Genomic DNA, 57,671 nt, shown 5'->3' with positions numbered 1-57,671 from the left:
CGCAGCATTTTTGTTGCCAGCGAAGGACAGATTGATGCTTTCTCGCTGGATACGGAAACGGGGATCTTGACGCATGTAGCCCGTGTCGCTGCGGGCGGTACGGTGAGCGATATTGCGATCTCCGCCGATGCGCGAGTTCTTTATGTTACGCAAAGTGACGGCTCACTCACGCGTTATGTGTTGAACGATCAAGCACTGATCAAACTTGATGTATTGACCAATGACGGTGCAGGTTTTACTCACCTGATGCCGGTTGACGGTGGTCTGATTGCCGTAGGCAATGGCATAACGGCGCTGGGTGAGGTTTCCCGCCTGCCGGTTTATCGCATTGATGGCCCTGCTGTTATCGTTACGCCATCTATCGTTCTTAGTGATGCTGAACTGGATGCATTGAACGATGGCGCAGGAAATTATCAGGGAGCGTCGATCACGTTACAACGTGGTGAGACGGCATCAGCAGGCGATCGTTTTAGTTTCTCCGCAGGTAATGGTTTCACGTTGGCGAATGGGGTCATTAGTCAAGATGGTCAGCCTGTTGCGACTTTCACGCAGGCGGATGGAAAACTTACCGTTACTTTCACCGCCGCCATCTCTCGTGCGGATGCAACATCGTTGACGCGCCAAATCAGTTGGGCAACGGATGAATCACTGACGGGGAACGAAGTATCGCTCACGCTGGTGTTCAATGACGGCGAAGTGGATTCTGTGGCGCAAACGCTGGGTGTTGCGCTCTCGGGAGACGTGAACTTACCGCCCGTTGGTCATGCCGATCAATTCACACCGCCGACAGCACAGGCTGGCACGAACTGGTCCTATACCTTGCCCGCTGGCCTGTTTAGCGATCCTGAAAATGACGCGCTGACGTACACGGTAGATGAGACGCGTCTACCGGACGGGGTGCGTTTTGATTCTGCTACGCGCACCTTTAGCGGCACGCCATCAACGGCGGGAACGTTCAACCTGACAATTACTGCAACGGATAGCGCGGGCAATGCGACGACACTGTCTGTCGCGCTGACAATTAACGCCGCTTCGACGCCGGTCGATCCGGGTACACCAACGGAACCATCCAATCCTGATAACAACGCTGTGGATCCGGTCATTCTGGTGTCGCAAGGTGCGAACCTGCCTGTTGATTCCGATGACAGAGAGCGCGAACAACCGCTAGGCGCGATTGTCGCCGATCTGTCTCGTTCAGAAACACGGCCTCTAGCCACCACTTTCGTTGCTGAACCTGTTCATCAGCGCGGTGCCGGTGTTGTACGTCAGTCGGATGCGCCCTGGGTGCTCGACCCTGTGATGCCACAACTGATGCCGACGCTGGAACGGGTCAATTTCTCTTCTCGTGCCAATGCGGCCTTGCGTGATGTTGTGACAACACCTGCTTTAGATTCCAGTCTGTTCCTGAGCGTGCGCGGTCAGGCAACGACGCTGGAGTCGGCGTTCAGCAGTGTGCAGGGTGCGCTACAGCCAGATGCCACTGGCGCACTGGCCTTTAGTTTGCCGCAACGCATGTTCAGCGTGCGTGAAAGCAATGCCACGTTGACGCTACAACTGGCGAACGGACGTCCGCTGCCTGCGTGGATACAGTTTGATGTTCGCAGCGGCGTGGTGCGTGTTACCGATGCCAGTGCGTTGCAGGTTAACCAGATCCAACTGGCACTGAAAGCCCAGACCGCAGACGGTACTAGCCGAATAGTGCCGATTACGCTGCAAGTTGGGCAGGGCGATGGCGCAGAAATGACCACCGACCGTGGTGCAATGCAATGGCCTTCACATGCGGCTGAAAACCGGGATGTGGAACAGTCAGTATCGGCAGGGAAAACGGCCTTTACCGAACAACTGCGTCAGCATCAGCCTGAACAGGATGCACTGTTGGCAGCGCTCAGCGAATTGAGCAACCTGCGTGCGTAACGCTGTGTAGACCGAATACCGAGACGCGATTTTATTACTTAACCACTAACCCAGGCGCTTTCAGGCGGTCATTAATCCACCGTCTGAAAGATGAAGGGAACAGACAAATAGAAGATGGGGAGAACCCGGGTGAATCAGCACATAGCGAATTTCTGGGATAGCCAGCAACACGACAGTCAGAAACAGAACGTTCAACGCGAGATTACGTCACGCGCCGCCGGTTCCCGGGCATTACGGATTGCGGTGACCCTTGCCTGTCTGGGGTTGGCAGGCTGTGCCGTCAAACCAGAGCCCGTGACGGTGGAACAGCAGGTAGCACAGGCACTGAGCGACAGAACGCAGATGTTCGCTAATCAGGAACCGGTGCGTGGCACCATTACGCTGGATGAGGCGATTGCCCGTTCGCTGAAATATAACCTGCAACAGCGGGTCGCTCTGATGGAACAGGCGATGGAAGATGACCTGTTGGGCGTACAGAATCTGGACATGCTGCTACCTAAACTGACCGCCCGTGCCGGGTTACAAACTCGTGATAACGTGGCCGGTTCTAGCAGCCAGTCGGTCACCACTGGCCGCCAATCGTTGGAAGCCTCCACCAGTCAGGATCAAACCATGCGTACCGCCGATCTGACGATGAGCTGGAACGTGCTGGATTTTGGTATCAGCTATTTCAACGCCAAAGTGCAGGCGAACAAATCGCTGGCGGCGGAAGAGCGTCGCCGCCGCGTGGTAGCGGATATTACCCGTCAGGTGCGGACGGCCTATTGGGAAGCGGCCACGGCGCAGCGTTTGCAGCCGGAAGTGACCACCGCGCTGGCGCAGGCGCGTCAGGCGCTGGAATATGCGCGTCAGACCGAACAACAACGGCTGTTAGCGCCGGTTGAGGCGCTGCGCTTCCAGAAGAATATGCTGGAGATGGTGCGCCAGTTGGAAATCGTCGATAGCGACTTAGTCGTAGCGAAATCCCGTCTGGCCGCGCTGATGAACCTGCCGCCGTCCAGTAAATACGATGTTGTCGTACCGAGCGAAAGCAGTCTGATTGCGCCGAAGATGGCTTATTCACTCGACGATTTGGAAAACTTTTCGATGGTGAAGCGTCCGGAAGTGCGTGAAGAGACTTATCTGGCGCGTAACAGCGTACTGGAAACCCGTAAGTCGCTGCTGCGACTGCTACCGGGCGTGTCGCTGTTTGCTGGTGTCAACGGTGATAGCAACAGCTATCTGGTGAATCATCAATGGGCGAACGCGGGCGTTCAGGTTAGCGGAAACCTGCTGAATGTGCTGTCGTGGTCATCGGTTAAACGTGCGGGACAGGCGAATGAAGATCTGGCGGAGGTTCGTCGTCAGGCGCTGCGTATGGCGGTGCTGACGCAGGTGAACGTCGCCTGGCAGGAATATCAGCAAAGTACACGGATGTTTGGTCGCTATCAGGAACTGGCGCGGATCCAGCGTGGCATCCTTAATCAAACCACGCTTAGCGTACAGCATCGTGCTGAAACGCAAATGGAGCAGGTACGTGTCAGCACGGAAACCATTCTGACGACCCGTGCGCGTGACCGGAGTTTTGCCGATGTGCAGAACGCGCTGGGTGCGGTGTATCAGGCTGCCGGGTTGGATGTGCTACCGGATAACGTGAACGATGTCAGTCTGGCGGCGTTGAGCAATTCGATTGCACGTACCACGAATAACCTTGAAAAAGGCGGCGTTGCGGTACCTCGCCTGTCGCTGTCAACGCCAGCTACGCCTGCCACAACAACGGCTTCTGTTAAACCGGTCGCGACGCCATCTGCATTGAAAACGGCGACGTCTGTGGTGAAACCTATCGCACCATCGGCCAACGCGGATAAACCTTATCGCGTAGTAAATACGGATATGTGGGATAACCTGCAATCTCTACAGGCGGGAGGTTCGCGTTAATGACTGTCGGCATCATGCGTCCGATGTTGCTCGTGAGTGCGTTAAGCCTGCCCTTGATGGGGCAGGCGGCGACCGGAGATATTCGTGTGCAGCTTAGCGCCCAACGCTATACCGTGTTATCCAGCGAAATTGCCGGGAAGGTGACCGATCTTGCGGTGAAAGAGGGTGAACACTTCAAGCAGGGCGATACTCTGGTGACGTTTGACTGCACCGTGCTGCGCGAAAAGCTGAATTACTCAAACGCGGCAGAGAATGCCGCACGTAAGAAGCTGGCGATTGCCGATCGGTTGGATAAGCTCAATTCGATCAGCCTGTCTGATGTCGATCAGGCGCGATCGTCGGTGTCGATGGCGCAGGCCGAAAGCGGCGTCAATCGCGCCATGCTGCAACGCTGTGTCATTAAAGCGCCATTCTCTGGTCGCGTCACGGAAACCAAGGTGAAGCGTTGGGAATCCGTGCCGGAAGGCAAAGAGCTGTTGGCGATTTATGATGACAGCGCGTTTGAGCTGGAAATGATCGTGCCATCGCGCTGGCTGGTGTGGTTAAAGCAGGGCAGCGCTTTTCAGGTCACGCTGGATGAAACTGGCCTGAGCTATCCGGCGGAAATCAGCCGCCTTTCTTCAGCGATCGATCCGGTCAGTCAGTCAGTAAAAGTCTTTGGTCGGATTACCCAATCCACCGCCGGATTGTTGCCGGGCATGAGCGGTGTGGCGCAAATTGTACCGCCTGATGCCGGTAGCGTATCGCCATGACCGAACGGAACACGACAGCAGCACAAACTGAACAGGATACCCGGCTGGCACTGCTGGCCGAATTGTTGCAGCTGCAAAGCCGTGCTAGGGCGCGTGAAACGCTGGATGAACTGGCGTTTTTCATCGTCAACGAGACGCATAATGTAGTGAAGTATCGGCAGGCGCTGCTGTGGGACTGTGATAAACGGCGCTTGCAGGCGGCTTCCGGGCTGGCCTCGCTCGATCACAACGCGCCGTTTTGTACCGAATTTAGCCGCCTGTGCCGTCAGTGGCAGGAAGAGGGACGTCAAACGCAGGCGCTGCAATGCCGCGAGCTGCCTGCCGATGACCAGATTTTGTGGCAGGAACATCTGCCGGAATTTTTACTCTGGCTACCGCTGCGTTTAGCGCAGGGCGATACCCCGCTGGTGCTAGTGTTAGCACGGGACAGCGCGTGGCTGCCAGCCGAGATCGTACTGCTGGAAAAACTGGCGGACGCGTATGCTCACGCGTGGGCGAGTTTGCAGAAACAACGTCGGCGGCAGACGAATACCAGCCCGAAGAAGCGTCGTTTGATTCTGGCCGGGATCGTGGCGCTGGTGCTGATCTTATTGATCCCCGTTCGCCAGTCGGTGCTGGCTCCGGCAGAGATCGTCGCGCATCGTCCGGTGATGGTGCGTGTGCCCGTGGCGGGCGTGGTGGATGACATACTGGTGCGCCCTAATCAGGCCGTTAGCGCCAATCAGCCGCTGGTGCGGCTGGACGTGCGCGAACTGGAAAACCGACTGGAATCAGCGCGGCAGGCTTTTGCTACTGCCGATGCTCAGTATCGTCAGGCACAGCAGCAGGCGCTGTTCGATGCCAATAGCAAGGCCAGTCTAGCCGTACTGCAAAGCCGCCGCGAACAGGCGCAGAGCGAGATGGATTTTCTACAACGTCAGCAGGAACGCATGCAGCTTGCTTCCCCGCGCGACGGTGTGGCGATTTTTGACGATAGCAGCGACTGGATTGGGCGCTCGGTGGCGGTGGGAGAACGAATCATGATGATCGCCGATCCGCACGATGTTGAACTGGAGATCCAGTTGCCGGCGGCGGATGCGATTGCGTTGGAAAACGGCGCGGACGTGCGCCTGTTCCTCAATGTGGCACCGAATTCGGCACAGGAAGCACGGCTGGAGCAGATTGGCTATCGCGCCGCGCCGACGCCGGACAATGTGATGGCCTATCGGCTGCGGGCACGCTTTACACAGGATGATCCGCAGCTGCGCGTGGGCCTGAAAGGGACCGCCAAGCTGTACGGTAAACGCACGGTGCTGTTCGTTTACCTGCTGCGCAAACCGCTGGCGTCGCTGCGCGTCTGGTTGGGCGTCTAACGATGGCCGGAGGTGCGACGTCGGCCGCTGGGCTCAGCCCGCTGCGCGATGAACTGATCCTGCATGCTGGGCCCGCTAACCGCGACGGATCGCCTAGCTGGACGCTGGAAGATCCGCTACGTGGCCTTTATTTTCGTATCGGCTGGGCGGAAATGGCGATGCTATCGCGCTGGTCGATGGGGAACGCGGCGCAGATCGTGGCCGAGGTTAACCAGACTTCTGCACTGACGCTTGATGACAGCGATGTGCAGTATTTCAATCGTTTCTTGCAGGCCAACAGCCTGACGCGGGTTTCTGGCGATGAGGCGATGGCGCAGTTTGCTCGTCAGGTGGAACAGTCGCGCGTTTCGATCTGGCGCAAGCTGTTGAAGAACTATCTATTTTTTCGCATTCCCTTATGGCACCCCGATCGCTTTCTGGGCGTAACCTTGCCGTGGATCGAACCGTTTTTCAGCCGGACTTTTCTCAAGCTCACATTGCTGATAGCCGTGCTGGGGCTATTCCTCGCCGGACGCCAGTGGGAAACGTTCAAACATACGTTTCTGCATTTCTTCACGCTGGAAGGCGCCGCGCTGGCGGGGCTAACGCTGTGCTTTACCAAGATTCTGCATGAGTTCGGCCACGCCTACACCTGCAAGCGCTTTGGTGCGCGGGTTGCCACGATGGGCGTCGCATTTTTGGTGATGATGCCGGTGCTGTACACCGATACGTCCGGCTCGTGGAAGCTCACCCGCCGTCGGCAACGAATGGCGATTGGCGCAGCGGGCATGATGACCGAACTGGTGCTGGCTGCATGGGCGACGCTGGTATGGAGTTTCTTGCCGGATGGCATGCTGCGCAGCGCCGCGTTTATGCTGGCGACGACAACCTGGATTATGACGCTGGCGATTAACCTCAGCCCGCTGATGCGCTTCGACGGCTATTTCTTGCTTTCCGATGGATTACAGATGCCTAACCTGCAAAACCGAGGCTTTGCTATCGGCCGCTGGCAGATGCGGGAATGGCTGTTCGGCTTAGGGGATGCCCCGCCGGAGCACTTTCCACGCTGGCTGCAACGTACTCTGGTGGGCTATGCCTTTGCGGTGTGGATATACCGTTTCTTCCTGTTTACCGGTATCGCGATTCTGGTTTACCACATGACGTTCAAACTGCTGGGGATGCTGCTTTTCGCGATTGAAATCGGCTACTTCGTGGTGATGCCGGTGGTGAATGAAGTACGCGAGTGGAGTAAACGCCGTAAGGATTATCGTATGAACCGTAATATGACGACAACGCTGACTGTGAGCGCTGTGGTTCTGCTCTTGCTGATGATTCCCTGGCAGCGCGGCGTGTATGCACCGGCGCTGCTGCGGGCGGAACAGCAAAGCAGCCTGTATATGCCCGTGCCTGCGATGATTCAGCGCATTGACGTGAAGGTCGGCCAGCCTGTGCAAGCGGGACAAACGCTGTTTACGCTGTCGTCTGACGCGCTGGCGCACGAACGGCAACAGCTGGAACGACAAATCGCTACGCTGAACTGGCAAAGCACCTTTCAGGTATTCAACAAGGAAGCGGCTGGCGATCACCAGCGGGTGAAGCAGGAGCACGAAGCGGCGCTGCAAAAGTTACAGGTATTGCAGCGTCAGTCGGAACAACTGACGGTGCGTGCGCCGATAGACGGCGTGGTGGCCGATATGGCGACGCCGATGGAAACGGGCGAGTGGCTGGGGCAGGGCGAATGGCTGGCGGTCGTCACCAAGCCAACCGGCGGGCTGGTGGAAGCGTTCGTGTCGGAAAAAGACTGGCAGCGGCTCCGCACGGGCGCAAAGGGGACGTTTTATTTACAGGACGTGAGCCGCTCGTCGCTGCCGCTCACCATTGTGGAGATTGCCAGCACGGCAACCCGGGACCTGAATGCCACGCCGGAACTTGCCTCGGTGTATGGCGGTGATATTGCCACGCTGAGCGATGCACAGCGCAAGTTGCATCCTGAGCAGGCGGTTTATCGCGTGTTGCTCAATCTGCCCGAAGACTACCGTGGTCAGCCGCAGGTGCTGCGCGGTACGGTAGTCATGGACGGTGAGGCGCAAAGCCTGTTGATTCGCGGCTGGAAAGTGGTTTCCGCCGTGTTGATCCGGGAGATTGCGTTCTAAGCCACGCATTCTAAACATGGCATTCTAAACCATGCATTCCAAACATTACGTTTTAAGCATCGCGTTGTTTGTGTGTGTCATTTAAGTACTCGCCGGATGTCGGCGAGTAGGATCATCATGGCATTAAATACAGCTGGCACCTTGCTCTGCACCCGTAATGCTTTCCCGTAGCGCCTTGAACAATTCTCGTCCCATACCCGTGTGTGAGGCAGATAGATCCGGTTCCACTGCTGTGCGGTTCGCCAATTCAGTTGCATCGACCAGCAGGTTAATTTCGCCGCGAATGCCATCCACCTGAATCATATCGCCGGTATGAATTTTGGCTAATAACCCACCGCTATAGGCTTCCGGCGTAATATGAATAGCCGCAGGGACTTTACCGGATGCGCCGGATAACCGACCATCGGTCACCAACGCGACATTAAAACCGCGATCCATCAGTACGCCAAGCGGTGGCATCAGCTTGTGTAATTCCGGCATGCCGATCGCTTTCGGCCCCTGAAAACGCACCACGATCACGCAATCCCGATCCAGTTTCCCGGCATTGAATGCCGCATCGACATCATATTGGCTTTCAAACACGATGGCCGGTGCATGAATGACCTGATGATCTTCCGGCACGGCAGAGGTTTTCATCACGGCTCGGCCCAGATTCCCTGACAGGACTTTTGTGCCGCCGTGCTTAACGAAAGGCTTGCTCAGTGTCGCAATGACCTCTGTGTCTAACGAAGCATGTGGGCCGTCACGGTAGACCAGTTTATCCTGTTCAAGGAACGGTTCATGTGTATAACGATTCAGACCGAATCCCGCGACGGTGTTAACGTCTTCATGTAGAAGCCCGCCTTGCAGCAGTTCGCGGATTAACAGTGAAACCCCGCCCGCCGCCTGAAAGTAGTTGATGTCTCCAGGACCATTAGGATAAATGCGACAAAGTAGTGGCACGACCTCTGACAATTCAGAAAAGTCATCCCACGTGATGGTGATACCGGCTGCTTTTGCCATTGCGACCAGATGCATGGTGTGGTTGGTTGATCCTCCGGTTGCCAGTAAGGCAATGATTCCGTTGACGATGACTTTCTCATCAACCAGACGTCCGACGGGCATATAGTTGCCTGAGGATTCTGTCATTCGGGTGACCTGACGTGCGGCCGCCTCGGTCAACGCGTGTCGTAGCGGCACATCGGGATAGACAAAAGAAGAGCCAGGCAGGTGCAGACCCATTATTTCCATCACCATTTGGTTGGAATTCGCGGTGCCATAGAAAGTACAGGTTCCGGGAGAATGATAGGCGCTGGCCTCTGATTCCAGCAGTGCATCGCGGCCGACTTTACCTTCAGCATACAATTGGCGAATACGTACTTTTTCTTTATTGGCGATACCGGTGCGCATGGGGCCAGCAGGTACGAAAATGGCTGGCAAGTGACCAAAGGCTAACGCCGCAATAAACAGACCGGGAACGATCTTATCGCAAACGCCAAGAAATAAGGCACCATCAAACATATTGTGGGATAACCCAACGGCGGCCGACATGGCGATTAAATCACGGCTGAGCAAGGAAAGTTCCATGCCGTCCTGACCCTGCGTCACTCCGTCGCACATCGCCGGTACACCTCCCGCTACCTGACCGATAGCGCCTACGGAATGCAGCGCTTTCTTGAGCAGGTCGGGGTAATGTTCATACGGCTGATGCGCAGAGAGCATATCGTTATAGGACGTGATGATCCCGATATTGCTTTTCACCATATTTTTCAGGCTGGTTTTGTCATCGGGCGAGCAGGCGGCGAAGCCGTGAGCCAGGTTACCGCAGGCAAGTTGTGAACGGTGAACCGTTTTACTTTTCGCCGCTTCAATCTGAGTCAGATATTGGGCTCTGCTATCCTGAGAACGAGAAATGATATTATTGGTGACGCGTGTAACCGTAGGATTCATGTTAGGCCCTATTGCTTCGAGTTTGATGCTATAAATAGTCAACGAACGGAAAATAAATAATAAATTTCCCGGTTTAAATTCGGTTTTTTATATTTTTTCAGGGTGAGCAATACCGCCACGCTAATTAAAGAATGGAAAAGATGTCAGCAGTCGATATAAAGAAATACGCTGGCTATTAACTTAAAACCATGTCGTGATTTATTATCATGATAGGGGCCTCACTGGTCACGCTATACCCGTCATACTTCAAGTTGCTTGTGCGTTGGCTGCGCTCACTCACCCGAATCACTTACTTGAGTAAGCTCATCGGGATTCCCTCACTTGCCGCCTTCATGCAACTCGAATTATTTAGTGTATAAGCTACGTTTTATGTAATGAGTTCACTATATACTCAAATGATACCGGTAACAATGCGTTTTTATCGTTCGCTTTATACGATTCAGCTTATGTTGGTGTGGTTTTGTGATTTGCATCACATTGTGAGGTCGGAAATATTTTCATCATTTTTTCGAATGATAAAAAACATATCACCTAATGAGGTAAGAATAGGTTTGAATTAAGTATAAGAGGTATTGTGAGGTGGTGAATCAGAGGAGCGTATTTATTCATGTTAATCACACCGGAAACAAAAAATGTTTCCGGTGTTGTTGTTAACCCTTGTAGTTAAAACATGATAGAAAGTGGGACGGTGATGATTTCTGGGAACATGACCAGTAAGAGCACCACGGCAATTTCTGATAGTAGGAAAGGCAACATACTGACGGATACGGCTTCTATACGTAATTTACCGATACTACAGGCTGCATTGAGCGAGGTGCCGATTGGCGGCGTAATGAGTCCCAGTGCTGCTGTCATGACAAAGACTACGCCAAAATAAACAGGATCGATGCCGACGATCGTCACAACTGGCATCAATACTGGTGCCAGAATCAGAATGAGTGGCGTCATGTCGATAACCAGCCCAACAACTAACAACATTAAGACCAGTACCAGCATAAAAATTTTAGGATGCTCAATAAATGGTTCCAGTATGCTAACTAATTGACCGGGGAGGTCAGCAACGGTAATCAGCCATGAAGTCACCATGGCACCGGCGACTAAAAACATGACCATTGACGTGGTTTTTCCTGCACTTAGCAGCACGTAATAAATGTCTTTTAGCTTCAATTCTTTATAAATAAAACAGCCGACAAATAAAGAGTAGATTGCTGCAACGACGCCTGCTTCGGTAGGGGTAAAAATGCCGAATTTCAGGCCGAACAGAATAATCAGGGGTAAAACAAGAGCCCAGATTCCTTCTCTAAACGCCGCAACTTTTTCAGCATGAGGTTTTTTCTCAAACACCATCGTATCTTTGTCTTTACGAGAGACAATCCACCAGGCTATGAGAATGGCGATCCCCATCATGGCTCCGGGGATAATCCCACCGATAAACAGCTTGGTAATGGAAACCTGTGCTGCCACGCCGAACAGGATCAAGGGGATGCTGGGTGGTAAGACTGGCGCGATAACACCACCACAGACGATAAGTCCGGCTGAGCGGTTCATGTTGTAACCAGCTTCGCGCATCATGGGAAGCAGCATAGCGGCTAATGCGGTGGTATCAGCCAGTGCCGATCCTGACAGACTAGCCATCAGCATCGCCGCAAAAATAGCGACATAACCTAATCCACCTGGTACGTGCCCAACGAAGGCCATCGCCAGACGGATGATTCTTTTGGATAAACCCCCAGCGTTCATGAGTTCGCCAGCCAGAATAAAAAACGGTGCGGCCAGTAGAACGAAGTTGTTGGTTCCATCGATGGCGTTTTGGGCGATCAGTTGCGAATCGAACAGATCCATTTGCCACATCATGGCAACGCCGGACAGTAATAAAGCGAAGGAAATTGGCATGCCGATGATGATGCCGCATGCCAACACCCCTAAAAATATGGCTAACGTCATAATAGCGATCCTTTTTTGTTATTGGCGGCGGCTATAAGCTTTCGTTTTTATGGAGCTGATAGAGATTACGTAGCGCGTAAATAATGATTCCCACGCTGCAAATCACGCCGACGCCGTATAACATCGCCATTGAAAAACCGGTGGCGGGGGAGCGGGTGCCAAAATTGATGATGGTTTGTGTCAGACTGCCATCAAATAACAGCCAACTAATATAAATCATGAGTACGTTGGAGATGGCCGCACAAACTTTTTTGCCTCGATGGGATAAATGTCGAATGAGTGTATCTACGCGAATATGAGAGTGCTCTTTCATTGCCAGGATCGCGCCCAGGAATGTCATCCAGACAAAACAAAAACGTGACAATTCTTCTGAGAAAGCGATACCGGAGTTAAAGACGTAACGCATAACAACATTAATAAACACCATTGTGGTCATGACGGCAAAGCAACTAGTGATGAGCACATTGATGATTTTGACCAGATATTTTTCCAAAAACAGCATAATAATGGCTCCATAATACAATCGGATATATGGCATAAGCCTACGGTTGCCAGTGTATAGTTCTCTGGATGATGGCTCCCGCACTGCCCATGAAATGCACCCTACCTGGTGGTTAAGTCACAATATCGGCCATCTTCCCAGATGAACTGGAAAGATGGCTCAAGAAGATATATTCGATAAATTTAATTTTAAGTTACAAGTTTTGCGTTTTTTCCAGCTCTTGACGGAATAGTTCAACCAGTGCGGGATCCAATGAGGCGGAATATTTATCCACAACGGGCTGAACGGCTTGTTTCATTTTATCCAACTCTTCCGGAGCGATATCGTTAAGTTTAACGCCGTGCTCTACCAAGCGTTTTCTTGCTTCCACTGTGATATCGCGAGCTGCTTTGCGTTGTACGTCACGAGCGATATAGGCCGCATCCTGAAAAATTTTCTTTTCCGTATCTGACAGGCTATCCCATAGTTTTTTACTGACCATCAGCATTTGAGGGTTATAGATATGACGTGTTCCGCTGAAGTATTTCTGTACTTCATACAGCTTGTTGGCGTCCAGTGTCGTTTCTGGATTTTCCTGTCCATCAACCGTTTTGGTTTCCAATGCGGTATATAATTCTGGCATAGGCATCGGAATGGCGTTGACGCCTAATGCTTTGAACATATCAATATACAGCGGGTTCAGAATGGTTCTGATTTTCAGCCCCTTCAAGTCTTCCAGTGTATTAACCGGGTGCTTGTTATTACTGACACTGCGATAACCCTGTTCCATATAGGCCAATCCAACCCATCCTTTCGCTGGCATATATTCCATTAATTTTGAACCCAGAGGACCGTCTAACACTGCGTCAGCCTGCTTTTCATTTTTGAAGGAAAAGGGGAAATCCAGCAGAACGAATTCAGGTATGGTTCCGACCAACTGCGCGGGAGACATCATGGACACTTCGATCGTCCCACCTTGCATCGCGGAGGCAACTTGCTGTTCGCCACCCAGAACGCCGTTGGCAAAAATATTGATCTTTATTTTGCCATTACTGTTTTTTGCCACTTCCGCGACAAACGCTTTAGCCCCCAATCCCTGCGGGTGTGTGAATGAGTTAACCAGCGGCATCTTCAACGATCTGGCTTTTATTTCCTCGGCATTGGCTGAAAAAGAGAAAGAAAGTGCTGCGGCGAGCAGAGACGATGTAACAATACACTTAATTGATTTCATAAGGTTTTCCATTTTTTTTAATCGATAATTAAACGCTTGCCTATCACTATGGGTAGTTCACTGATTGATCAAACTTTTGTACTCGGTATTTTTTCAAGCTATTGGTCAATTTTTGAGACGACAGGGTGATCTTTTCCTGGTTCTGGCCGTTACATCGGATATGAACTAACAGAAGAAACCAAATGTAACAATCTGTAATTATTACACTTAATGTAATTGGAATTGATTTAATGGGGCAGACAGAAGAGGGGATTATGTGACGTGAGTCACTCGTGTGGAGGTTAAGATGTGTTCAAGCTATCAGTAATTTGATGTAGGTGATCGGGACGGCAAGCTGTTAGTGAGAATGGTGTCACAACTTAGCCATTTATTTTCAATCCGATACTTTTTACTTCTTCGGGCTAGGTCCGGTCCGTGCGGTGTGTATGTCGATTGGATGAGGAGCGCATTAATACGCCAGTGCAACAGACAGGGGGCATTTTCTTTGGTAAACTGAATTATCCGTCAACCACAATTTAATTAGTTGAAAATGAAGAAAAAAAGACCTGGTTTGCAAGATGTGGCTAATCAAGTTGGTGTCACTAAAATGACGATCAGCCGTTATTTGCGTGATCCACTCATGGTTTCAATGGCGCTGCGTAGCAAGATCGCGGTGGCATTGGACGAACTTGGCTATATCCCTAATCGGGCGCCAGAAATTCTATCTAATTCAACGAGCCGCGCTATTGGGGTATTGCTACCTTCACTGACGAACCAGGTTTTTGCTGAGGTGCTGCGCGGTATTGAAAGTGTGACGGATGCTCATGGCTATCAGACCATGTTGGCTCACTATGGGTATCATGTTGAGCGCGAAGAGATGCGTCTGATGTCGCTACTTTCCTACAATATTGACGGGCTGATCCTTTCTGAGCGCTCTCACACTGAGCGGACGCGGAAAATGATTGAGGTAGCGGGGATTCCGGTAGTTGAGATCATGGATAGTGAATCTCCGTGTATCGATTTGGCCGTGGGTTTCAATAACCATGAAGCGGCTTATCAAATGACAAAAACCATGCTGGAATATGGACATACCCATCCTGTTTATCTTGGTGCCCGTCAGGATGAACGTACCGTCATGAAAATGCAGGGATATGAACAGGCGATGCGGGATAGTGGCTTGACGCCTCGCTGTGTTTGTACCGATCGCCCATCCACCTATAGCTTGGGCGGTGAATTGCTGAGGGAGGCGCGTCAGCGCTATCCTGAGACGGATAGTCTGTTTTGTACGAATGACGACCTTGCTATCGGTGCTGCTTTTGAGTGCCGTCGACAAGGGCTACGTATCCCCGAGGATATCGGGATAGCCGGTTTCCATGGACACGATATCGGTCAATCGATGGAGCCTAAACTGACCAGCGTGTTGACCCCTCGAGAGAAAATGGGACAAATCGCGGCAGAACGACTTCTTGCCCGTTTGCGGGGGGAAGAGGTTACCCCCCAGCGGCTTGATTTAGGCTTTGTTATTTTGCCCGGCAGCAGCATTTGATACTAAGCGCGACGAGATACCACGCCTGCGGCGCGTAAGGTTTCAACTCCCCGGTTAACGACTTGCTCGAATTCGCCGTTGATATCGATGGCGAGTATGTCGGTTTCGTCTGCCGCCGGTTCTTCTAGTGCTTCAAATTGACTGGTCAATAGATCGGTCGGCATAAAATGGCCGGCACGTGCTTTCAACCGTTCCAGTATGACCTCGAAACTCCCTTTCATATACAGGAAGATCATGCCGGGGTTATCTTCACGCAGGCGGTCACGGTAACGGCGTTTTAGCGCGGAGCAGACAATCAGGCCCACTTCATTTTTATGACGCAGGCTGTAGGCCGCATCATTCAGGCGTTCAAGCCACGGTGCGCGATCGTTGTCGTCTAACGGAGTGCCACTGGCCATTTTTTGAATGTTGGCGCGTGGATGCAGGTCATCTCCATCGATGAATTTAGCGCCCAATTCTCTGGCAATTGCCGCTCCCACACTGGATTTGCCACAACCCGATACACCCATGATAACTATGCTTTGTCCTGCCATAAGTTTGATCTCTATGCTAAAAAGTAATATTTAAACTTCTTCAATTAAGTGTATCTTATCACGTTACCGGTAACGGGCAAGGTTACTGTATTGTATCTTTGCTCAGATTTGGGCATTTTGTGAAAAACAAATCTCTCTTATTATATTGACTATTCTATCAACACCTTGATTTGCGTTAATAAAGAAAACATCAGTTTCATCCTCTGTTGGCGTTTCTAAGACACTAAACTGAGAATCTAACATCTGGCTTTTTTGGAAATGACCTACTCTATTATTTATTCTTTTTAAAATACTATCGAAGTCTGCATCAAGAAATAAAAAGTTTATGTTTTCATTCGAGTCTCTTATCATTTCTCGGTATTTTTTCTTAAGTGATGAGCAAATTATTATAGAAGCAAAATTAGTCCGTTGCATTGAGAACACTGCATTATTGATTAATCTGAGCCATGGTTCTCTATCCTTGTCATTTAGTGGCTCACCACTAGACATTTTTAGAATGTTTGACTTTGGATGTAAATAATCACCATCAATATAAGGGATGTCATGTTTTTTAAATAACTCTTTAGCTATGGTCGTTTTACCTGAGCCTGAGACACCCATTAATATATAAACAAAGTTACTCATAGTTTCCCTAGTGTTCATTTTATCATATTAAATATAATTTTTTATTAAATTTATTTGTGTAAATTATACTGTTCTTACCACTTTAACTAAATGAGACTGATGATCGGTAATCTCACTTAACTACATGGTTGGTTACATATTAAGAAACATCCTTGTCATATTTCCTGACTGTCACATAAATTAATTCATGCTTGGCAGTTTGATAGTATCTAAATTTCTGATAACAAATATATGAGATAGAGCACCACACACAGACACAAAAGCTATATAATACATCGCATAGGCAAAACTATTTGTAGCTTGTAGTATTATTCCCATGATAATTGGAGTGGCAATACCGGCGAGGTTTCCTGATATATTGAAAAAACCACCAACAGTGCCGATTACCTTGCTAGGAACAATGTCACTCAGAATAACCCAACCAATATTCGCGAAGGCATTAGCAAAAAAAGCGAATGACAAAATAGCAATAGCAATAGCGGGTTTATCTTCAAAAAAGTTTACAAAACATATTGTACCAGCAAGACCAAGTCCAAGGACAGATGGCAATTTTCGAGATAATGTACGAGAAATACCTCTTTTCATTAGTGCATCGCTAACAAAACCACTACATAACAGGCCAAGCATTGCCATCATATAAGGGAATGCTGCCCCCATTCCTGCTTTAGATATCGAGAGATGAAGACCTTTTTCCAGATAAACAATGAACCATGTTAGGAAGAAATAGAGTGTGGAATTTATGGCAAACTGAGCGATAAATAACCCCCAGATATTTCTTTGTTTTAAAACATACGAAACATCTTTCCATTCAACTTTTTCACTAACATCTTTTTTGGTTGCTGTTGCTTGTCCTAAACCACCGCCTTTTCTTATATGCTCTATTTCAGCGGCATTTGTGTTTTTGCTATCAAGTGGATCGCGGTATTTAAATAACCAATAAATACCAAAAATGATACCTACTCCCCCTGATGCATAAAATGACATCTCCCAACCATAGTTAGCAACAATAAAGGCGAGCAATGGAGTGAGGAGAGCGAGACCAATGTACTGTGCGCAAGCATAAAGCGCGGTTGCGCTAGCTCGTTCCTGAGTAGGAAACCATGTTGATATAATTTTAGCATTGGCTGGAAATGATGGTGCTTCAGCTATACCTATTAGTGCCCGACAAAGTAAAAGAAATGCAAATGAAGCTGCGGCTGTAGTAAATAGATGGTGAGATGCTATCCCCATTAAGCAGGTAAAAATACTCCATACGATAACAGCGATACCATATAGTTTTCGTACACCAATACGATCAAGAATATAGCCTACTGGTACTTGGCTAAGCACATAAGTCCAAGTAAACATCGAGAAAAGTAGACCTAAGTGTGATGGGGAAAGTTCAAACTCTCCTTGTATGCTTGTCCCTGCAACTGACAAGTTTGCCCTGTCCATATAGTTAATAGCTGTGACTATAAATAATAGAAACAGCACAAAAAAACGAGATCTTGTGGCTTTCATTTAATTTCCCTCGGTGAAAATTAGTTGTTAACTGTGTTAATAAACGCCGTTATCTTCCATTGCTTTTCTTGTTGTCTGATACGCTTTTGATATAACCCAGTCAGGTTTTTTCTTCCAATATTCTGGTCTAAATATCTCTACAGATACTATTCCATCGTATCCCGTATCCTTCAGGTTTTTGAGAAAATTATTTAGATCAACCGTTCCTGAATCACAAAAACGCCGGTTTTCTTGTGTGGCTTTTTCGATATCAATGAAATCTCCGTTGTTAATATGAACACAAAATATTTTCTTTGGATCTACCATTTTTATAACTTTAAAATCATTCAGGCCATGGTAAAGATGAAGGTTATATGAGTCGAAGACTAAACCAACGTTATCTTCATTGACTTCATTAATAATATTCCAAGCTTGCTCTACCGTCCTCACTGAGCTTCTATTGAATCCTACGAGCTCAAAACAAAGTTTGATATCATAATTTTTAGCGATATCAGACAATCGCTGTAAAATTCTGACGCAATTCTCGTGTGTTTTTTCAACCGAGCCAGAGTAAGGACCACCGTTTGGGTTGCGCTGAAGGGGCGGGACAACGATAAAATATCCCGCTTGTATCTCCTGCGCAATATAACAGTCATATTCAAACTTTTTTATAATCAGGTTATCTTTTTCATCGTCATTGCCGTTGAATAAATCATCATAAGTATACAAAGCGTTCAACGCATGTGGCTTTATTTTTTTCCCTGATAAAAGGTTTTTTAAATCATCAAGATTATTTTTTTCTAAGAATTCCTCGAGTTTATCTAGCCTGAATTCAATGAAATCAAACCCATTCTTTTCGCAAAGATAAACATCCTCTTCAAGTGTTGAACAGTGCATTGAGGTGGCTTGGTTAAAACCGATTTTCATCATAACCCCTTATTAAAGAGGGAACTTAACGGGTAATCCTGTTTTTGTACTCAGGTATATCGCTTCAATGAGCTCAACCGTTTTTCTACCAGCGATACCGTCAATCAATGAAGGTTTACCTTCAATGATTGATGTCAGGAAGTCATTAATCTGCAATTGATGATAGTAATACATAGAGTCTTGATTATTGAAGAAATCACGATCTTCTTCTTGCCAGTTTCTTAAGTGCGATTCTTCACCAGATATTGTCCATAGATCGTTATATGGAGGTTCAGTAATTGAGGATACGCCAGCAATGAACATGGCTCCGCCATCTGTTTGTACGCCAACAGATGCACCATTCTCACCATGTATATGAACTTTCCCATACAGAGCCGGATTCTGAGAATTACTGACAACAACATTACCAATGCTGCCGTTCTTAAATTTGATGACAGCAACAGCAGTGTCCTCTACTTCAATATAGGGATGGTTCAGATTTCGCCATATGCCATATACTTCTTCGATCTCGCCCATGTACCATAGTAATAAATCCAATTGATGAGGTGCTTGGTTAACTAAAACTCCTCCACCTTCACCGTCCCATGTACCACGCCACGGATCGCTTTCGTAATAATTTTTGTCTCTCCAACCTAGCATGGTTACTGAACCTAAAACCGGACGTCCTATTTTACCGTCATCAATGGCTTGTTTAATTCTTAAGCAAGGGCGGTAGAAACGTCTTTGACATACAGTGCCAACTCTAACGTTATGCTTATCCGCAGCATTAAGGATGGAATCACAGTCTTTCAGATTGCTGGCTAACGGTTTTTCTACCAGAATATGACAACCGTGATTAGCGGCCTCTACGGCAACTTCAGCGTGGACCGGATGTGGTGTACATATGCTTGCGACATCGATCCCCTCTACCTTTATCATTTCTGCTAGATCATCGTACGCTTTTACTCCGTATTGATTCGCAAAGTTTTTTGCTCGAGATATATCGCGATCAAAAACGGCACTAAATTCCGAATTTTCTAATTTTTCATAAGCTTTAGCGTGGAAGTCACCAACTTTTCCACACCCAATAATTGCTGTTTTCAACGTCATAGTATCGCCCTTAAGTTACCGGTAACAGTAATGATTAAAAAAAATCCCGAAACCTTCTGATGTAAGAAACACTTCTTTGTTATCGGTAACATTCAAGCATGGAGAATAAAAAATGGCTACACTGACAAGCTTCTTGTTTTAAAAATCGTGACAAGTATCACGATTATTCATGTTTTTAATGAAATATTCCCCTTTTATTGTGATTTGAACGATAAATTACTAACGATATCATCTTTCACTTTCGTAGCATGTCACTACATGTGAATACGGAAATATCTGGTACTTTGGGAAATAATAATGGTTTAGGTACAGCCAATATGGTTTTTATACTTATTTACCAGTATATGAAGTTTTTTTGTTATTAAGTAAAGAGTTTTTTAACGATACTGACTAAAACTAAGCGTTAATTAAAAAAATCTAAATGTATATTTATGAGAGATAGATCATGCCGATCTTTATCCTGCTGCCGAGTAAAAATACAACATGGCAATAATGTGAAGGTGAGTCATGTGGTCATCCTCTATTTTATTTCAGCTGTATAGAGTGGCGTTCACCGTGAAATGAACGCTTAATTTTACGGAAATAAAAAGAGGGCTGGCTGTGAAGAAAAGTATCTTGTTGCTAATGAGTACAATGCTGATGCCCTATGGCTATTGTGCTCAGGATGATGCCGTTTCCTTATCCGTATCTGGTATGAATACGGTGTTGGATAATGGCTTACTCAGGGTGACATTCGGGGAAGATGGCAGTGCGGTGAGCATTCTTAAAGATGGAAAAAATCTTGTTGCCAATCTTTCTGGTGCCATACGCGATCCAAGTAAAAATCGAAGTGCATACCTGGATTATTATGTCAAAGGCGTTAAAGATTTTGTTCCGGAAAAAGTTAACGTTATTAGTCAGAGTCGCGATATGGCACATGTCGCTTATATTGATGATAAAGACGGGCTACTGCGATTAGAATATCATTTAATTATGCGCCGTGGCGTGAGCGGTATTTACAGTTATGTCATCGCTGAGAATACCCGCGATCACGATGTGAAAGTAAGTGAATTACGTAATGTGTACCGGTTTGATCCGTCACGGCTCGATCATATTTATAACGGCGTCCATACCGGAAAACCATTACTCTACCGCCAGTTTGAACAATTACCGAAAATACAGGATGAAACCTGGCGACTGCCCGATGGCAGAGTTTATTCCAAATATGATTTTGCAGGTTATATGCGTTCCACCCCGTTTTGGGGAGTATTCGGTAATGGCATCGGAGCATGGTTAATTCACGGCAATCAGGAGTATTTTTCAGGTGATGCCCTCAAACAGGATTTGATGGTTCATCAGGACGCGATCATCCTGAATTACATGACCGGTGCGCATTTAGGTACGCCGGATATGGTTGTCGGGCCTGGATGGAAAAAATTCTACGGGCCCTGGTTGCTCTATATCAATCAAGGGAGTGAACAGCAGGTCATTGCTGATGCCGGTCGTCAATCGTTAACAGAGAAAGTTTCCTGGCCTTATCGCTGGTTGAATGATGAAAATTACCCGATTGAACGGACTCAGGTTACCGGACGAGTTAACGCTCAGGCACCGATGACTGTCGTACTTTCTTCATCATTGGACGAACCTTTTGATCTTCAAACGCGAGGTTATTCTTATCAGGGAACGACAGACAGTCAGGGAAATTTCGCTATTGATCATGTCCGTCCGGGGAAATATCAGGTCTCCGTTTATGCCAATAGCGGAACTCAACCCGGAGTGTTGGCCGAACAACGGATCAAGATCGGTGGCGAACGTCAGAAAATAGCCGATATTGTTATTCCTGATGCTAAACCCGTAGTTTGGGCTATTGGGCAGGCCGATCGTCAGGCGCGGGAATTTCGGTTTGGTAACGAAATTCGTAACTACCACTGGCAGAATGATGTGCCTGCCAATCTAACGTTTGATGTTAGCCACAGTGATTATCAACGGGATTGGTATTACGCCCAAACAAAACCAGGAAAATGGGATATCCGTTTTTCGATGCAGCCAGAAAAGAAAACGTATTATCTCAATATAGCCTTAGCAGCGGCCAGTAATTTTGGTATGACGAAGCCAACAACGCCTGAGTTGGATGTGATCGTTAATGGTAAAACATTGTCGACATTAAAATATGACAATGACAAAGCGATTTATCGAGGCGCATTGACCAGTGGTCAGTATCATTTCAATCGTATCCCGATTAATTATGACGTATTAAATAAAGGAAATAATGTTGTTTCGTTGAGATTAAAGGGTGGGAGCCTAATGTATGACGTTATCACGCTGAGCGAGGAGTAATAATAGATTTTTAACTTAACAATCATTCGATGAATTTAAAGGTAGTCGGTAAATGTCAAAATAGTTGTCACCACGGGATAATTATCTAACGGTAATGAGGTGCTCTGACATTCGGATAGTTTAGGGTATATTCATAATAATGAGGCAAGAATGAAAACTTCAAATAAAATATTTGTTGCGGCTTCTTTGTGTTTGGCGTTCGTTGGACAGGCGAGTGCTGATGTTGTTTTAAGAAATGTATCGATGGATTACCGTCATGAATATCGTCTACGCGATCGGACGCATTATGATAAGTTGACATTAGCGACGCAGTTACCGAATAACTTCTCTTTTGCAGTAGAAACGAAATTTAAGACGGGCGGTTCAAATGTTAAAGATCAGGCTTACAAAGATCCGGTCCTGAATGCGGTAGAAATGACACTAGCTAAAAAATATCAATTTGGTAACTGGACGATATCGCCGTTATTCCAACCTGAATTTAATTCGACACGGACTGAATGGAAAGTCGGGGTTTCTCCCTGGTATAAGTTTAACGATAATTGGTCTGCTGGCGGGTTATACCGATTAGAATTAACCGATTATGCCCACGAAAATGAATGTAAAAAAGCAGGTACAGCCTGTACGACGAGTAAACACAGGACGGTGAATCGGGTTGATGGCTACTTACGTTATAGAACCGGCGACCTCACGACGACCTATAAAATTATTTTCAAACATGGGGATGAAAATCTCTTCAATAAGAAGAAAAATGATTATGAACAAGAGTTGCAGTTTAATTATGCTGTAGGCGATAAAAAAGAGTGGAGCCCTTACTTTAGCTTTGGTGATATTAATCGTTCTTCTAAATCGAGTGAGCGCCAACTGCGTTTACGCGTTGGCGTCGCTTATACTTTTAAATAATCATTATTCAATAAGAAAGGCGAGCGCCCAATGTGGATTGTCGGGCGCTCGACGTTATACCCGTCATACTTCAAGTTGCATGTGCGTTGGCTGCGTTCGTTACTCGGCTCATCCATGAGCCTCGCCCCGTTGGGGCCGCTGCAGGCAGCGTTCAAATCTGCTCCCAGCAGATTTGTCACCCGAATCACTTACTTGAGTAAGCTCATCGGGATTCCTTCGCTTGCCGTCTTCCTGAAACTTGAATTATTTTGGGTATAGAGAGAACTAATGTGAACCGCCGCGTGAGGCACCGACGCCCGTTTGGGAACGTACAAACTGAGCGTGGAAACGGGCGCGTTCTTGTTGCCCAGCTTCCGACTTATCCGTAATGGAGAACAGCCAGATACCAACGAAAGCCACCAGCATGGAGAAGAGCGCCGGATATTCATAGGGATAAATCGGCGTGGCGTGACCGAGAATTTTCACCCAAATGGTTGGCCCCAGAACCATCAGTATAACCGCCGTCAAGAGCCCAGCCCATCCGCCAATCATGGCGCCACGCGTCGTCAGTTTCGACCAATACATGGAGATGATAATAATCGGGAAATTACAGCTGGCGGCAATCGAGAAGGCCAGACCGACCATGAAAGCGATATTCTGATTTTCAAACAGAATACCGAGTGCGATCGCGACGACGCCGAGCACGAGTACGGTGATTTTCGATACTTTCAGTTCATCACGCTCTGTCGCTTTCCCCTTTTTGATCACGTTGGAATAGAGATCGTGGGAAACGGCAGAGGCACCTGCCAGCGTGAGCCCGGCTACAACGGCTAAGATGGTCGCAAAGGCAACGGCAGAGATAAAGCCGAGGAAGAAATTGCCCCCAACCGCGTCAGCCAAATGAACTGCGGCCATATTGTTACCACCGATGAGCGCACCGGCCGCATCTTTGAAGGTGGGATTGGCGCTGACTAACAGAATGGCACCGAAACCGATAATAAAGGTCAGAAAGTAGAAATACCCCATAAAGCCCGTGGCATAGAACACGCTCTTACGCGCTTCTTTCGCATCGCTTACGGTGAAGAAACGCATCAAAATATGCGGCAGGCCCGCCGTACCGAACATTAGCCCCAGCCCGAGAGATAATGCGGAGATCGGATCGGAAACCAGCCCGCCAGGGCTCATGATAGCGATACCCTTCGGGTGAACGTCCATTGCCTGCTTGAATAAGGCATCAAAGCTAAAATTGACGGATTTCATGACCATAATCGCCATGAAGGTCGCGCCGAACAGCAGTAGAACCGCCTTGATAATCTGTACCCAGGTTGTTGCCAGCATGCCGCCAAACATGACGTACATCACCATCAAAATACCCACCAAAATCACCGCGATGTGGTAGTTCAGACCAAACAACAGTTCGATCAGTTTACCGGCACCGACCATCTGGGCTATCAGATAGAGTGCGACCACGACCAATGAACCACAGGCTGACAGGCTACGGATTGGACGTTGTTGCAGACGATAGGAGGCGACATCTGCAAAGGTATAGCGGCCAAGGTTACGTAAGCGTTCGGCAATCAAAAATAGGATGATTGGCCAGCCAACCAGAAAGCCGAGCGAGTAGATCAGCCCATCATAACCCGAGGTGTATACCAGCGCGGAGATGCCCAGAAAGGAGGCGGCTGACATGTAGTCACCCGCAATAGCTAACCCGTTCTGAAACCCGGTAATACTGCCACCAGCCGTATAATAATCACTGCGCGATCGTGTCCGTTTGGACGCCCAATAGGTGATATAAAGCGTTGCGCCCACAAACAGCAGAAACATCACTATTGCCTGAATATTTAGCGGCTGGCGCTGAACATCTCCGGTCAGCGCGTCCGCCGCCCACACCGTCGGCGATAAAACCAGTAGCCCAAGCAGCATCATGAAACGCATTTTCATTGCTTTACCTCGCTGAGTAACTGTTTTGTCAGGCGGTCAAATTCACCGTTAGCGCGGTAAACGTAAATGCCGGTTAGGATAAAGGACACAATAATTAACCCGACACCAATCGGGATACCGCGGGTGATGCTTGAACCTGGAGCGATCGGTGTACCTAGCCAACTGGGGGCAAAGGCGATCAGCAAAATAAATCCGACATAAAGCACCAGCATGATCAGCGACAGGATCGTGGCAAAGCGCTGTCGTTTGTTCACCAATTCTCTAAAAAGGGGATTACTTTCAATCCGTTGATAAATGGCATCATTCATCGTAAGTCTCCAGTAAGCTATTGATTGATCGCGCCACGTTCAGGTGGGTTGGCTTAAGGCCAGCCACACACCATCGAACCTACTGTCAGGCCCGGTGGTGTGTGACGCGCGCATTGAGTCAAACGATCGTAGGGTTGATGATCATGAGTTTGATTATCATGGTGAAGGTGTACTCATGGCCTGCTTCTCTTCCAGCAGTTTGTCGACGACGCCAGGATCGGCCAGCGTAGAGGTATCACCCAGATTGCTGGTATCACCTGCCGCGATTTTGCGTAGGATCCGACGCATAATTTTGCCCGATCGGGTTTTCGGTAAAGAATCTGTCCAGTGCAGAATATCCGGTGTTGCGATCGGGCCGATCTCTTTGCGAACCCAATTGCGAACTTCGGTATACAGTTCGCTGGACGGTTCTTCACCGTGGTTCAGCGTGATGTAGGCATAAATCGCCTGACCTTTCATGTTATGTGGGATGCCGACGACGGCAGCTTCGGCGATTTTTGGATGCGCAACCAGCGCGGATTCAATTTCAGCCGTCCCCAGTCGGTGACCCGAAACGTTGAGGACATCATCAACTCGTCCGGTGATCCAGTAGTAACCATCTTCATCGCGGCGTGCGCCATCACCGCTAAAGTACATGCCTTTAAAGGTGGAGAAGTAGGTTTGCTCAAATCGATCGTGGTCGCCGAACAGCGTACGAGCCTGACCCGGCCAGGAATCGGTGATAACCAGGTTGCCTTCACATACGCCTTCTTGCGGATTGCCGAGATTATCAACTAACGCAGGCTGGACGCCGAAGAAAGGACGCGTTGCCGAGCCAGCCTTGGCCTCGATCGCCCCAGGCAGCGGTGTGATCATGAAACCGCCCGTTTCCGTTTGCCACCAGGTATCGACGATCGGGCATTTTCCATTGCCAATCTTGTTGAAATACCACTCCCAGGCTTCCGGGTTGATGGGTTCGCCAACGGATCCCATGATTCTCAGCGATGTGCGCGAAGTGCCTTCAATCGCTTTGTCGCCTTCCGCCATCAGTGCGCGAATAGCGGTAGGGGCGGTGTAGAGAATATTGACCTGATGCTTATCCACCACCTGTGCCATACGTCGCGCATCCGGCCAGTTGGGAACGCCTTCAAACATTAACGTGATTGCGCCGCAAGCCAATGGCCCGTAAAGCAGATAGCTATGCCCGGTTACCCAGCCGACATCTGCCGTACACCAGTAAATTTCGCCCGGATGGTAATCAAAAACGTATTTGAACGTCAGTGCGGCATAAACCAGATAACCTCCGGTTGTATGCAGAACTCCTTTAGGCTTACCGGTTGAGCCGGAGGTATAGAGGATGAATAAAGGATCCTCGGCGTTCATTTCTTCAGGCGGACAGCGATCGTCGACTTTTTCGATGAGATCGTGCCACCAGAGATCGCGTCCGGTCTGCCACGTTTCTGGTGTGGCTGTTGATGATTGGGAAGAGGGGGAATGTGCACCGGTACGACGGAAAACAATGACATTGGTGATCGTTTTGACGCCGGGGTTTTTCAGCGCTTCATCAATATTTTTCTTTAGCGGGATGGTGCGTCCGGCGCGGATACCTTCGTCCGCCGTGATCACCAGCTTGGCGTTTGAATCAATGATACGCCCGGCAATCGCTTCAGGTGAGAAGCCGCCAAAGATCACGGAATGGATAGCGCCCACTCGGGCACACGCCAGCATGGCAACGGCTGCTTCTGGCACCATCGGCATATAAATAGCCACGACGTCACCTTTTTTGATCCCTTGGGATTTAAGGACGTTGGCAAAACGGCAAACGGATTGATGTAATTCCCGATAGGTGATCTTTTTACTTTCTTTGGCGTCATCACTTTCCCAAATGATCGCGGTTTGATCTCCTCGTTCGGCAAGGTGGCGATCCAGGCAATTGGCCGCTACATTTAATGTACCGTCTTCGAACCAACGAATGCGGATATGTCCGGGATCGAAGGCTGTATTTTTAACCTGTTGATAAGGCTTGATCCAATCAACAATTTTCCCTTGTTCGCCCCAAAAAGACGCAGGATCGTTGACGGAGTGCTGGTACATTTTTTCGTATTTGTCAGCATTTATCAGTGCATTTTCCGCAATTGCGGCGGGTATAGAGTGTTTATTATGTTGGGTCATGTGCGCTTCTCCTTAAACATGTTAATGATATGTCAATGAATGGTTAAGTGTAGTTAACTGATCATATTTGTTTCTTTTTTGCGCGATAGATCACGCAAGGAGGGAAAAGCAGTGAAGGATTACTTAAAGAATAGTTGACCTGTTCATGAAATAAGCAATTCGTTACGCGAAGAGATAAATGTAATAAGTGATGTATGTCACAATATTGGGATTGCGGATATAAAACGTTCGTCAATAGGGGCTGTAACGATCAATTTACTATTTTCAATAGATTGCAACTATTGTTATCGTATTTTTGATCGCCCTTTACGATCAAAGAACATAAAGATCCCTCTTATTCAGCCGATAGTGACCATGTCGTTCGATGTATATTTCTATCATTCTTGACTATTCGCCAAGATTTATGTGTTTGAATGTTGCGGTTTTTGTTTTATGTTGTTACGTGTTTGTAGGATTTGGATAAAGTAGATTTATCTGATTATCAAAATCTGTATCGGCATGGATAATTTTCAGTCAATGAACGAGGTTGGGCAATTAACCCTGTGCCCATCAACCTGCGGAAGCAAATTACAGCGTCGGTCAGATAGAAGAAGCGCTAATTGTTATTTTTTTGTTTCATTAAGTAAGGCCGGTTTTAAAAACTAAACAACTCAGATAACGACACTGTGCCGGACGCCCTGCAAGCGCCGGTGAGTTTGATGCTTATCGATACTTACTGTGGGCGATAACCGTACCAGCAGTATTGAACGATACCTTCTACTTATAGCATGAAGCAGAGGAAATAATGAGTCTGATATTTGGCAGGAATGAGATCATCGGCATGCTAAGTCAACCTGTTGAAAACGAACGGTGTGCTGTCGCCGTCATTGATGAAAAATGTAAAGTGGTATGTGCCAATTCAGCGTTTAATGCCCATTTTGGGCTGCACTCTGAAATGAATGCTCAGATTTCGATTGATGATGTATTGCCGATTAATGTGAAGTTTGCTTATCAGGACTTTATGACAAATTCTGATGTGCTAAGCACTCGTGTCGTATCCGATTTGCTGTCTGATGGTTTCACCAAGAAACAACTGAGCACATTGTCTTTCTCTAAATTGAATGTTGAAAACCGGGTATTGTCATTATTGATCCTGAATCAGGACTCACCAGAGCCTACGGCAAATCTGGCGTCTTGAGTGTTATTTTGACAAATAATGCTATTCCTGGTGAAAAATATCGTCATAAGTAAAATTGTGAATACGATAAATAAAGACGGTAGTATCAATAGTCATCGTTTGCATTGATATTATGCTCCGCTCTCCTGGTATAAATAGATATTATCGTTTCTTTGCCTTGCCCTCGGATTATGTCGTTTAAAGAGCGACGTTTTATCCTGTAAAGCACCAGCAGCGTTGTTCTCTGCTGGTGTTTTTCTATTCAGGTCATTAAATACACCGATGTTCATCATACCCCTTCACGTATTTGACTTGCAGTCATGCCGTGAGTTTTGTCGTTCCATCTCAAGTCCGATTCACTTAGCTATCTGGGTGCGATTACTCAAGGGCGGTAACCGTCATTTGGGCACTTTTATTGGGCTGGCTGGTGTAAGCGTTAGTGTGGTTTTCGTTTTGATGATTAAAACAGGATAATCTGACAAAAAGATGACCACGAGATGTCATCATAATGGCTTGATTTTGGCCCCATTTCAGGGGGAGTGCGGCGTAATGAAGCCTGTAATATGAATGATAACGAGGTCACAGAGCTTCATGTTTTATCAGATGGGGAAACAAACGTCCTGATATTGATCGACGCTAAAACACCGCTGGTGTTTCTGCAGTAAAACACTAAAAATACATTCTGATCGCTCGCTTGTTGTCTGAGGCGTTTTCTGGGAACCCGGGCCAGATAAGAGATTCAGGGGTTATCTATTACCGCGTTATTTTATGTATACAGGACGTCATTATGCAGTTACTGAATTTGAAACAAGCCCGGTTTCTGAGCTTTTTCTTTATTATGGGTGGGCTGCTGGTTTTGCTGCCACTGCGTTTGTTGGCTTGCTTCATCGCCGGTTTTCTCGTTTATGAGATCGTGAATTTACTGACACCTTATTTTCAAAAGGTTATTAGTGGAAAACGGGCTCGCTGGATGGTTGTTGCGATTATTAGTACGTTGGTTGTCAGTCTGCTAAGCCTGTTGTTTGGTAGTCTGGTTGGCTTGCTGATGCAGGAAATGAAAGATACGACCGCGTTCAATATGCGTATCGCCTATATTCTTAATGATATCCAACGACAAATGATGCTCTATTTACCGGGCTATCTGCCGGTTAGTGTCGAGGAGCTCCAGCATGAGTTTTTACAGTGGGTACAGCAGCATATTGCCATTTTGCAGAATATGGGGAAAAGCTTTTTACACGGTTTTGTCACAATGCTGATTGGTATGGTATTGGGTGCGATTATTTCTCTCTACAATGTTGATAATGATGAGGATAAACCGTTACTTAAAGCCGAGTTGTTGCGCCGTGTTGCTTTGTTATCGGCATCGTTTCGCAATATTGTTTTTGCCCAGGTGAAAATTTCTGCGGTGAATACCGTGCTCTCTGCCATCTTTATTCTCGGCGCACTGCCCTGTTTTGGTATTCATTTGCCTTTTTCCAAAACGCTGGTCGTGCTGACCTTTGTATTCGGCTTACTGCCGGTTATCGGTAATTTGATATCTAATTCGATAGTCTTTCTTTCCGCGCTCTCGATTTCTTTACCTATCGCGCTGGTGGCGCTGATCTATTTAATGCTGATTCATAAGTTCGAATATTTCCTGAATGCGCAGATTGTCGGCACCAGAATTAAAGCCCATGCCTGGGAAATTTTGCTGGCTATGCTGGTGTTTGAAGCTGCGTTTGGCCTGTCAGGAGTGATCGCCGCGCCAATCTACTATGCTTATCTGAAAAGCGAACTGAAAGAAGCCGATTTGATTTGATGCTTCCTGTTGGTAGGAAAACTTTTTATCGTCTGCCTCGCTTTTCTGGGGGTATTCGATCTGTGATGGTATGAATGAAAAGCTAAAAAACCAGCCCGGTAATGCGTTGGGCTGGTTGATATCGTGCCGATATACCCGTCATACTTTAAGTTGCTTGTGCGTTGGCAATACTCGGCTCATCTTTGAGCCTCGCCCTGAAGGGCCGCCGTAAACGGCGTTCAAATTGGCTTAGCCAATTTGTCCTTACTCACCCCAGTCACTTACCTGAGTAAGCTCCTGGGGATTCGTGCGGTTGCCGCCTTCACGCAACTTGAATTATTTTGGGTAGATACGTTAACTCATTGAGTGCGCAGATGTATCAGATACACCTGCCACTCAAAAGGAAGGATTATTGTTGAGCCGTGGCAATACGAGGTTCTTCTTCTTCCGGTTTCACTCCCAGAGGGTTGTTACCCCAGCATTGCTCGTACTTCCAACCGGTCAACTCTTCAGCCACTGCACGGGCATGAGGCGGAATATCACTCAGTGCACCACCTGCCTTTACACGGGCAATCTCTTCTAACAGAATCCCATGATTTTCACGATCCAGTTTCATTTGGGTCGTGTAATAAATGGCAATGAGTGCCAGACCGATGACACCTAATGAGAATACGCCAATGATGGCCAGAACGGCAGACTCCGGCTGTGCCGATTGCCCGGACACAAAACCGAATTGACTTAATGTCCAGCCCATCGCGAACACGATGACGGAACGTACCATTTTCCCGGCGAATGTCATGGCTCCCGCGTAGATACCTTCACGGCGACGCCCCGTCAGTACTTCGTCCACATCGGCTAAAAAGGTGTAAACCGTCCATGGAATGTAATAAATACCACCGGTACTCAGGCCAAAGACGGCCGTAATGGCAAATAATACGGCGATGGTGGCACTCTCGGACCAATTGGTGAAATACAGTGCGGCATAGGCCAGCACACTGACAATCACAACCATTAGCGCCAGGCGGAAAGGCCGAGCAAAGCCCATTTTGACGCAAATACCGATGAATGCCGCGGTGGAAATCAGCTGCATGACGGAACTGAAGCTATTCAGATGGGAGACTAACGCCGTATCCTGCTTTAGGCCAAATACAATGAAATAGGTGAAGGAGGACGCGAACAGCCATTCAGCACCGAAACCAAAGAGATACATACCCAAATGCTTGCGGAAAATACGCAAACGGAAGGTCGACGCCATGTCTATGCTCAGTTTTTTCAATGCCTGCCACAGGCTGGACGTGCTTTCACGTACCAGTTCATTAACCGGACGTTCCCAGCTCGTGGTATACAGCGCGATCATTGCCGCACACATGATGGCACCGTAGACCAGGCCGGTGTAGAAAAACGGTGTTGAGGAATCTTTACCGTAAATCGCGATGAATTGACCGGGAATGAAGGCGGCGAGAAAGTTAGCGATTTTACCGAAAATGGCTTTGGAGCCCGTTAGTTTGGAGCGCAGTTTAAAATCATTGGTCATTTCAGTGGCCAACGTTTCATACGGCACCATGATTGAGGTATAGATTAACTCAAACAGGACATAGGTCGCCAGGTAGTACCAGAAGCCAAAACCATCAACCCATAGCAGTGGATATACCAATACCAACGGTACGCCTAAAAGGATAAAGAAACGCCGGCGACCAAATAGACGGCCAATGCGGGTGTTATAGAAATTGTCGCTGATATAACCCATTATCGGGTTACTAATGGCATCAATAATGCTCGCGACAGAAAATATTGCCGCAGCTTGAACCAGCGTTAAACCACAAAATGTGGTGTAAAAGTACATCAGCCACGCGCCACTGATCGCTAATGCGCCACTGCCTAGCAAGTTTGCACTGCCGTAGCAGAACGTATGTTTAAATGATATTGGTCTATTCATGATCAATCCGCTTACAAAAATGAAACAATATTTCAGTTCAGTTGAACTACTGTTCTTATGATTTGCCCTATTTCATTGAAAGTAAACTGAGGATCACGATTTGGTACTCTTTTAATGGCGATTTGTCAGACAGATCATGAAATAAGATTTTTTAATTTGATTTTTATTTATCAATGTAAATCTTATTTTTATGCTTGTTTTAGGATTAAAACTTATCGTAAAACGATAAAATTATTGTTTTACGATAAATTTGATGTAATCTGATGGGGTCGAGTCGGTAGGTTAAAACCTCAGAGGAAAGTCATGAAGTTCTTATCAATACGCCATCAAGGGTTATGCAATATTGTTGAACATGATAGCCCACGCTACGGTAAATCAGCCGCAAATCTCCGGCGCTTGGCAAGTGTGTTGCTGTGGGTACTTGGCATCTTGAGCATGTTGATTCTCATCGCGCCATTTATTATTTGGTTTGGTTTTTCCGATGAGTCTTTACAACATAATCTGGCGGTTTTCCTCAATGTGGTAAATCAACCGACGCCCCTTTTTCAATTGTCGTTTCCCAATTTAGTGGTGGGAAGCCTATTGACGTTCGGCATTGCGCTGTTACTTGCCAACATGCTATTGCAGGTTATGCGTGTGTGTATGTTAGTCCGTAAAGGTCTGCACCTGACAATTCGTGCGTCCCATTATTTAAAGCGACTTGCTCTTAGCGTGATCGTGTTGGGAATGTCGGTACCATTATTAAAAACGATATTGGCATACTGGCTGACCGTGGGACAGGGAAGGTCGCCATTGTTGCTGGTATCGATTGATCTCGGTGATATCCTGATGCTCCTTGCTGGTTGTTTTTTATTTGTTCTGGCCTGGGCGATGAGAGAAGCGGCTTATGTCGCAGAAGAAAATAGCCAATTTATATAAGTCATATACGTTATGCCGATAATTATCAGATTAGATGTGCTGTTGGCACAGAGAAAAATGAAATCCCGTGAATTAGCCCAGATAATTGGGATCACGGAGCAGAATTTATCTTTGTTGAAATCGGGGAAGGTTAAAGGGATTCGTTTTGATACCTTAGAGAAAATCTGTGAGGTATTGGCATGCCAACCCGGTGATTTAATCGAATATCAGAATGTTGAATGATTTTTATGAATACAGTGAAATGATTAATAGTATGAGAGAAATAATATTGGCGTAGCTAAGAGCCGATCCCATTAGGAGGGCTATATGCGTCATACTTCAAGTCGCATTTACGTTAGCTAAGCTCATTACTCGGCTCATCTACGGGCTTTGCTTCGTTGGGGGTAGCGCAAGTGCTGTTCGAAAATGTTTTGACATTTTTGTCCTGAAACTTGAATTATTTGGGGTGTATTTTATTTTGAACTTGGGTATGGAATGTCATCTCTTACCTTGGTGTAAAATATAATTTCTGATGTTTTAAAAAGTAAAAGATTATTTTTCTATTCTTGCATTGCTTATTGAAAATTAAGTGAGGTATTGCCATGTCAACAAGACGCGGTAAAACGAAATTATTCGGTTTTTTTTATCAACGATTACTTTTTCTATTTTTAATACCCGCTTTAATTATGGCCGTAGCAATTAAAACGATGCCCGGTGGAGGAGCGCCTTCATCAAACACATCGGGCGACCCTCAATTAATTGCGCAATTAACGCCGTTGCTGAGTGGTGCTCGGGATCGGGTTTCTGTCGCGTTGATCAACCCACAGGGTGTCCGCTACGCGTTCTGGGGAACAAACCCCGATACACAGTATGAAATCGGTTCGATAACGAAAACGTTCACGGCGGCACTGCTGGCAGATGCGGTTGAACGGAGGGAGGTGACGCTGGATACGCCACTTGGCGATATTCTTGAACTTGGTGACTCAACGATCGGTCAGGCGACATTACGGGAATTGGCGACTCACCATGCTGGCTTGAGCAGTATTTCATCCCGCTGGTTTGATCGAATTAAGATCTTATTGGCTGTGGTGGGTCACCGTGATCCTTATCCAGTCGATCGACTCACGCTTCTTGAACAGGCAAAAGCGGATCCGTTGAGCAGTCGCGGGCGTTTTTCCTATTCAAATATGGGGTTCGCTTTACTCGGGGATGCCCTTGCGGAACGAACACAGCATGGTTATGCCTCGTTAGTGACCGAACGTTTATTACGGCCAATGGGATTGACGCAAACCTCAGTACCGGAAAAGGCAACGAATCTGCCGCGTTCCCCTGCCACGGGCTATTCGATAGGCGGGTTTCGGGAGAGGCCGTGGACGATGATGGCCTATGCACCTGCGGGTGGCATGCGCTCAACGATTACGGATATGGCAAAGTATGCGCAACGACTGCTGGAGGGGACGTTTCCCGGACAGACGGCATTGATTCCACGTGAACAGACGGATGAACAGGCCAGAATAGGCATGGCCTGGTTTATCTCAACGTTTAAGGGGCGTGATATCACATGGCATAATGGTTCGACCGGGGGATTTTCCAGTATGATTGTTCTGGACCGACAGGCCGGAGAAGCGGTAGTGATGTTATCTAATACCGCCAGCCCGCTGGAAAGTACGGCATTGAGTCTGCTGTTATCGCACGATACTAAACGTACCCAATGATATTAATGTGAATCGAACGGGTTATTGATAAGTCAGGAGCAGTGAAGTGAGTCAAATACTGGTTTATGCCATTGTTTATGTGGTTTTCATCGCGGTAATCGGCGTGTTTGCTTTTCAATCATGGTTGCCAACCTCTTCGGCCAACGCCGTGAAAGATCGCTCGGGCATATTGGTCGGTGTGTTACGCTGCATCACCTTCTTTGTCGTTGTCTCTGCATTGCAGATTTTGTTTCCTAATTCGCTGCTCGATAAAGTTGTCTGGTTAGCGGCCGCAGGGTTGCTGGCGATTGCCGTAGTGGGGGGGGGCATGAGCTGGTCTTCGCTGCCGTGGTTGCGTGCGACGCAACGTAAGCGCCGCACGCTATGGTTAAGTATACAGAGTGCGGCTTACGTCATAGTGTTGGCGTTTATTGCTCTTTAAGCTCCAGAACGAGTGCTGCAAGGGTTTTTTTGGCACCGTGATCGAGTAGTTTTAAATAAGCCTGCGTCAGTGCGTTGAAAACGTCATGGTTCGCAGGCAAATCTTCGCCGAAAATAGCGCGCAGGTGAAGTAAGGCGCTTACGCGTTCAGCCCCCTCTAATGTCTCGGTGACAACCTGTTTCAGCTTCTCAGCCATAGGGTCGCGAATCTCAATCACTTTTTTAGCATCATCCTGGCCGCTAACGTAGCGCATCCAACCTGCTATTCCCAAGGCCAGATAGCGGTAGTCACTACCCGTTTGCAGATGCCAGCGGAGTGGTTCGAGTAATCGCTGCGGTAATTTTTGTGAACCATCCATCGCAATTTGCCAGGTACGGTGTTTCAACGCTGGGTTGGAAAAACGGGTGAGCAATTGAACGGCATAATCTTTGAGATCGATATCCAGTAGCCTGAGTGTTGGAGCCTGTTCCGCAAGCATCAGATGAGAGACGGCTCGCCGGTAGTCTTCATCTTGCATACAGTCGCTAATATGCTCGTAACCCGCCAGATAGCCGAGGTACGCCAGGAAAGAGTGACTGCCATTCAGCATGCGTAATTTCATTTCCTCAAAAGGTAAAACGTCTTGTACCAGTTGGACTCCAGCAACTTCCCCCCAGGCTGGGCGGCCAGCAATAAAATGATCTTCTATTACCCATTGAATAAAGGGTTCACAGGCGATCGCACAGGGATCGACAACGCCCAGTTTGTCTGCGATCTCTTGCAGCACCTCCGGCGTAGCGGCAGGAACAATGCGATCCACCATACTATTGGGAAACGGAACACTTGCTTCTATCCATGCGGCAAGTTCGCGACTTCTGATTCGCGCGCAGGCCAGCACGGCTTTTTTCGCCATTTTGCCATTTTCAGGCATGTTATCGCAGGAGAGTACGGTAAATGGTTTCATGCCCCGTTCATGGCGCAGACGTAGCGCCTCAGCCAGCAGCCCAGGGACAGAAGCGGGATGGTGCAGATCGATGTGATCCTGCTGAATCAAGGCATTATTCAGATCTAATTCACCATTGGAGCGATCGATACAATAGCCTTTCTCCGTGATCGTCAGCGAGACAATGGCCGTTTCTGGGGCAGCCAATTGCTCGATAATCGCTTTGATGCCGTCTACTTTTGCATGCAATGATCGGCAAACCGCACCGACGATGATGGACTGACTCTTATCCGCCGATTTTTCCAGAACGGTAAACAGATGATCTTGCTGACGCAATGCGGTGATCATCGTGTCATCGCTGTACAGCACGACTTCACAAATTCCCCAATCTCCTCCCGTCTGATTAAGCACTCGATCGGTCAATAACGCCTGATGAGCTCGGTGAAATGCGCCAAATCCGATATGAACAATACGCGGAACGAGCGCTTGACGATCGTATTGTGGCTGCTGTATGCCGGCAGGTAGCGCGATGTTGGAAATATTTTTTATATTATCAGTCATTTATGGTTATTCCTGGCGAGAAAGGGCAGAGGCATATTCTAAAAATAGTCACGATTATTCCGTGTGGCAACTTACGTATAGCTGGCCGGGAGATGACTCACAAGTACCGCTATGTCAGCGTGTGGAAAGACAAGGCGAAGTAGGGCGAGGATCGTATGTGAATCGCGAGAGAAGTGTGACGATATTGGGAGGCAAGGATAGAAAACGGGCATGGTGCACGTTTTCTATCCTGAATTCAGAATTAAGAACGGGTAGCGTCGGATTCTGTTACGTTTTGCGCTTCTGTATCAGATTGCTGTGGTACCACATATTCTGACGGCTGAGCTTCCGGCGTGGTGACCGGTGCCGCGACAGATTCAACTGGCACTGCCAGTGTTTCTGTTTCGATCGGACCGTTAATTTTTGTCGGCATACCAGTACGCATTCTGAGTGCGTCATCGACTTCACTGGTATTAACGCTGGTATCTGCCAGCACTTTGCTGATCTTAGGAGTAATACTGATCGGCGCGAGGGAATCGGAGTGGAACTCTTCTACCGTGCGGGACAACGGATGATGAACTTCCACGTAGCGAGAACCATCTGGTTCTACCGTGGCTTTCATCGGCTCATTGATAAACTGTACGCGGGTTCCCACTGGAACATGGTCAAACAAATACTTGATGTCGTCATCGCGCAAACGTACGCAACCGTGGCTGACGCGCAGTCCAATGCCGAAATTGGCATTGGTGCCATGGATGGCATAGAGATTCCCGATATAGAGTGCATACAGCCCCATCGGATTATCCGGGCCTGCCGGGAAGACTTTCTGTAATTTCTCTCCCCGAGCGGCATATTCTGCATGCATTTTGGCCGTTGGCGTCCAGGTTGGGCCGGCCTTCTTGCGTTGAACGGAGGTGACCCAGTTAATAGGGGTGCCTTTACCTAATTCACCGATACCAATTGGAAGAACGATGACGGTTTTGGTGCCTTTCGGATAGTAATACAGGCGCATCTCGGCGGAGTTAATCACGATACCTTCGCGTGGCGCATCTGGCAGGATAAGCTGATGAGGAATAATCATCTTGCTACCGGGCAGGGGCAGATAAACATCGGCATCCGGGTTGGCTTCCAGCATATTGCTTAGCCCCATTTGATATTGGGCCGCGAAAGCTTCTAACGGTAACGTGCTGTCTGTCGGAACAGTAATTTCCAGATTTTCGCCCACCAGACGGCTATTAGCTGCAGGCAGTGGGTAGACAACGGCAAAGGCGGCTTGACTAAACGTGGCGGCTGCCAGAACTAAGGTAAGGATCGCGCGAATACTCATTTTCATTTCTTTGTTGAGTGGTAAATGCCATACCAGCGGTAATGGGTCTGGTTTCCGATCGATGTTGACCGGATGCGCATTATATGTGCAGAACGGCCTCGGAGGGAAATAAGATGTGCAACTAATCACACTTTTTGGTTATCTCATGGATATCGAGTGGCTCCGCGTTGTTAGCATACTTATTCTCTATCCAGAACCGGAGGTTTAAAGCGGCGATGGGTCAACACTGGTAATGTCTGGCGAACCTGAACCAATCGTTCTGGCAGAATATCAGCGAAAAGCAGAGCCGGTACTTCCGGTGCCTGCACAATCACGACGCCCAACGGATCAACGACCATACTGTTGCCGATATTTTTGACGCCGCATTCTCCCACCGCAACGAGATAGGCCGTATTTTCCAGCGCCCGCGTGCGAACCAGTAATTCCCAGTGAGATTCTTTGAGCGGCCCTTTTAGCCAGGCTGCGGGCAGAACAAGCACATCGGCACCGTCGATCGTCAGACGTCGCGCCAGTTCGGGAAATCGGATGTCGTAGCAGGTCATTAAGCCCACGTTTAGCCCGGCAATCGTCAGTAGTGGTGGCACGGCTTCTCCAGCCACCACGTTTTCCGATTCTTGTACGGCGAAAGCATCATACAGATGCAGTTTCCGGTACTGCGCGATGATTTCGCCGTTACGGAGCGCCACCAGCGTATTCCAGACTTTTTGATGACCGTCCGGTATATGAATACACATGACAGTAGTCAGGTCGCTGCCTTTACTGGCGGTGAGCAACTGAGTGATGAACGGGCCATCAAGCGGCTGGGCAGCCGTTAGCACAATATTAGGGTTAGTGACATCGCGAGCCAGCACCCCTTCGGGCAAAACCAGTAGGTCTGCCCCGTGTCGCTGGGCGTCTGACATGAACCCTGTAATTGTCGTTGCGTTGTTTTGCCATTCACGGTCGACCGCGAACTGCCCGAGAGCGACTTTCATACCCGTTCCCTCTTTTGCTGTAACCTTAGATTTTGCGTTAGCACACAGTAGGTTGCATTAGCGCACGGATCGATCATGCTCACGCAACCTTCTGTTTAGGCGTTATTCCTGTGAACTTTTCTCCGCTTTACCTGACATCATCGTGAGAAAATCAAAACGACGACGCAGGTCTTGTTCCGCTTCTTCATATAGCAGCGCAGTTTCCTCTGGCAGCATATTGTTCAGACGACGGAAGCGCTGTTCCTTCAATAACGTTTCACTCAAGCTGCTGGCTGGCGGACGAGAGTCCGTGACTAACGCCGGTTTACCTTCTTCGCTACGGCGCGGATCAAAGCGATACAGCGGCCAGAACCCTGTTGTGGTGAGCTGTCGCATTTGGTCATGGCTGAACGCTAAATCGTAGCCGTGTTCTTCACATGGGCTGTAGGCAATAATCAGCGATGGACCCGGCCAGGCTTCGGCTTCCTGAATGGCTTTCACCGTCTGATTCAATTGGGCACCGAGCGAGATTTGTGCCACATAAACATGGCCATACATCATCACGTTAATCCCCAGGTCTTTGCGGGCCTTACGTTTCCCTTTCTCGCCAAATTTGGTCACCGCACCTAATGGTGTGGCTTTGGATTGCTGTCCCCCCGTGTTGGAGTAGCATTGCGTATCCAGTACCAGCACGTTGACATTTTCACTCAGGCTCATCACGTGATCCAGACCGCCATAGCCGATGTCATACGCCCAGCCATCTCCACCAATCAGCCAGATAGATTTATCGACCAGATGGTCGGCATCGGCGGACAGCATCGCCGCTTCATGACTGTTAATACTTGCCAGTAGCGTCCGCAATTGGTCAATCTGCTGACGACGCAATTCCGGCACAATCGATTCTTCCTGTAAGGCTGCAACCAGATCAGCCGGTAGTTGTGGGGCGAGCTTATGCAGCAGGCGAAGCGCTCGCTGACGGTGTTGATCGACACTGAGACGGAAACCAAGACCAAATTCGGCATTGTCTTCGAACAGTGAATTGGCCCATGCGGGCCCACGTCCGTTGGCATCCGTGGTCCATGGGGTAGTCGGTAGGTTCCCGCCATAAATGGAAGAACAGCCTGTTGCGTTCGCAACCAGGAGGCGATCGCCATAAAGTTGGGTTAGCAGTTTGATATAAGGCGTTTCCCCGCAGCCAGAACACGCACCCGAGTATTCAAACAGCGGTGAGATGAGCTGTGAGGTTCGAATATCAATACGTTCTAGTTTGGATTTATCGATTTCCGGCAATTGCAGGAAGAAATCAAAGTTTTCTTTTTCAACGCTGAGATTATCCAAACGAGAGACCATGTTGATCGCTTTGAATTCAGGGTTCTGGCGATCTTTAGCCGGACAAACTTCTACGCACAAATTACAGCCGGTGCAATCCTCGGGGGCGACCTGCAATACGTATTTCTGACCGCGCATGTCGCGGGCTTTGACATCCAGCGATTGCAATGTCGTCGGCGCTGAAGCCATGGCATCGGCCGGGACGACCTTGGCTCGAATCGCGGCATGTGGGCAGGCCGCGATACAGTGGTTGCATTGAGTGCAAAGCTGAGGTTGCCATAGCGGAATTTCTTCCGCGATGTTGCGCTTTTCCCATTTTGTCGTCCCGGTCGGCCAGGTGCCATCGGGCGGCAGCGCCGAAACGGGCAGGGTATCGCCCAGACCAGCCAGCATGGTGGCGGTAACGGTTTTGACAAAATCTGGGGCGGCATCGGAGACGACTGGTGGGCGTAGTGGACTATCTGGATTGACGTCCGCCAACGTTACGTCGGAAAGGGCTTCTAGCGTTGCACTCAACGCACGCCAGTTACGCTCAACTAGCTCCTGACCTTTGCTACCGTAGCTTTTTGCGATAGCGGTACGCAGTTTTTCAACGGCGACATCGCCTGGCAAAATTTGAGACAAGTGGAAAAAGGCCATTTGCATCACGGTATTGATGCGAGCGCCTAACTGGCATTCACGGGCAATTTTCGCGGCGTTGATGCAATACACCTGAGCGTTCCGTAACCTCAGTCCCGCCTGAACTTCCTGGGGCAGGCGGTGCCAGATGTCGTCACTGGCATACGGGGAGTTGATTAGGAAAATCCCGCCGGGTTTCAGCCGTTCTACCATGCTGTATTTATCAATAAACTGCCATTGATGGCAGGCAACAAAATCGGCCCGATCGATCAGATAAGCGGAGTTGATTGGGTGTGGGCCTACACGCATATGGGAGACGGTCAAACTCCCGGCCTTCTTGGAGTCGTAAACAAAGTAACCCTGAACGAACATCGGCGTGGTTTCACCCACGATCTTGATAGCATTCTTGGTCGCCGAAACGGTGCCGTCGCTGCCTAATCCGTAAAACAAGGCTTCCAGCGAAGCCGTTGTCGGCAGGAACTGATCCGGCAACGGCAGAGAAAGATGCGTAACATCATCATAAATCCCCACGGTAAAGCGGGCTCGAGGGTTGGCAAGCGCTAACTCATTAAAAACAGCCTGCACGCATTGTGGGGTGAATTCTTTTGATGACAAGCCATAACGTCCGCCAATCACGCGCGGCATCAACGCTCGCTCACCGGTAGAGAACGCTTCGGCCAGTGACGTAGTGACATCCAGATACAGCGGTTCTGCCACTGCACCGGGCTCTTTGGTGCGGTCTAATACGGCAATACTTTTTGCCGTTTGTGGAATGGCAGCCAGAAGATGACGAGCGGAGAAAGGCCGATAGAGGCGGACTTTTACCACGCCGACCTTTTCGCCTTGAGTGAGCAGTGTATCAATCACTTCCTCGCAGGTACCGACGCCCGAGCCCATTAAGATAATTACTTTTGTCGCTTCCGGGTGACCGTAGTATTCAAACGGTTGGTATTGACGTCCGGTTGCGCTGGCGAAGTCATTCATCGCCTGTTCTACATGGCCGTAAGCCGCGTTGTACCACGGATTGATGGCTTCCCGCGCCTGGAAAAAGGTATCGGGGTTTGATGCGGTTCCACGGATGACAGGACGTTCAGGGGTAAGCGCTCGCTCACGATGTGCGTCAATGGCTTCCTGAGGGAGTAACTGGCGGATGACATTATCGCTCAGGGGTTCAATCTTGTTGATTTCGTGGGACGTCCGAAAGCCATCAAAAAAATGGATAAAAGGCAGGCGGCTGTTAAGGCTTGCGATCTGGGCGATCAGGGCAAAGTCCTGCGCTTCCTGTACGTTACTGGCGCATAGCATGGCGCACCCAGTCTGACGAACAGCCATAACATCGGAGTGGTCACAAAAAATAGAGAGCGCGTGTGTTGCCACGGTGCGTGCTGCAACGTGAAGTACAAAAGGTGTCAGTTCGCCGGCCAGCTTATAGAGCGTTGGGATCATCAGCAGTAATCCCTGCGATGAGGTAAATGTCGTCGCTAATGTACCGGTTTGCAGCGCACCATGAACGGTCGCGATCGCCCCTCCCTCGGATTGCATTTCAACCACGCGTGGCGTATCGCCCCATATGTTCAATCCCCCATCGCTGGACCAGGCTGCGGCCTGCTCGGCCATCGTTGAGCTGGGTGTGATGGGGTAGATGGCGATGACTTCATTCGTCCGCCAGGCTACGGATGCGACTGCATTATTACCGTCGGTGGTGATCATGACTTGGCCTTTTTGCTCACTAAACGAAATGACGATATTTTTCGCGGATTATCGCATTTCAGCTATAAAGTTGGTGAATGGACACAGATTGAGTTGAGTCTTGTTTTATTTTTCCACCGTCAGCGGTGTTTGGGACGATGCTAGTAAACTTATTTACCCACGTAAACGTATTTATTCGCATAAAGATAGCGTGTGGTGATTGAGTGAAAGGCATCAACGATGCACATGTATAACGCTAAAAATGACCCTGATATTGCACTTTTATTATATATGCTTTATTTGTTGCCGCCGTCGTGTGACATTGTGGTGTCTTCGGGCTGAGGAGGGAGCCCAGATCTTGCAAACGGTGTATTAACGAGAACGGCGGAGCGGTTCGCGTTAATCAGGGAAATATCACGATGGTAGATGTCTTGAAAGATAAGCTTGTGGCTGTATTGACTTCGCTACAGGAACAGGGGATGACCCCAGAGCAGGCTGTCGAGCATATCCTTCAACTCTTTGGTGGGAATAGTCGCGATATTTCGCAAATTTCTCTCATCACGCCTGGATTGGTTGCCGGTGTGCTGCGGACGGTATATCTGAATGACATTTCCGCCCGGCAACTTGCGATGATCCTGCAACACTTAGGCTATGACCGTCCCGCCATAGCGAAAACGCTGCGCGAGCATTTTCCTGAACTTTCCCTCAAGGAGGGGGAATGAGTCGCGACGTAGCGATTTCCAGTCCAGCCAATAACCACACAGCGATGCCACGGACATAGTGCGCTACGCCAGCGGTTATCGGGTAGAAACGGCCAATGTTGTCCCTGCCAGTATAAAGATACCGCCGGTCGAGCGGTTAAACAGTTTTATCCGACGTGGGTTGGAGAACACGGACGACAACCGGCGTCCAGTACAGGCATAGATAAACATGATGCTGAAGTCCAGCATGACCCAGGTTGCAGCCAGAATGATAAATTGCAAAGCATGAGGGGCGTTGGTATCAATAAAGTTCGGAAATAGCGCGGCAAAAAACAGCAGATCTTTGGGATTGCTGATCCCAACCAGAAAACCTTTGCGATACAGAGAAAACCAGCCGGGGATAATACTCTCTGGCTGAGTGTGCTCGGTCGTGCCCATATCGGTTGAGCTCCATGACGCGATCCCCAACCAAATTAGATAGGCGGCCCCAACAATTTTCAGCACGATAAAAGCGGTGGTAGATGTCGCAAGTATTGCGCCAAGGCCTAACGCTGAGCAGGTCATTAATGTCATGGCACCTGTAACGCCGCCGAGTACCGTCGCTGTTGCGCGTGAAGCGCCATAACGTAAACCGTGCGACATGCTGATTAGGGCTGACGGGCCGGGAATGGCGATAAGGGCAACAATGATCCCGGTATAGGCGAGCCAAAGGTGTAAGCTCATGATTTCTCCTGCTAGTGACTGCTTCGATGGTGGCAATGGCGGGTTTTGAGAGCATAAAACAGTATATATTCACATATATACCCAAAATAATTCAAGTTGCGTGAAGGCGGCAACCGCACGAATCCCCAGGAGCTTACATAGGTAAGTGACTGGGGTGAGTAAGGGCAGCCAACGCACAAGCAGCTTGAAGTATGACGGGGATATCGCTGTTTTCCAACGCGTGATAGTAACAAAGGGACGCAGCAGACGATGCTGCTGCATAAGAGGGATTATTTTTGTTTCTGATGGCGAGGATGTTGTGCTAACGATTTTTTGTCTTGCCAGGCGTAATAGCCCAGAGCCAGATCGATAGCCAGATTTTTCAGTGGATAGTAGGGCAATTCTCGATAGTGAGACAGAGGTAACGCCAGTTCATCAATGCCGCGTTCTCCAGCCGCCCATGCTGCCAGTTCTTTTCCCATCAGTATCCCTGTGCCCAGCCCTCTGCCGCTGTAACCGAGGACGGATGTCACACCTGGCGCCAGTTCGAATAGCCGTGGATACCGGTCTGGCGTGAGAGCGACAAAGCCACTCCAACGGTAGGCCCAGCGCACTTTGTTGAGAAAAGGGAAAATGGTTTTGCTCTGACGCCGGATATTGGCATAAGGCTCTTCGCGATCGGCCCCTGGGCTAGCGCCTCCTCCACCAAAGTGAATGCGTCCATCAGGATGAATGCGTATGCCAAGAATACGCGCTTTGGTATCTGACAGGGTTTCTCCGCCGGGCAGGATGCGGCGCCAAACCTCTTCGGGTAACGGCTCGCTGACCAACTGTGGTGTACGCGCGGGTAGCACGGTACGCTTTAACCCTGGCCACAGGTTATCTGTATAACCATTGGTCGCGATGATGACGCGTTCCGCCCGCACACTACCGCTATCTGATGCTGCCAACCAACGATCCCCCTCTTTACGTATTTGGGTAACGTGGGCATGTTTATAAATGCGACCTTGGTTCTTTAAGAGTGCATGTGCTAGCTCGCGTGAATAGGCCAGCGGGTTGATGGCTCCGCCGCGTGGATCGAAAGTGCCGCCAAAATAGTAGTCACTGCCAACGCGCTCAGCGAGCTGCTGGTGATCGAGCCATTGTAATTCCACACCGCGTTTGGCCCAGACATCATTGCGGCGCTTCAATGTATCGAGCTTAGGCAATGAGTGCGCAGCGGTGAGGATACCATGTCGATTGCCCGGTACTTGCATCTGATATTTTTCAATGAGGTCGAACACCAACTGTGGAGCATCGCCAATTGCCTGAATCAGGCGGCTGGCTCGCTCTTGGCCAAATTGCTGTTCTATCTCATGTGGTTCATGTTTTAAGGCGGCCACTACCTGACCGTTATTACGGCCAGATGCGCCCCAACCGGGTTCGTTGGCGTCCAGTACCACCACATTGATCCCTTTTTCCGCTAGATGCAGCGCGGCAGAAAGCCCGGTATATCCGGCTCCAATCACTACCACATCAGTACTTATGTTCCCCTCAAGTACTGGGATCGTCTGTAACGGCGGCGAGGATTCGTGCCAGTAGGAAATAAACGGTATGTTGGTGTCATCCAACGGTTGCCATCCCATGATTGCTTCTCCTACGGTTAGCGACGCAGCACAGCTGGCGGCACTTTACTGACATCCACGCCACGGAAACGGTAGGCATCATCCAGCGCTTTCTGGATCAAGCCGTTATTTACATAGTATTGCAGCGAGGTTTGCAGGAAATTGCTCCAGCGCGGATCGGTTTCTTTACGTACAGCACCGACGGTTGGGAACAGAGCACCTGGCGTAGGGATACCCACTTTACTGTTTGGCAAGCGAGCACTGATAATGGTGACGGTAGTGAGCGATGCAGATAGCGCATCGACACGTCCACTCTGGTAAGCGGCAATCATATCGTTAAAATCTTGAAACTTGCTCAACTGGGCGTTGGGCGCTCGCTTGGCAATTTCGGTTTCCTGCGAGGTTCCTGCTGGCACGGCAATTTTCACCTTAGCATTATTCACGGCTTCCCAACTGCTGATATCCACCGATTCGCGAGCAGCGAGTGCAGTACCGGTCCAGAACAACGGTTGTGGAATAAAGTCTACGGCGGCGGCGCGAGCGGGTGTGCCATCCAGACCAAATATCAGGTCAAATTGACCGGATTGCAGGCTTGGTACCGCGTTCCCCCAGGTGGTTTCGACAATTTCAAGTTTGGCACCAAGTGATTCAGCTAACGCCTGAGCGATAACGGGCGCTAAACCACGCCAGGTGGTGTCGCCGACTTTAACTGCCCCCGGCGCATCGCTGTTGGTGTTGTCTTTATAGGCCCAAAGCTCAGAGTTGGTGCCAGCCAGTCGTAGAACCTTAGTCTGCTGAACGCGTTCCCAGGTAGAGGCGGGGCCGGTATCTGCTTGTACAGCGGCTGTTGTGCCGGAAAACAGGGATAGACCCAGTGCTAATGCCAGCCATTTGCGTGTGTTTTTCATCAGAGAATTACTCCATTACAGGGTGAGTTAACGTGTATTGTGGTTATTGGCCATAGGCCGTATTTAGGATGTTGAACGGGGATGCTCCTGTCGTACGCGCCGTTCCAGATGTAACGCCAGCAAACTGCATGGCAGGATCAGCAAGGTGAACATCAACGCGACGGCGGTATAAGCTTCGAGTGGGCGAAATTGTTCTTGCGCGACCAATTTTGTGGTGTAGAGCAACTCGCCTACGGCCAACGCCGATGCCAGGGTGGTATTTTTGACCAACTCAATTGCCCGATTAGCGAATGCTGGGATCATATGGCGCACGGCCTGCGGCAGAATGACCAGCCAAAACTGTTGCCAGAGTGACATGCCTAACGCACTGGCTGCGTGCCATTGTCCTTGTGGCAGCGCGAGAATGCCGCTGCGGTAAATTTCGCTGCAATAAGCGGCGGCATAGAGTGAGAGGGCGACGATCGACGAGAGCCAGACAGAGGCTTGTAGTCCTGTCAGTACGGGAATGGCATAAAAAAACCAGAAGATCAGCACGATCCCCGGCACGTTGCGAAAGCATTCGGTAAACAGTCGACCGCCCCAACGTAACAGTCGATTAGGGGATAACCGGGCTGCTGCAATTAGCAGACCCACCGACATACCTGCTGACAGTGAAATTAACCACAGCAGCGCGGTTATTTTCATTGCGCTGAGCAATAAGCCACGGTATTGCCAGAGAAAGCTAAAATCCCACTGATAGGCGACAGACATCGTTAACGTCCTTGTGATGCCGGACGTAGCCGGTGGAGGGATAAACGGCGCTCGTAGTAGTCCGCCAGATGGCTGGCAGCAAAAATCACCACAAAATAGATGAGGCCGAGCAGGGTAAAGGTCTCGAGCGAACGATAGGTATTGGAGGCAATATTCACGGCGCGATAAAATAATTCGCCATAGGTTACGACACCTGCCAGCGCGGTATTTTTTATGATATCGATCACCAGCAGAAAGAATACCGGCACCAGCAACCGTAACGTCTGCGGCAGGATGATATGGCGCAGGGTCTGGTAGCGACTCAGGCCCAACGCAGACGCCGCTTGCCACTGCCCAGCACCAATGGCATTCATGCTACCGCGCACCAGTTCTGCCATAAAAGCAGAGGCCTGTAGCCCTAACGCCAGTGTGACAGCGATAAACGTATCCAGCGTGATATTCAACAGCACTGGAAGCGCGTAATAACACCAATAGATTAATACTAACGCGACGGTAGAGCGAAAAAACTCGATATAGGCAACGACAATATAACGTAATAACGGGATTTTTTGCTGACGAATAATGCCGAATAACAGGCCAATCGGTACGGCTAATAATAATGCCGATGCTACCAGTTTCAGCGTATTAACACCGCCAGCTAATAAATCTGGCCAGTGGCGAAGTACGGTGTGGAAATCCCATTCATAATCCATGGCGTTGTCGCCTCTGGTCTGTGTCTGAATAGGAATACACAAGGACGCTAGCCGACGCCAGTGTCCCTGAAAACAGTATGTGGTCATGCCCCTGGTAAATAATAGCCATAATAATTTTATTCAACATCGGTATTTCTAATGAATACGGCAAAATAGAAGAGAACAATAATTTCAAATGGCATTTTATTTAAATTCAATTAATCGATATTGATATCTTATTTTTTGCTTTGACGGCTATATCTCATTTGCTCATCATAAAAAAACAAATCGTGTTAAAGCGAAAGCTGACATTTATTTCATTGCTACAGTTGCTGTTCTATCAAACAAAGGGGAAAAGATGAGTAGTCTGGTGACACATTTAAAATATGAGGAACTCACTCCGGGGCAAAAATCGGCCTACTACAGCAAAATTGCCCGTGATGGTCGCGTGACCAACATGCAGGCCACGCTGTTACGCTCGGTTCCGGCGTTCAATGCCTACATTGAGTGGTATAACTTGCGTGACATCCTGATCCCTATCTTCGGAGAGCGGGCTATTTGGATCTTTTGTCATTCGATCTCGGAAGGCACCGATTGCCTGATTTGCTCGACTTTTTTCCGTCGTATTCTCATCGATGCGGGTATTTCACCTGCGGACTATCAGCCTAATGAGCTGGATGCTTTACTGATCTCGCTGGGTAACACGTTTATTAATCAGGGGCACGGTATTGATCCTGATGTTTGGCAGGCATTACAAGCACGTTATGACGACGAGACATTAGTGGCATTGGTCGCGTTTGGTGGGCTGATGGTCGCTAATAACCTATTCAACAATCTTCTGAATGTGGAATTGGATGACTATCTGGAAGGTTATCGCCGTCCGCAGGAATAACGCGCTTGAAGTGCAGGGGAATAATGATGACGCTGACAGCACACTATGTGGCCGAGTGGCAACGCTGGCATGATAATCGAATAGCGACGTTAAATCGTCCTTATGGTTTTTTGTCGGTCATTAGTCAGGACTGGCTGACTGAAGGGGTATTCTTCACGGCTGCACGCGTTCCAGGTCAGTGGCTGCTTAAAGAGGGAGAGATATACTATTACCCCGATCGTGATGCGGTGGAGAAGAGGCATGTTGTCACGGTTGATGGTGTTGCGGTGACAATACCAACCCATATTCCACATGGACATAACAAGAATTCCGGTACCGGATCCGGTGTGACTATTTTTTATCAAGCGTTGGAAGTGGAAACGATCACGCGCCTGAATGTGGACGGTGAAGCAATTTACGCTGTGCGTGTCAGAGATCCACAGGAAGCGGCACGTAAACGTTTCGATGACATTGAAACTTTTCCGCTTAGCGATCGGTGGATTGTACCTGCAACCTTTACGCCAGCCGAAGTTGTTGCACATGATGCGCCTACCGTTGAAGACGGTATCTATGAAACAGGCTTTACCATCGGTACGCTTGATGTTTTGATTGACGGGCGGTCATTTAGCCTCGAGGTGAGCGGACACCGAGCCGGAAGCGCAGGTACTGGCTATTTTATCGACGATCGTCGTGTTCACTTTGGCGATCTGACCAATGGCAAAGAAAGCTATGGTGGTGGCAGAGTGATTCGCTTTGCCGATGCTGAACTTGAAAACCTTACTGAGCTTGACTTCAACCGTGCCGTTTCGTTGCCATGCGCGTTATCGACCTTTGTCGCTTGTGTTTCTACTCCACCCGGTAACAAGTTGCCGTTCCGAGTCACCGCGGGCGAGTTCACTCCTCCAGTACCGCATGAACGGGTGGCGACCTATAGAGCCGGGAAAATCTGAATATTTCACGTAACATGACGATATTCATTTTTTTAAGTATAAATTCAGACTTTGTTGGTGTACTTAAGTGAGTAAAGCCGGAAAGTGATAGTGATTGTTGGTGACAAAGGAATACTCGTCGGCTCTATAACTTGATAGCCTGGTTGGAAAACCACATTAAATAGGCGTATTACGGATGAGCGAAAGAGATATAGAAAATGAGGTGATTCAATATCTCATGGAGCATTACCCTATTAGGGAACACTGGATTAAATCCGGTATCAGACAAGTCAATAAAGACTGGACATTGCAGGATGATTATCAGTTTCTGCCAGAAGATGCTCACGATTTCCTTCTCGATGTATTCGGACATTTTAATATTAATTATTCAAATTTTGAGGGGAAAAACTATTTTGAATATGAATATCCAATCTGGCAAAAAAAACCACAATCGAAAGCGTTAACCCCTCTCACTGTCAGCATGATTATTGAGTCAGCTAAAGCAGGGGAATGGTTATATGATTGAAGGCGATCTAATCGTTGGTGCCATATTGATGTGTTAGTGCGACGCAAAAAATCGGCCGGAGCTGGTTTCGTTGTTTCTGGTGTCAATCTAGCCGAGTCATATTTTGGCAGTTAGCTTACTGCGTCGGATTCATCATTCAACCCAATATCCGTTTGTATGTCCTGTTTGGTTCTTACCTTGAGATAAATCAGTCTTTATTTCGGCATCATGTTAGGTCGTCGATTAATGGGACGTTGATACAGGTACCTTGTTAGGTACCTATCGGTGGCAGAAGTCACAAGACATTCGAAGATGTCTAAGGACACAAAAAAGCCCGCAGGGCTTGCGCCGTGCGGGCTTTTCGTACTTCATCGGACTTATCTGGTAATACCCGATGTCTAAATTGGTGGGCTGGGGGGATTTGAATATATATCATAACTTATTGATATTTATGTTTTAAGTTTGAATTCATATTTCGTTTGTAGGCCTAAACGTGAGCCTACGCAAAGTGACGATGAGTATGTGAGATAAAAATGAGATCAATTTTCACTCAATTCTTTACGCCTTTTGATCGCAGAGAGTAATGCTGGTGAAATTGGTGCTTCGGATAGTAAGGTTGTTGCGAGTTGATGTTGTTCTTCAATTTCCAGCTTAAGCAACATATCCCTTCCGTTCTTTGGCGAACGTTTTTCTTCACGATTTAATTTATAACTCATCCAGATCGACCCTAACGCGTTTCCCCTTCATTCGTGAACGGGCAATTTTGGCGAGTTCAATATCTTCCTGATAGTCGGCCAGTGCTTCCCATGTTTCTGGGGAAACATAGTAGCCAGAAATACGGCCATTGGTTAGCACGGCTATAGGCTTGCCGTTAGCTTCTTTAAGAGCGGCATTAGGCGATTTTTTAACGTCGCTAATACTCACGGCAGCATTAGCAAGGATGGGCTGCACAGCCATAATCAGGCCTGTTTAAGTATAATTTGATAAGGAATTTAGCGCTTAATCCAAAAAGCAGCAATATCACAATATAAAAGCGTGACGCTCCCTCATGATGGTCCACCTTTTCGCCATCTCTGCTTATGTTATTTTTTATAAGTACACACGAATATCACTTATTGGTGTCATTCGCGTGTACTTGACGAATGGTTTTTATTCAAGTATACGTGAATGACACAATTGTATGGTTTTCATGTGGACTTATAAATGGACAGGATCACTGCTATTGAGCGTTTAAACGCATTCGATAAGCAAGGGCGTTATGTCTTCACCTCCCGCGATTTAGCCAAGATTTTCCATGAGGATACGCCCAGAGCGTTTAATGCCGGGCTAAATCGTTTGGTAAAAGATGGCATCCTAACCCGTGCTATTCGCGGCGTGTACGTTTATAACCATGCCAAAAGCAAAGATGCCTATACGCTTGAACGCATCGTGTTAGCGCTACGCCGTGGTGAATATAACTATCTTAGCCTCGAATCCGCCTTGTCTGGATATGGCGTGATTTCTCAAATCCCGATTGACCGGATCACGGTGATGACCACCGGACGTTCCGAAGAACATAAAACGCCTTTTGGGGTGATTGAATTTACCCATACCAAGCGGCCACCAGAGCAGATTTTGCAGGATACCTATTTTGGCAATTCTCCGTTACGGCAAGCGACGAAGAAAACCGCTGTGAGGGATTTACGCCGCGTTGGACGTAATACCCATCTGATTGACGAATCGGAGCTATATCATGAATCAGAAAGTTAACTTTGCCGAACTGGTCAGCAAAGCGGTGGAATCAGCCGAGCTTGAAGGTTTACGCAATGTGGTGGAAAAGGAGCTTTTGCACTATGACATTCTTTACTGTCTGGATAGCGCGGGCTTGCTAGAACAGCTTACTTTTCAGGGCGGGACATCGTTAAGGCTGTGTCATGGCGCAAACCGCTTCAGTGAAGATTTGGATTTTGCCGGTGGTGTTGCGTTTTCTGGCGCAGACCTGAAAAACATGAAAGCCTGTATTGAAGATTATCTGGGGAATCGGTACGGCCTTGAGGTCAACGTGAAAGAGCCAAATGAATTGCGGAATGAACCCGGTTATGAGGAAGTTCGTATCGACAAATGGCAGGTATCCGTGACCACTGCACCGGAAAAACGTGATATGCCGAGACAACGGATCAAGATTGAGATCGCCAATATTCCGGCTTATACCAGAACGCCGATGACGCTAAAACGTAACTATGAGGTTTTACCCGATGGTTATTCCGATACGCTGGTCATGTGTGAAACGCTTAATGAAGTGATGTGTGACAAGCTGGTTTCACTCGTCGCTACCACTAAATATATCCGCTACCGTGACGTTTGGGACTTACCGTGGCTGATCCAGCAGAACGCGACTTATGATATCGATCTGATTCGTAAGAAAATACAGGATTACCGTATACCTAATTATGATGAGCTACTGGCACAGCGAATAGAAAGCATTGATCAGGTTGTTGGGGATGGTCGCTTTAGCGCTGAAATGCGGCGATTCCTGCCACAAGCTGTATTTAATAGAACGTTAGGGCGGGAGGCATTTAGCCAGTATTTGAGCGGTGAACTAAAAGCACTCTTAGGCGCGTTACAGCAAGCGTTAAAAGGGGAGGGTGGGAAAGCGCCATTCGTTATGTAATCGTTAGTAGCCGCAATGAAAAGATTTTGCACAAAACTGTTCACCCTCTTCACTAGAGACTTTTATTTTTAATAATCAATAGATTAATGGGTGGTGAGTTGGTGAACAGGTGATGAGTAACTCGTCACCCTTTGAAGTGTCTGGACGTAAAAAAACCGGCCGAAGCCGGTTTCGTAATTGTTGGTGTCTACCTCGCTATCTCACATTTGGGCAGCCAGTCGGCGTCTGATTCGTCTTTCAGCTCAAGATTGGTCTGTATGCCCTGTTTAGTTCTGCCCTTAAGGTAACTTTGCCCGTATTCCGACATCATGTTAGGCAGCACCTTACCAAAGGCCGTCAGGCTGATCGGCTTCTGGTGGCCGTGCGACTCCATAAAAGACAGATAGGCGTGATACAGGTATTTACGCGGGTTGCGCGGCGTAATGTTGGCGTTACCCATATACAGCCCGGTGGTGTCGCCGTGCGCCAGCAGGTAGCCGCAAAAATCAACCAGCGGGTCAGCCTGCCGCTTGATTTCCAGCGCCTCAGCGGAATGCTGCTGTGCCTGTAACAGCGTCCGGGCGTCGTTTGGCTCTTCAAAACGTTTCATCAGGTGACGCACTATCACCGCCAGTTCAGCGCGGATTTTCTCTTTCAGCTTAGGGTCGCGTTCGCTGGCCGGGATGGTTTCACCGAAGTGGATAATCACCCGGCGACGGGACACGCCGCCGCTGCGGTCACTAAAGCGCATCGGCGAGTTATTGACGGCCAGAATCACCGCCGGTATCCGAGTGGAATAGGCGTCACGGTATTTCGGATCAACCATCACCGCATCGCCGCCGGTAATGGCCTTGATACCTGCACCGTCACCGCTCCATTTCTCTTGGTCAGGCAGTACGATTAACGAGAAGCCAATAATCGACGAGCGCTCACGCGACGATTCAATAGTGTTGATGGTGGCCGCTGTGGTGTTGTCCTCCCCAGCCAGCATGGTGGCGATTTCGGCCAGAATACTTTTGCCGCTGCCGCCGGGGCCGGTGACTTCAAGGAACAGTTGCCAGTCGTAGCAGTTCGCCAGCACCATAAACAGCGCGGCCAGAATACGCTCCTGTTTATCCGCGTGGTTTCCGGCGGCTCGGGTCAGCCAGCGCCAGAAGTGAGGGGCATTGTCGGCAAGGTTTTCCCCGGCCTTAAACGGCGTGTAATCCACATCATTGACGGTATGCAACCAGTGCTCCCGACGATGAGGTTTAAATTCACCGCTGGCGGTATCAAATACCCCGTTACGAAAACCGATTAACCGGCGCTGGGAGGCTTCCTGCATAGGAACAATCAGTTTCAGCGTATTAATGACACTGTCTATACCGGACGCGGTGAAGGGTGCCTGTATCTTCTGAAACAGTGCGGCGATATCCCGGCTTAACAGACGATGGGGAAGGACTTTCCACGCGCCGTTCTGGTACTGGAAGAACGTTTCCCCGAACGCGTCAATCGCCAGCGTATCGCGGTAGTGTTCGCGTATCTTTTCCGCTTTCTCACTGGCGCTCATGGCCTTGAATTCGGCCTCGCCCAGCGACGCAAACGGGCTGGCTTTTTCCGGCTGGGTAAAGGCATTCAGGTGCTGCCGGGTGGCGTCGGCACCCTCAGCAAGATACACATCATTCCAGTCACCAAACACCGGCGGCAGCGCGACACGGCCATTGACGGCAACGGCGGCCTGCTTCGCTTTGGTCTGTCCGGTGCCGTTCTCGTCCCGGTCAGCGGCTATCAGTAGTGTGACCGCCGGGTAACGGGTTTTCAGCTCACGGGCAAGGGACGGCAGGTTGTTCGCGCTGAGCGCGACATACACCGCATCGCCAGTTAACTGATGCAGCGTTAAGCCGGTGGCGTAGCCCTCGGCCAGCCAGACAACACTGGCCTGTTTGCCGCTGAAACAGTGAAAGGCACCTTTGACCTGTCCGCCTTTTAACGTGCGTTTGTCGCCCTGTGCGTTGATAAGCTGGAGATTCACCACCTCGCCGTCTGGTGTGGTCAGCGGCACCAGTACATCGCCGGGCTGATAGGTGATACCGCCCACACGCAGCGGCTTACCCTGTAGGGTGGGCACGGCGATATCTGGCCAGCCTTTGGCGCTGAGATATGCGTTGCCGGGTTGTGTCACCGCCTCTTTCAGTTTCGCCTGTGCCTGAACCGCCGCCCGTTGCCGGGCGGCCTCGCTGTCTTCTTCATCCTGTGTTGAAGCCGCCGGGCTGTCCGGCAGGTCGCCCAGCCACGCGCCCACTTTCAGGGCGGCTTCTGTCGGCGTCAGGTTCAGGGCTTTTTCCACCAGATTGAGGCCGTCACCCGCGCCGCACTGATTACAGAACCATGTGCCGCGCCCTTCCTTGTTATCGAAGCGGAAACGGTCTTTGCCCTCGCACATCGGGCAGGCGGTATGCTGCCCGGTGGCATCAATGCGAATACCCACTGCCGGGAGCAGTTGCGGCCAGTGGCCGCTGGCGCGTTTCACGGCCTGTGTCACGGTAAGGTGTGCCATGCGTTGCCCCTTAATGCAGAGTGGTGTCGGTGTAGTCAACATCGCTCAGGTCGCCGAGCGCGTCGGGTGTGTCCAGCGTGGCCGAGAGCACTTCCAGCCGGTCGGCCAGCACAAACAACAGCACCTCTTTTGCCATCGGGTTATCCAGTTCAATCACGGCATGGGTTAAGGCGCGGCACTGGTCGGTCAGCTCTTCCGGGGTCAGGGGCGTGTCATCAAACATGGCGTGTACTCCGCAGCGGCAGACGGCCAGCAAACGACAGCACATAGTCACGTGCCAGTAAACGGCGGGCGCTGATTTCATCCGGGGCGATAACGGCTTCACGGTGCGGTAAGGCGCGTAATTCAGCACGGCGCACGGCCAGAAACAGAAAGGTAAATTGCGGGTGTGACGGGGTGAGGGTCGTAGCCATGTGGCAGTCTCCTTGAAGTAACGGTTATCGCTACCACCAGAAACGCCAATTTCAAGGGTGGTAGCCCAGACGGGGTTGGCGTAACCGGACTTCAAGGAAACCGGCGCTTCCGAAGAAGCCCCCGCCTGAGCCACCATTGTATGGATGCAACAACGGCTAAAAACTTGCCGCATAACATGCAATAGAGCTAAAGCTGCGACATAAAAAAAAGACGCATGGCGCGTCTGAGTCGCCTTGAAGTTATTCGGAACGCCAATTCCGACTACCGATTTTGCGGCAGCGACGAAACTATAACGCCAAAAAGCCCCGACAGGCAAGCCGGGGAAACGGATAAATTGCGCAGTCATGAACATCCTCAGCAATTGGTCAGCGCATCACCGGCACGGGATGCGCAGTGACGCCGGGGTGAATCAGAAGCGGCGGGCGTCGGTGCAATGCTCAGCAGCAACGCGCCGAAACGCTGTTCACGGGCGGCAACGGTGGCCGGGTTACGGATAGCGGGAAACAGTTGGTCGCACAGGCTGAGGGCTTCCCGTTCATCAAGTGTGACCGACTGCCCGGCGATAGTTAAGGTGATCATGCGTGGTTCTCCTGTTGACGGGCAGCGATACGTTCGGCCACCCAGTGATGAATTTCGGACTCAACCCACGCGACGTTCTTCCCACCCAGCGAAACACGGGCAGGAAAAGCCTTGCGGCTGCTCAGTTCGTACAGCGTCGAACGGGAAATGCCGGTAACGTGCAGCACTTCCGGCAGGCGCATTAAGCGCTCTCTGACCGGATGAAGTGGCATCGGGGGCATAGCAGGAATAGGAGTTGGGGGTGTGGCTGACAACATGTGGCGCTACCTCGTTAATGTCCGCCCGGCTCTGGCCGGATGGCGCTGGATTTCTCTGGTAGCTCGCTATTATGTGAATATTTTTGGAGCCCGCAACAAGGGGAAGTTGTGCTATTGATGAGCAAAAAGCGGTCGATTTTTTTATCCGTGGTCAATAAAGGGCAATAGAAGGCAATGAAGGGCAATGTGATTTATTCAATAACAATCAATGTGCTTATAACTATTAATAATTGCCCTATCTATAGGAAATAACATCGTAAAACATGCTCGCCAGAAAAAAGGCTCAAAAAACCGGGTGAACAGTGTGAACACTCGGTGAACAGTTTCTTATCAACTCTTCACCCTTTTATTTATTGATTTACCTATTCTTTTTTCTCAGGTGAAGAGTAGTGAATAGTTTTATAAAAGAGTTAGTTCTCAACTAGGGAAACGACCTGCTGTAGAGATTGTTTTGTGTGGGAAGTGGCACAACCGGCTCAGATAGCGGGAGTTGTGTGGTGAGCGGCAGAATAGCTTCAGGTTGAAAACACAGAGAACCCGATAATGAAAACTGACATGCTTACCGCAGTACTGAAAACCATTGGCAGCACCCGGGATGAGAAAACACGTAATCTCATCGACAGTGCTCTGAACGTCATGAATGAAAAGGCCAGCCATAACGCCACCGTCAGCACAAACAACGCGCTGGAGTCATTCAGCCAAGCAAAAGCCGCCCACACGGAGAATATGCTGAAACTGAACGATATCGGCGCAGCCATTACCCACAGTGAGAAAGAACGCCATAACGCCCTAGAGGAAAGTGCTGAGGCAGATCATAACTGGCGTACCCGTTTCCGTGAATTGCGCGGTGTGATTGTAGTCCCCCCTGAATTTAGTCTTACCGCTTAATAGAGTTCTCTGGTTAAAAT

50 protein-coding genes and 1 pseudogene (1 of these 51 running past the window's edge) are annotated in these 57,671 nt (G+C 49.0%); 21 read left to right on the top strand and 30 right to left on the bottom strand.

Going from position 1 to position 57,671, the window contains the following annotated elements; all coding sequences use genetic code 11:
- The 5 genes from ACKPVM_RS16300 to ACKPVM_RS16280 form a co-directional block, all read left to right on the top strand.
- On the top strand, positions 1 to 1,914 hold the final stretch of the coding sequence (locus ACKPVM_RS16300; RefSeq protein WP_409310673.1) for a beta-propeller fold lactonase family protein. The gene continues 7,776 nt to the left of window position 1, outside the view; only the last 1,914 of its 9,690 coding nucleotides appear in the window; the start codon falls outside the window, past its left edge; the stop codon is at positions 1,912 to 1,914.
- 129 nt (positions 1,915 to 2,043) lie between these two features.
- Complete coding sequence (locus ACKPVM_RS16295; RefSeq protein ID WP_409310671.1) at positions 2,044 to 3,831, top strand: TolC family protein; 1,788 nt, start codon at positions 2,044 to 2,046, stop codon at positions 3,829 to 3,831.
- Positions 3,831 to 4,583 (top strand): efflux RND transporter periplasmic adaptor subunit, encoded by a 753-nt coding sequence (locus tag ACKPVM_RS16290; RefSeq protein ID WP_409310669.1) that lies wholly within the window; start codon positions 3,831 to 3,833, stop codon positions 4,581 to 4,583. Before ACKPVM_RS16295 ends, ACKPVM_RS16290 begins: the two co-directional genes overlap by 1 nt.
- Positions 4,580 to 5,935 carry an efflux RND transporter periplasmic adaptor subunit gene (locus ACKPVM_RS16285; RefSeq protein ID WP_409310668.1) on the top strand — a complete coding sequence of 452 codons (1,356 nt, stop codon included), beginning with the start codon at positions 4,580 to 4,582 and terminating at the stop codon, positions 5,933 to 5,935. Before ACKPVM_RS16290 ends, ACKPVM_RS16285 begins: the two co-directional genes overlap by 4 nt.
- 2 nt (positions 5,936 to 5,937) lie before the next feature.
- Positions 5,938 to 8,067 carry a site-2 protease family protein gene (locus tag ACKPVM_RS16280; RefSeq protein ID WP_409310666.1) on the top strand — a complete coding sequence of 710 codons (2,130 nt, stop codon included), beginning with the start codon at positions 5,938 to 5,940 and terminating at the stop codon, positions 8,065 to 8,067.
- A 123-nt stretch (positions 8,068 to 8,190) separates the two neighbouring features.
- Here the strand turns inward: ACKPVM_RS16280 and edd are convergent, their stop codons facing one another.
- The 4 genes from edd to ACKPVM_RS16260 form a co-directional block, all read right to left on the bottom strand.
- Positions 8,191 to 9,996 (bottom strand): phosphogluconate dehydratase, encoded by a 1,806-nt coding sequence (gene edd, locus ACKPVM_RS16275; protein ID WP_409310664.1) that lies wholly within the window; start codon positions 9,994 to 9,996, stop codon positions 8,191 to 8,193.
- Between the two features lie 663 nt (positions 9,997 to 10,659).
- Complete coding sequence (locus ACKPVM_RS16270) at positions 10,660 to 11,940, bottom strand: TRAP transporter large permease (protein WP_409310662.1); 1,281 nt, start codon at positions 11,938 to 11,940, stop codon at positions 10,660 to 10,662.
- Between the two features lie 31 nt (positions 11,941 to 11,971).
- Positions 11,972 to 12,442, bottom strand: coding sequence for a TRAP transporter small permease (locus ACKPVM_RS16265; protein WP_409310660.1), 471 nt, complete (start codon positions 12,440 to 12,442; stop codon positions 11,972 to 11,974).
- Between the two features lie 193 nt (positions 12,443 to 12,635).
- Positions 12,636 to 13,652, bottom strand: a complete 1,017-nt coding sequence (locus ACKPVM_RS16260; RefSeq protein ID WP_409310658.1) for a TRAP transporter substrate-binding protein — start codon at positions 13,650 to 13,652, stop codon at positions 12,636 to 12,638.
- 529 nt (positions 13,653 to 14,181) lie between these two features.
- Between ACKPVM_RS16260 and gntR the strand changes: the two genes are divergently transcribed.
- A complete protein-coding gene (gntR, locus tag ACKPVM_RS16255; RefSeq protein WP_409310657.1) occupies positions 14,182 to 15,177 on the top strand; it encodes a gluconate operon transcriptional repressor GntR in 996 nt (331 codons plus the stop codon).
- Positions 15,178 to 15,179: 2 nt separating this feature from the next.
- Here gntR and ACKPVM_RS16250 read toward each other — a convergent pair whose 3' ends face one another.
- The 5 genes from ACKPVM_RS16250 to ACKPVM_RS16230 form a co-directional block, all read right to left on the bottom strand.
- Complete coding sequence (locus ACKPVM_RS16250; RefSeq protein WP_409310655.1) at positions 15,180 to 15,710, bottom strand: gluconokinase; 531 nt, start codon at positions 15,708 to 15,710, stop codon at positions 15,180 to 15,182.
- 102 nt (positions 15,711 to 15,812) lie between these two features.
- The gene (locus ACKPVM_RS16245) at positions 15,813 to 16,334 is read right to left on the bottom strand and encodes a gluconokinase (protein WP_409310654.1); all 522 of its coding nucleotides are present in this window, start codon (positions 16,332 to 16,334) and stop codon (positions 15,813 to 15,815) included.
- A 180-nt stretch (positions 16,335 to 16,514) separates the two neighbouring features.
- The gene (locus ACKPVM_RS16240) at positions 16,515 to 17,834 is read right to left on the bottom strand and encodes an MFS transporter (RefSeq protein WP_409310652.1); all 1,320 of its coding nucleotides are present in this window, start codon (positions 17,832 to 17,834) and stop codon (positions 16,515 to 16,517) included.
- A 36-nt stretch (positions 17,835 to 17,870) separates the two neighbouring features.
- A complete protein-coding gene (locus tag ACKPVM_RS16235) occupies positions 17,871 to 18,743 on the bottom strand; it encodes a sugar phosphate isomerase/epimerase family protein (RefSeq protein WP_409310650.1) in 873 nt (290 codons plus the stop codon).
- Positions 18,744 to 18,752: 9 nt separating this feature from the next.
- Positions 18,753 to 19,829 carry a Gfo/Idh/MocA family protein gene (locus tag ACKPVM_RS16230; RefSeq protein ID WP_409310648.1) on the bottom strand — a complete coding sequence of 359 codons (1,077 nt, stop codon included), beginning with the start codon at positions 19,827 to 19,829 and terminating at the stop codon, positions 18,753 to 18,755.
- A gap of 600 nt (positions 19,830 to 20,429) precedes the next feature.
- Between ACKPVM_RS16230 and ACKPVM_RS16225 the strand changes: the two genes are divergently transcribed.
- Both ACKPVM_RS16225 and ACKPVM_RS16220 read left to right on the top strand, forming a co-directional pair.
- Positions 20,430 to 22,145: a polysaccharide lyase family protein gene (locus ACKPVM_RS16225; protein WP_409310646.1), complete on the top strand. Its 1,716-nt coding sequence runs from the start codon at positions 20,430 to 20,432 to the stop codon at positions 22,143 to 22,145.
- 150 nt (positions 22,146 to 22,295) lie between these two features.
- Complete coding sequence (locus ACKPVM_RS16220; protein WP_409310644.1) at positions 22,296 to 23,045, top strand: oligogalacturonate-specific porin KdgM family protein; 750 nt, start codon at positions 22,296 to 22,298, stop codon at positions 23,043 to 23,045.
- Between the two features lie 264 nt (positions 23,046 to 23,309).
- On the opposite strand, the gene actP is transcribed toward ACKPVM_RS16220, so the two are convergent.
- From actP to acs, 3 genes are all read right to left on the bottom strand, one after another.
- The gene (gene actP, locus ACKPVM_RS16215) at positions 23,310 to 24,968 is read right to left on the bottom strand and encodes a cation/acetate symporter ActP (protein ID WP_409310643.1); all 1,659 of its coding nucleotides are present in this window, start codon (positions 24,966 to 24,968) and stop codon (positions 23,310 to 23,312) included.
- Entirely contained in the window at positions 24,965 to 25,276 is a 312-nt protein-coding gene (locus ACKPVM_RS16210) for a DUF485 domain-containing protein (RefSeq protein WP_409310642.1), read from the bottom strand. The genes actP and ACKPVM_RS16210 overlap by 4 nt, the downstream gene beginning before the upstream one ends.
- A 156-nt stretch (positions 25,277 to 25,432) precedes the next feature.
- Entirely contained in the window at positions 25,433 to 27,427 is a 1,995-nt protein-coding gene (gene acs, locus ACKPVM_RS16205; RefSeq protein WP_409310640.1) for an acetate--CoA ligase, read from the bottom strand.
- A gap of 784 nt (positions 27,428 to 28,211) precedes the next feature.
- On the opposite strand from acs, the gene ACKPVM_RS16200 reads away from it, so the two are divergent.
- Both ACKPVM_RS16200 and ACKPVM_RS16195 read left to right on the top strand, forming a co-directional pair.
- Complete coding sequence (locus ACKPVM_RS16200) at positions 28,212 to 28,604, top strand: transcriptional regulator (RefSeq protein WP_409310638.1); 393 nt, start codon at positions 28,212 to 28,214, stop codon at positions 28,602 to 28,604.
- A 766-nt stretch (positions 28,605 to 29,370) separates the two neighbouring features.
- Positions 29,371 to 30,381 carry an AI-2E family transporter gene (locus tag ACKPVM_RS16195; protein ID WP_409310636.1) on the top strand — a complete coding sequence of 337 codons (1,011 nt, stop codon included), beginning with the start codon at positions 29,371 to 29,373 and terminating at the stop codon, positions 30,379 to 30,381.
- Between the two features lie 388 nt (positions 30,382 to 30,769).
- On the opposite strand, the gene ACKPVM_RS16190 is transcribed toward ACKPVM_RS16195, so the two are convergent.
- Complete coding sequence (locus ACKPVM_RS16190; protein WP_409310634.1) at positions 30,770 to 32,296, bottom strand: MFS transporter; 1,527 nt, start codon at positions 32,294 to 32,296, stop codon at positions 30,770 to 30,772.
- A gap of 303 nt (positions 32,297 to 32,599) precedes the next feature.
- On the opposite strand from ACKPVM_RS16190, the gene ACKPVM_RS16185 reads away from it, so the two are divergent.
- From ACKPVM_RS16185 to ACKPVM_RS16170, 4 genes are all read left to right on the top strand, one after another.
- Positions 32,600 to 33,214 carry a DUF2975 domain-containing protein gene (locus ACKPVM_RS16185; RefSeq protein ID WP_409310632.1) on the top strand — a complete coding sequence of 205 codons (615 nt, stop codon included), beginning with the start codon at positions 32,600 to 32,602 and terminating at the stop codon, positions 33,212 to 33,214.
- 12 nt (positions 33,215 to 33,226) lie between these two features.
- Complete coding sequence (locus ACKPVM_RS16180; protein ID WP_409310631.1) at positions 33,227 to 33,436, top strand: helix-turn-helix domain-containing protein; 210 nt, start codon at positions 33,227 to 33,229, stop codon at positions 33,434 to 33,436.
- 359 nt (positions 33,437 to 33,795) lie between these two features.
- Positions 33,796 to 34,908 carry a serine hydrolase domain-containing protein gene (locus ACKPVM_RS16175; protein ID WP_409310629.1) on the top strand — a complete coding sequence of 371 codons (1,113 nt, stop codon included), beginning with the start codon at positions 33,796 to 33,798 and terminating at the stop codon, positions 34,906 to 34,908.
- 46 nt (positions 34,909 to 34,954) lie between these two features.
- Complete coding sequence (locus ACKPVM_RS16170; RefSeq protein WP_409310628.1) at positions 34,955 to 35,329, top strand: hypothetical protein; 375 nt, start codon at positions 34,955 to 34,957, stop codon at positions 35,327 to 35,329.
- Here ACKPVM_RS16170 and ACKPVM_RS16165 read toward each other — a convergent pair.
- The 4 genes from ACKPVM_RS16165 to nifJ form a co-directional block, all read right to left on the bottom strand.
- A complete protein-coding gene (locus ACKPVM_RS16165) occupies positions 35,316 to 36,812 on the bottom strand; it encodes a mannitol dehydrogenase family protein (protein WP_409310626.1) in 1,497 nt (498 codons plus the stop codon). The genes ACKPVM_RS16170 and ACKPVM_RS16165 overlap by 14 nt on opposite strands.
- Positions 36,813 to 37,053: 241 nt before the next feature.
- Positions 37,054 to 38,118, bottom strand: coding sequence for a L,D-transpeptidase family protein (locus ACKPVM_RS16160; RefSeq protein WP_409310624.1), 1,065 nt, complete (start codon positions 38,116 to 38,118; stop codon positions 37,054 to 37,056).
- A gap of 179 nt (positions 38,119 to 38,297) precedes the next feature.
- Complete coding sequence (locus ACKPVM_RS16155; RefSeq protein ID WP_409310622.1) at positions 38,298 to 39,092, bottom strand: deaminated glutathione amidase; 795 nt, start codon at positions 39,090 to 39,092, stop codon at positions 38,298 to 38,300.
- A gap of 102 nt (positions 39,093 to 39,194) precedes the next feature.
- Complete coding sequence (nifJ, locus tag ACKPVM_RS16150) at positions 39,195 to 42,728, bottom strand: pyruvate:ferredoxin (flavodoxin) oxidoreductase (RefSeq protein WP_409310621.1); 3,534 nt, start codon at positions 42,726 to 42,728, stop codon at positions 39,195 to 39,197.
- A gap of 398 nt (positions 42,729 to 43,126) precedes the next feature.
- On the opposite strand from nifJ, the gene ACKPVM_RS16145 reads away from it, so the two are divergent.
- Positions 43,127 to 43,429, top strand: coding sequence for a hypothetical protein (locus tag ACKPVM_RS16145; protein WP_409310620.1), 303 nt, complete (start codon positions 43,127 to 43,129; stop codon positions 43,427 to 43,429).
- 75 nt (positions 43,430 to 43,504) lie between these two features.
- On the opposite strand, the gene ACKPVM_RS16140 is transcribed toward ACKPVM_RS16145, so the two are convergent.
- From ACKPVM_RS16140 to ACKPVM_RS16120, 5 genes are all read right to left on the bottom strand, one after another.
- A complete protein-coding gene (locus ACKPVM_RS16140; protein ID WP_409310618.1) occupies positions 43,505 to 44,131 on the bottom strand; it encodes a LysE family translocator in 627 nt (208 codons plus the stop codon).
- 269 nt (positions 44,132 to 44,400) lie between these two features.
- A complete protein-coding gene (locus tag ACKPVM_RS16135) occupies positions 44,401 to 45,735 on the bottom strand; it encodes an NAD(P)/FAD-dependent oxidoreductase (RefSeq protein WP_409310616.1) in 1,335 nt (444 codons plus the stop codon).
- A 17-nt stretch (positions 45,736 to 45,752) separates the two neighbouring features.
- Positions 45,753 to 46,622: a transporter substrate-binding domain-containing protein gene (locus ACKPVM_RS16130; protein ID WP_409310615.1), complete on the bottom strand. Its 870-nt coding sequence runs from the start codon at positions 46,620 to 46,622 to the stop codon at positions 45,753 to 45,755.
- 63 nt (positions 46,623 to 46,685) lie between these two features.
- Positions 46,686 to 47,372: an amino acid ABC transporter permease gene (locus ACKPVM_RS16125; RefSeq protein WP_409310614.1), complete on the bottom strand. Its 687-nt coding sequence runs from the start codon at positions 47,370 to 47,372 to the stop codon at positions 46,686 to 46,688.
- A 2-nt stretch (positions 47,373 to 47,374) separates the two neighbouring features.
- Positions 47,375 to 48,151 carry an amino acid ABC transporter permease gene (locus ACKPVM_RS16120; RefSeq protein WP_409310612.1) on the bottom strand — a complete coding sequence of 259 codons (777 nt, stop codon included), beginning with the start codon at positions 48,149 to 48,151 and terminating at the stop codon, positions 47,375 to 47,377.
- Positions 48,152 to 48,401: 250 nt separating this feature from the next.
- On the opposite strand from ACKPVM_RS16120, the gene ACKPVM_RS16115 reads away from it, so the two are divergent.
- The 3 genes from ACKPVM_RS16115 (at position 48,402) to ACKPVM_RS16105 (ending at position 50,369) form a co-directional block, all read left to right on the top strand.
- The gene (locus tag ACKPVM_RS16115) at positions 48,402 to 48,935 is read left to right on the top strand and encodes a carboxymuconolactone decarboxylase family protein (RefSeq protein WP_409310610.1); all 534 of its coding nucleotides are present in this window, start codon (positions 48,402 to 48,404) and stop codon (positions 48,933 to 48,935) included.
- A gap of 23 nt (positions 48,936 to 48,958) precedes the next feature.
- Complete coding sequence (locus tag ACKPVM_RS16110; RefSeq protein ID WP_409310608.1) at positions 48,959 to 49,864, top strand: DUF1684 domain-containing protein; 906 nt, start codon at positions 48,959 to 48,961, stop codon at positions 49,862 to 49,864.
- 175 nt (positions 49,865 to 50,039) lie between these two features.
- Positions 50,040 to 50,369, top strand: coding sequence for a DUF1493 family protein (locus ACKPVM_RS16105; protein ID WP_409310607.1), 330 nt, complete (start codon positions 50,040 to 50,042; stop codon positions 50,367 to 50,369).
- Positions 50,370 to 50,887: 518 nt separating this feature from the next.
- On the opposite strand, the gene ACKPVM_RS16100 is transcribed toward ACKPVM_RS16105, so the two are convergent.
- Both ACKPVM_RS16100 and ACKPVM_RS16095 read right to left on the bottom strand, forming a co-directional pair.
- Positions 50,888 to 51,064: a hypothetical protein gene (locus ACKPVM_RS16100; RefSeq protein WP_409310605.1), complete on the bottom strand. Its 177-nt coding sequence runs from the start codon at positions 51,062 to 51,064 to the stop codon at positions 50,888 to 50,890.
- On the bottom strand, positions 51,054 to 51,305 hold the full coding sequence (locus ACKPVM_RS16095; RefSeq protein WP_409310603.1) for a type II toxin-antitoxin system Phd/YefM family antitoxin: 252 nt from the start codon (positions 51,303 to 51,305) through the stop codon (positions 51,054 to 51,056). Before ACKPVM_RS16095 ends, ACKPVM_RS16100 begins: the two co-directional genes overlap by 11 nt.
- Positions 51,306 to 51,551: 246 nt before the next feature.
- Between ACKPVM_RS16095 and abiEi the strand changes: the two genes are divergently transcribed.
- A complete protein-coding gene (gene abiEi, locus ACKPVM_RS16090) occupies positions 51,552 to 52,097 on the top strand; it encodes a type IV toxin-antitoxin system AbiEi family antitoxin (protein WP_409310602.1) in 546 nt (181 codons plus the stop codon).
- Positions 52,081 to 52,998 (top strand): nucleotidyl transferase AbiEii/AbiGii toxin family protein, encoded by a 918-nt coding sequence (locus ACKPVM_RS16085; protein WP_409310601.1) that lies wholly within the window; start codon positions 52,081 to 52,083, stop codon positions 52,996 to 52,998. Before abiEi ends, ACKPVM_RS16085 begins: the two co-directional genes overlap by 17 nt.
- A 187-nt stretch (positions 52,999 to 53,185) precedes the next feature.
- Here ACKPVM_RS16085 and ACKPVM_RS16080 read toward each other — a convergent pair whose 3' ends face one another.
- The 6 genes and pseudogenes from ACKPVM_RS16080 to ACKPVM_RS16055 all read right to left on the bottom strand — a co-directional run bounded on the left by ACKPVM_RS16080 (position 53,186) and on the right by ACKPVM_RS16055 (position 56,763).
- Complete coding sequence (locus ACKPVM_RS16080) at positions 53,186 to 55,513, bottom strand: phage/plasmid primase, P4 family (protein WP_409310746.1); 2,328 nt, start codon at positions 55,511 to 55,513, stop codon at positions 53,186 to 53,188.
- Positions 55,514 to 55,523: 10 nt separating this feature from the next.
- Positions 55,524 to 55,736, bottom strand: a complete 213-nt coding sequence (locus ACKPVM_RS16075) for a hypothetical protein (protein WP_409310744.1) — start codon at positions 55,734 to 55,736, stop codon at positions 55,524 to 55,526.
- Positions 55,729 to 55,926, bottom strand: coding sequence for a host cell division inhibitor Icd-like protein (locus ACKPVM_RS16070; RefSeq protein ID WP_039481836.1), 198 nt, complete (start codon positions 55,924 to 55,926; stop codon positions 55,729 to 55,731). The genes ACKPVM_RS16075 and ACKPVM_RS16070 overlap by 8 nt, the downstream gene beginning before the upstream one ends.
- A gap of 44 nt (positions 55,927 to 55,970) precedes the next feature.
- Positions 55,971 to 56,273 (bottom strand): annotated as a pseudogene (locus ACKPVM_RS16065) (ash family protein); the annotation flags it as partial.
- An 8-nt stretch (positions 56,274 to 56,281) separates the two neighbouring features.
- Positions 56,282 to 56,506: a hypothetical protein gene (locus tag ACKPVM_RS16060; RefSeq protein WP_409310599.1), complete on the bottom strand. Its 225-nt coding sequence runs from the start codon at positions 56,504 to 56,506 to the stop codon at positions 56,282 to 56,284.
- The gene (locus tag ACKPVM_RS16055; protein ID WP_219681509.1) at positions 56,503 to 56,763 is read right to left on the bottom strand and encodes a helix-turn-helix transcriptional regulator; all 261 of its coding nucleotides are present in this window, start codon (positions 56,761 to 56,763) and stop codon (positions 56,503 to 56,505) included. The genes ACKPVM_RS16060 and ACKPVM_RS16055 overlap by 4 nt, the downstream gene beginning before the upstream one ends.
- A gap of 543 nt (positions 56,764 to 57,306) precedes the next feature.
- On the opposite strand from ACKPVM_RS16055, the gene ACKPVM_RS16050 reads away from it, so the two are divergent.
- Positions 57,307 to 57,651, top strand: coding sequence for a hypothetical protein (locus tag ACKPVM_RS16050; RefSeq protein WP_409310597.1), 345 nt, complete (start codon positions 57,307 to 57,309; stop codon positions 57,649 to 57,651).
- The last annotated feature ends 20 nt before the right edge of the window (positions 57,652 to 57,671 follow it).

Origin of the sequence: Pectobacterium hainanensis (genome assembly GCF_046237015.1) — a bacterium.
GTDB lineage: Bacteria > Pseudomonadota > Gammaproteobacteria > Enterobacterales > Enterobacteriaceae > JBJYIN01.
The sequence above is the reverse complement of the archived record's forward strand: the minus strand, read 5'-3'. Positions and strand labels throughout refer to the sequence as shown.

Bases quoted from the DNA above. Each gene is read 5' to 3' on its own strand.
- ACKPVM_RS16290 (WP_409310669.1), top strand. From the start codon at position 3,831: ATGACTGTCGGCATCATGCGTCCGATGTTGCTCGTGAGTGCGTTAAGC.
- ACKPVM_RS16285 (WP_409310668.1), top strand. From the start codon at position 4,580: ATGACCGAACGGAACACGACAGCAGCACAAACTGAACAGGATACCCGG.
- ACKPVM_RS16280 (WP_409310666.1), top strand. From the start codon at position 5,938: ATGGCCGGAGGTGCGACGTCGGCCGCTGGGCTCAGCCCGCTGCGCGAT.
- edd (WP_409310664.1), bottom strand. From the start codon at position 9,996: ATGAATCCTACGGTTACACGCGTCACCAATAATATCATTTCTCGTTCT.
- ACKPVM_RS16270 (WP_409310662.1), bottom strand. From the start codon at position 11,940: ATGACGTTAGCCATATTTTTAGGGGTGTTGGCATGCGGCATCATCATC.
- ACKPVM_RS16265 (WP_409310660.1), bottom strand. From the start codon at position 12,442: ATGCTGTTTTTGGAAAAATATCTGGTCAAAATCATCAATGTGCTCATC.
- ACKPVM_RS16260 (WP_409310658.1), bottom strand. From the start codon at position 13,652: ATGAAATCAATTAAGTGTATTGTTACATCGTCTCTGCTCGCCGCAGCA.
- gntR (WP_409310657.1), top strand. From the start codon at position 14,182: ATGAAGAAAAAAAGACCTGGTTTGCAAGATGTGGCTAATCAAGTTGGT.
- ACKPVM_RS16250 (WP_409310655.1), bottom strand. From the start codon at position 15,710: ATGGCAGGACAAAGCATAGTTATCATGGGTGTATCGGGTTGTGGCAAA.
- ACKPVM_RS16245 (WP_409310654.1), bottom strand. From the start codon at position 16,334: ATGAGTAACTTTGTTTATATATTAATGGGTGTCTCAGGCTCAGGTAAA.
- ACKPVM_RS16240 (WP_409310652.1), bottom strand. From the start codon at position 17,834: ATGAAAGCCACAAGATCTCGTTTTTTTGTGCTGTTTCTATTATTTATA.
- ACKPVM_RS16235 (WP_409310650.1), bottom strand. From the start codon at position 18,743: ATGATGAAAATCGGTTTTAACCAAGCCACCTCAATGCACTGTTCAACA.
- ACKPVM_RS16230 (WP_409310648.1), bottom strand. From the start codon at position 19,829: ATGACGTTGAAAACAGCAATTATTGGGTGTGGAAAAGTTGGTGACTTC.
- ACKPVM_RS16220 (WP_409310644.1), top strand. From the start codon at position 22,296: ATGAAAACTTCAAATAAAATATTTGTTGCGGCTTCTTTGTGTTTGGCG.
- actP (WP_409310643.1), bottom strand. From the start codon at position 24,968: ATGAAAATGCGTTTCATGATGCTGCTTGGGCTACTGGTTTTATCGCCG.
- ACKPVM_RS16210 (WP_409310642.1), bottom strand. From the start codon at position 25,276: ATGAATGATGCCATTTATCAACGGATTGAAAGTAATCCCCTTTTTAGA.
- acs (WP_409310640.1), bottom strand. From the start codon at position 27,427: ATGACCCAACATAATAAACACTCTATACCCGCCGCAATTGCGGAAAAT.
- ACKPVM_RS16200 (WP_409310638.1), top strand. From the start codon at position 28,212: ATGAGTCTGATATTTGGCAGGAATGAGATCATCGGCATGCTAAGTCAA.
- ACKPVM_RS16195 (WP_409310636.1), top strand. From the start codon at position 29,371: ATGCAGTTACTGAATTTGAAACAAGCCCGGTTTCTGAGCTTTTTCTTT.
- ACKPVM_RS16190 (WP_409310634.1), bottom strand. From the start codon at position 32,296: ATGAATAGACCAATATCATTTAAACATACGTTCTGCTACGGCAGTGCA.
- ACKPVM_RS16185 (WP_409310632.1), top strand. From the start codon at position 32,600: ATGAAGTTCTTATCAATACGCCATCAAGGGTTATGCAATATTGTTGAA.
- ACKPVM_RS16180 (WP_409310631.1), top strand. From the start codon at position 33,227: ATGCCGATAATTATCAGATTAGATGTGCTGTTGGCACAGAGAAAAATG.
- ACKPVM_RS16175 (WP_409310629.1), top strand. From the start codon at position 33,796: ATGTCAACAAGACGCGGTAAAACGAAATTATTCGGTTTTTTTTATCAA.
- ACKPVM_RS16165 (WP_409310626.1), bottom strand. From the start codon at position 36,812: ATGACTGATAATATAAAAAATATTTCCAACATCGCGCTACCTGCCGGC.
- ACKPVM_RS16160 (WP_409310624.1), bottom strand. From the start codon at position 38,118: ATGAGTATTCGCGCGATCCTTACCTTAGTTCTGGCAGCCGCCACGTTT.
- ACKPVM_RS16155 (WP_409310622.1), bottom strand. From the start codon at position 39,092: ATGAAAGTCGCTCTCGGGCAGTTCGCGGTCGACCGTGAATGGCAAAAC.
- nifJ (WP_409310621.1), bottom strand. From the start codon at position 42,728: ATGATCACCACCGACGGTAATAATGCAGTCGCATCCGTAGCCTGGCGG.
- ACKPVM_RS16145 (WP_409310620.1), top strand. From the start codon at position 43,127: ATGGTAGATGTCTTGAAAGATAAGCTTGTGGCTGTATTGACTTCGCTA.
- ACKPVM_RS16140 (WP_409310618.1), bottom strand. From the start codon at position 44,131: ATGAGCTTACACCTTTGGCTCGCCTATACCGGGATCATTGTTGCCCTT.
- ACKPVM_RS16135 (WP_409310616.1), bottom strand. From the start codon at position 45,735: ATGGGATGGCAACCGTTGGATGACACCAACATACCGTTTATTTCCTAC.
- ACKPVM_RS16130 (WP_409310615.1), bottom strand. From the start codon at position 46,622: ATGAAAAACACACGCAAATGGCTGGCATTAGCACTGGGTCTATCCCTG.
- ACKPVM_RS16125 (WP_409310614.1), bottom strand. From the start codon at position 47,372: ATGTCTGTCGCCTATCAGTGGGATTTTAGCTTTCTCTGGCAATACCGT.
- ACKPVM_RS16120 (WP_409310612.1), bottom strand. From the start codon at position 48,151: ATGACCACATACTGTTTTCAGGGACACTGGCGTCGGCTAGCGTCCTTG.
- ACKPVM_RS16115 (WP_409310610.1), top strand. From the start codon at position 48,402: ATGAGTAGTCTGGTGACACATTTAAAATATGAGGAACTCACTCCGGGG.
- ACKPVM_RS16110 (WP_409310608.1), top strand. From the start codon at position 48,959: ATGATGACGCTGACAGCACACTATGTGGCCGAGTGGCAACGCTGGCAT.
- ACKPVM_RS16105 (WP_409310607.1), top strand. From the start codon at position 50,040: ATGAGCGAAAGAGATATAGAAAATGAGGTGATTCAATATCTCATGGAG.
- ACKPVM_RS16100 (WP_409310605.1), bottom strand. From the start codon at position 51,064: ATGAGTTATAAATTAAATCGTGAAGAAAAACGTTCGCCAAAGAACGGA.
- ACKPVM_RS16095 (WP_409310603.1), bottom strand. From the start codon at position 51,305: ATGGCTGTGCAGCCCATCCTTGCTAATGCTGCCGTGAGTATTAGCGAC.
- abiEi (WP_409310602.1), top strand. From the start codon at position 51,552: ATGGACAGGATCACTGCTATTGAGCGTTTAAACGCATTCGATAAGCAA.
- ACKPVM_RS16085 (WP_409310601.1), top strand. From the start codon at position 52,081: ATGAATCAGAAAGTTAACTTTGCCGAACTGGTCAGCAAAGCGGTGGAA.
- ACKPVM_RS16080 (WP_409310746.1), bottom strand. From the start codon at position 55,513: ATGGCACACCTTACCGTGACACAGGCCGTGAAACGCGCCAGCGGCCAC.
- ACKPVM_RS16075 (WP_409310744.1), bottom strand. From the start codon at position 55,736: ATGTTTGATGACACGCCCCTGACCCCGGAAGAGCTGACCGACCAGTGC.
- ACKPVM_RS16070 (WP_039481836.1), bottom strand. From the start codon at position 55,926: ATGGCTACGACCCTCACCCCGTCACACCCGCAATTTACCTTTCTGTTT.
- ACKPVM_RS16060 (WP_409310599.1), bottom strand. From the start codon at position 56,506: ATGATCACCTTAACTATCGCCGGGCAGTCGGTCACACTTGATGAACGG.
- ACKPVM_RS16055 (WP_219681509.1), bottom strand. From the start codon at position 56,763: ATGTTGTCAGCCACACCCCCAACTCCTATTCCTGCTATGCCCCCGATG.
- ACKPVM_RS16050 (WP_409310597.1), top strand. From the start codon at position 57,307: ATGAAAACTGACATGCTTACCGCAGTACTGAAAACCATTGGCAGCACC.